Annotated in this window: 52 protein-coding genes and 1 pseudogene (2 of these 53 running past the window's edge); 22 read left to right on the top strand and 31 right to left on the bottom strand. The window is 75.8% G+C overall.

Annotated features, from left to right (window positions below):
• From BDZ31_RS09550 to BDZ31_RS09535, 4 genes are all read right to left on the bottom strand, one after another.
• Positions 1–1,386, bottom strand: partial view of an ATP-binding protein gene (locus tag BDZ31_RS09550; RefSeq protein WP_183341454.1) — the 5' portion only. Its footprint begins 180 nt before the window's first position; only the first 1,386 of its 1,566 coding nucleotides appear in the window; it begins with the start codon at positions 1,384–1,386; its stop codon lies off the left edge, out of view.
• 116 nt (positions 1,387–1,502) lie between these two features.
• The gene (locus tag BDZ31_RS09545) at positions 1,503–2,252 is read right to left on the bottom strand and encodes an MOSC domain-containing protein (RefSeq protein ID WP_183341452.1); all 750 of its coding nucleotides are present in this window, start codon (positions 2,250–2,252) and stop codon (positions 1,503–1,505) included.
• Between the two features lie 11 nt (positions 2,253–2,263).
• Positions 2,264–2,845, bottom strand: a complete 582-nt coding sequence (locus BDZ31_RS09540; protein WP_183341450.1) for an ANTAR domain-containing response regulator — start codon at positions 2,843–2,845, stop codon at positions 2,264–2,266.
• Entirely contained in the window at positions 2,826–4,064 is a 1,239-nt protein-coding gene (locus BDZ31_RS09535; protein WP_221242969.1) for a histidine kinase dimerization/phosphoacceptor domain -containing protein, read from the bottom strand. The genes BDZ31_RS09540 and BDZ31_RS09535 overlap by 20 nt, the downstream gene beginning before the upstream one ends.
• Positions 4,065–4,210: 146 nt before the next feature.
• Between BDZ31_RS09535 and BDZ31_RS09530 the strand changes: the two genes are divergently transcribed.
• The 4 genes from BDZ31_RS09530 to BDZ31_RS09515 all read left to right on the top strand — a co-directional run bounded on the left by BDZ31_RS09530 (position 4,211) and on the right by BDZ31_RS09515 (position 11,254).
• Positions 4,211–5,626 carry a cytochrome ubiquinol oxidase subunit I gene (locus tag BDZ31_RS09530; RefSeq protein WP_183341446.1) on the top strand — a complete coding sequence of 472 codons (1,416 nt, stop codon included), beginning with the start codon at positions 4,211–4,213 and terminating at the stop codon, positions 5,624–5,626.
• 12 nt (positions 5,627–5,638) lie between these two features.
• Positions 5,639–6,985: a cytochrome d ubiquinol oxidase subunit II gene (gene cydB / locus BDZ31_RS09525; RefSeq protein WP_183341444.1), complete on the top strand. Its 1,347-nt coding sequence runs from the start codon at positions 5,639–5,641 to the stop codon at positions 6,983–6,985.
• The gene (gene cydD / locus BDZ31_RS09520; RefSeq protein ID WP_183341442.1) at positions 6,982–8,754 is read left to right on the top strand and encodes a thiol reductant ABC exporter subunit CydD; all 1,773 of its coding nucleotides are present in this window, start codon (positions 6,982–6,984) and stop codon (positions 8,752–8,754) included. Before cydB ends, cydD begins: the two co-directional genes overlap by 4 nt.
• A gap of 172 nt (positions 8,755–8,926) precedes the next feature.
• Positions 8,927–11,254 (top strand): amino acid ABC transporter ATP-binding/permease protein, encoded by a 2,328-nt coding sequence (locus tag BDZ31_RS09515; RefSeq protein WP_183341440.1) that lies wholly within the window; start codon positions 8,927–8,929, stop codon positions 11,252–11,254.
• A gap of 182 nt (positions 11,255–11,436) precedes the next feature.
• Here BDZ31_RS09515 and BDZ31_RS09510 read toward each other — a convergent pair whose 3' ends face one another.
• Positions 11,437–12,423 (bottom strand): zinc-binding dehydrogenase, encoded by a 987-nt coding sequence (locus tag BDZ31_RS09510; RefSeq protein WP_183341438.1) that lies wholly within the window; start codon positions 12,421–12,423, stop codon positions 11,437–11,439.
• A gap of 241 nt (positions 12,424–12,664) precedes the next feature.
• Between BDZ31_RS09510 and BDZ31_RS09505 the strand changes: the two genes are divergently transcribed.
• The 3 genes from BDZ31_RS09505 (at position 12,665) to BDZ31_RS09495 (ending at position 15,421) form a co-directional block, all read left to right on the top strand.
• Positions 12,665–13,786, top strand: a complete 1,122-nt coding sequence (locus BDZ31_RS09505) for a flippase-like domain-containing protein (RefSeq protein ID WP_343075560.1) — start codon at positions 12,665–12,667, stop codon at positions 13,784–13,786.
• Positions 13,787–13,882: 96 nt separating this feature from the next.
• On the top strand, positions 13,883–14,929 hold the full coding sequence (locus BDZ31_RS09500; protein ID WP_183341436.1) for a hypothetical protein: 1,047 nt from the start codon (positions 13,883–13,885) through the stop codon (positions 14,927–14,929).
• 15 nt (positions 14,930–14,944) lie between these two features.
• Entirely contained in the window at positions 14,945–15,421 is a 477-nt protein-coding gene (locus BDZ31_RS09495) for a nucleoside deaminase (protein WP_183341434.1), read from the top strand.
• Positions 15,422–15,457: 36 nt separating this feature from the next.
• Here BDZ31_RS09495 and BDZ31_RS09490 read toward each other — a convergent pair whose 3' ends face one another.
• On the bottom strand, positions 15,458–16,045 hold the full coding sequence (locus tag BDZ31_RS09490; RefSeq protein WP_246344975.1) for a PadR family transcriptional regulator: 588 nt from the start codon (positions 16,043–16,045) through the stop codon (positions 15,458–15,460).
• 260 nt (positions 16,046–16,305) lie between these two features.
• On the opposite strand from BDZ31_RS09490, the gene BDZ31_RS09485 reads away from it, so the two are divergent.
• On the top strand, positions 16,306–17,916 hold the full coding sequence (locus tag BDZ31_RS09485) for a hypothetical protein (RefSeq protein ID WP_183341430.1): 1,611 nt from the start codon (positions 16,306–16,308) through the stop codon (positions 17,914–17,916).
• A 10-nt stretch (positions 17,917–17,926) separates the two neighbouring features.
• Here the strand turns inward: BDZ31_RS09485 and BDZ31_RS09480 are convergent, their stop codons facing one another.
• The 5 genes from BDZ31_RS09480 to BDZ31_RS09460 form a co-directional block, all read right to left on the bottom strand.
• Positions 17,927–18,679 (bottom strand): amino acid ABC transporter ATP-binding protein, encoded by a 753-nt coding sequence (locus BDZ31_RS09480; RefSeq protein ID WP_183342431.1) that lies wholly within the window; start codon positions 18,677–18,679, stop codon positions 17,927–17,929.
• 8 nt (positions 18,680–18,687) lie between these two features.
• Complete coding sequence (locus BDZ31_RS09475) at positions 18,688–19,665, bottom strand: ABC transporter permease subunit (protein WP_183342429.1); 978 nt, start codon at positions 19,663–19,665, stop codon at positions 18,688–18,690.
• A gap of 12 nt (positions 19,666–19,677) precedes the next feature.
• Positions 19,678–20,586: an ABC transporter substrate-binding protein gene (locus BDZ31_RS09470; protein WP_246344873.1), complete on the bottom strand. Its 909-nt coding sequence runs from the start codon at positions 20,584–20,586 to the stop codon at positions 19,678–19,680.
• Positions 20,587–20,760: 174 nt separating this feature from the next.
• Positions 20,761–21,315 carry a hypothetical protein gene (locus BDZ31_RS09465; RefSeq protein WP_183341425.1) on the bottom strand — a complete coding sequence of 185 codons (555 nt, stop codon included), beginning with the start codon at positions 21,313–21,315 and terminating at the stop codon, positions 20,761–20,763.
• Between the two features lie 174 nt (positions 21,316–21,489).
• Positions 21,490–21,996 (bottom strand): flavin reductase family protein, encoded by a 507-nt coding sequence (locus BDZ31_RS09460; RefSeq protein ID WP_221242968.1) that lies wholly within the window; start codon positions 21,994–21,996, stop codon positions 21,490–21,492.
• A gap of 78 nt (positions 21,997–22,074) precedes the next feature.
• On the opposite strand from BDZ31_RS09460, the gene BDZ31_RS09455 reads away from it, so the two are divergent.
• Both BDZ31_RS09455 and typA read left to right on the top strand, forming a co-directional pair.
• The gene (locus tag BDZ31_RS09455) at positions 22,075–23,004 is read left to right on the top strand and encodes a hypothetical protein (protein WP_183341424.1); all 930 of its coding nucleotides are present in this window, start codon (positions 22,075–22,077) and stop codon (positions 23,002–23,004) included.
• Positions 23,005–23,178: 174 nt separating this feature from the next.
• Positions 23,179–25,032 (top strand): translational GTPase TypA, encoded by a 1,854-nt coding sequence (gene typA / locus BDZ31_RS09450; RefSeq protein ID WP_183341422.1) that lies wholly within the window; start codon positions 23,179–23,181, stop codon positions 25,030–25,032.
• Between the two features lie 20 nt (positions 25,033–25,052).
• On the opposite strand, the gene BDZ31_RS09445 is transcribed toward typA, so the two are convergent.
• From BDZ31_RS09445 to BDZ31_RS09430, 4 genes are all read right to left on the bottom strand, one after another.
• On the bottom strand, positions 25,053–25,964 hold the full coding sequence (locus BDZ31_RS09445) for an alpha/beta fold hydrolase (protein ID WP_183341420.1): 912 nt from the start codon (positions 25,962–25,964) through the stop codon (positions 25,053–25,055).
• Positions 25,965–25,984: 20 nt separating this feature from the next.
• Positions 25,985–27,226 (bottom strand): EAL and HDOD domain-containing protein, encoded by a 1,242-nt coding sequence (locus BDZ31_RS09440; protein WP_183341418.1) that lies wholly within the window; start codon positions 27,224–27,226, stop codon positions 25,985–25,987.
• Between the two features lie 113 nt (positions 27,227–27,339).
• A complete protein-coding gene (locus tag BDZ31_RS09435; RefSeq protein WP_183341416.1) occupies positions 27,340–28,680 on the bottom strand; it encodes an HDOD domain-containing protein in 1,341 nt (446 codons plus the stop codon).
• A 368-nt stretch (positions 28,681–29,048) separates the two neighbouring features.
• Positions 29,049–29,285: a hypothetical protein gene (locus BDZ31_RS09430; RefSeq protein WP_183341414.1), complete on the bottom strand. Its 237-nt coding sequence runs from the start codon at positions 29,283–29,285 to the stop codon at positions 29,049–29,051.
• Between the two features lie 62 nt (positions 29,286–29,347).
• Here BDZ31_RS09430 and BDZ31_RS09425 point away from each other — a divergent pair, with 62 nt between their 5' ends.
• The gene (locus BDZ31_RS09425) at positions 29,348–30,496 is read left to right on the top strand and encodes a hypothetical protein (protein WP_183341412.1); all 1,149 of its coding nucleotides are present in this window, start codon (positions 29,348–29,350) and stop codon (positions 30,494–30,496) included.
• A 338-nt stretch (positions 30,497–30,834) separates the two neighbouring features.
• On the opposite strand, the gene BDZ31_RS09420 is transcribed toward BDZ31_RS09425, so the two are convergent.
• A complete protein-coding gene (locus tag BDZ31_RS09420; RefSeq protein WP_183341411.1) occupies positions 30,835–32,178 on the bottom strand; it encodes a hypothetical protein in 1,344 nt (447 codons plus the stop codon).
• A 320-nt stretch (positions 32,179–32,498) separates the two neighbouring features.
• Between BDZ31_RS09420 and BDZ31_RS09415 the strand changes: the two genes are divergently transcribed.
• From BDZ31_RS09415 to BDZ31_RS09395, 5 genes are all read left to right on the top strand, one after another.
• Complete coding sequence (locus tag BDZ31_RS09415) at positions 32,499–33,026, top strand: hypothetical protein (protein WP_183341409.1); 528 nt, start codon at positions 32,499–32,501, stop codon at positions 33,024–33,026.
• A 394-nt stretch (positions 33,027–33,420) separates the two neighbouring features.
• Positions 33,421–34,065 (top strand): response regulator, encoded by a 645-nt coding sequence (locus BDZ31_RS09410; RefSeq protein ID WP_183341407.1) that lies wholly within the window; start codon positions 33,421–33,423, stop codon positions 34,063–34,065.
• Between the two features lie 9 nt (positions 34,066–34,074).
• Positions 34,075–35,040 carry a HAMP domain-containing sensor histidine kinase gene (locus BDZ31_RS09405; protein WP_183341405.1) on the top strand — a complete coding sequence of 322 codons (966 nt, stop codon included), beginning with the start codon at positions 34,075–34,077 and terminating at the stop codon, positions 35,038–35,040.
• Entirely contained in the window at positions 35,040–35,705 is a 666-nt protein-coding gene (locus tag BDZ31_RS09400) for a response regulator (protein WP_183341403.1), read from the top strand. The genes BDZ31_RS09405 and BDZ31_RS09400 overlap by 1 nt, the downstream gene beginning before the upstream one ends.
• Before the next feature lie 161 nt (positions 35,706–35,866).
• Positions 35,867–36,343 (top strand): GreA/GreB family elongation factor, encoded by a 477-nt coding sequence (locus tag BDZ31_RS09395; protein ID WP_183341401.1) that lies wholly within the window; start codon positions 35,867–35,869, stop codon positions 36,341–36,343.
• Positions 36,344–36,410: 67 nt separating this feature from the next.
• Here BDZ31_RS09395 and gdhA read toward each other — a convergent pair whose 3' ends face one another.
• The 3 genes from gdhA to BDZ31_RS09380 form a co-directional block, all read right to left on the bottom strand.
• Entirely contained in the window at positions 36,411–37,832 is a 1,422-nt protein-coding gene (gene gdhA, locus BDZ31_RS09390) for an NADP-specific glutamate dehydrogenase (RefSeq protein ID WP_183341399.1), read from the bottom strand.
• A 65-nt stretch (positions 37,833–37,897) separates the two neighbouring features.
• A complete protein-coding gene (locus BDZ31_RS09385) occupies positions 37,898–38,368 on the bottom strand; it encodes a group III truncated hemoglobin (protein WP_246344872.1) in 471 nt (156 codons plus the stop codon).
• A gap of 110 nt (positions 38,369–38,478) precedes the next feature.
• Entirely contained in the window at positions 38,479–38,937 is a 459-nt protein-coding gene (locus tag BDZ31_RS09380; protein WP_183341397.1) for a hypothetical protein, read from the bottom strand.
• A gap of 184 nt (positions 38,938–39,121) precedes the next feature.
• Between BDZ31_RS09380 and BDZ31_RS09375 the strand changes: the two genes are divergently transcribed.
• The 6 genes from BDZ31_RS09375 to BDZ31_RS09350 all read left to right on the top strand — a co-directional run bounded on the left by BDZ31_RS09375 (position 39,122) and on the right by BDZ31_RS09350 (position 42,957).
• Positions 39,122–39,397 carry a hypothetical protein gene (locus BDZ31_RS09375; RefSeq protein ID WP_183341396.1) on the top strand — a complete coding sequence of 92 codons (276 nt, stop codon included), beginning with the start codon at positions 39,122–39,124 and terminating at the stop codon, positions 39,395–39,397.
• Positions 39,398–39,455: 58 nt separating this feature from the next.
• Positions 39,456–39,881 (top strand): CBS domain-containing protein, encoded by a 426-nt coding sequence (locus tag BDZ31_RS09370; protein ID WP_221242967.1) that lies wholly within the window; start codon positions 39,456–39,458, stop codon positions 39,879–39,881.
• 103 nt (positions 39,882–39,984) lie between these two features.
• Complete coding sequence (locus tag BDZ31_RS09365; RefSeq protein WP_183341393.1) at positions 39,985–40,815, top strand: SigB/SigF/SigG family RNA polymerase sigma factor; 831 nt, start codon at positions 39,985–39,987, stop codon at positions 40,813–40,815.
• A 37-nt stretch (positions 40,816–40,852) separates the two neighbouring features.
• Positions 40,853–41,080, top strand: a complete 228-nt coding sequence (locus tag BDZ31_RS09360; protein WP_183341391.1) for a hypothetical protein — start codon at positions 40,853–40,855, stop codon at positions 41,078–41,080.
• Between the two features lie 69 nt (positions 41,081–41,149).
• A complete protein-coding gene (locus BDZ31_RS09355; RefSeq protein ID WP_183341389.1) occupies positions 41,150–41,707 on the top strand; it encodes a cysteine hydrolase family protein in 558 nt (185 codons plus the stop codon).
• A 62-nt stretch (positions 41,708–41,769) separates the two neighbouring features.
• Complete coding sequence (locus tag BDZ31_RS09350; RefSeq protein WP_183341387.1) at positions 41,770–42,957, top strand: zinc-dependent alcohol dehydrogenase; 1,188 nt, start codon at positions 41,770–41,772, stop codon at positions 42,955–42,957.
• Between the two features lie 81 nt (positions 42,958–43,038).
• Here BDZ31_RS09350 and BDZ31_RS09345 read toward each other — a convergent pair whose 3' ends face one another.
• From BDZ31_RS09345 to BDZ31_RS09290, 12 genes and pseudogenes are all read right to left on the bottom strand, one after another.
• Complete coding sequence (locus BDZ31_RS09345; protein WP_183341386.1) at positions 43,039–44,004, bottom strand: TIGR03557 family F420-dependent LLM class oxidoreductase; 966 nt, start codon at positions 44,002–44,004, stop codon at positions 43,039–43,041.
• A gap of 55 nt (positions 44,005–44,059) precedes the next feature.
• Positions 44,060–45,025 carry a TIGR03557 family F420-dependent LLM class oxidoreductase gene (locus tag BDZ31_RS09340; protein ID WP_183341384.1) on the bottom strand — a complete coding sequence of 322 codons (966 nt, stop codon included), beginning with the start codon at positions 45,023–45,025 and terminating at the stop codon, positions 44,060–44,062.
• A gap of 29 nt (positions 45,026–45,054) precedes the next feature.
• A complete protein-coding gene (locus BDZ31_RS09335) occupies positions 45,055–46,005 on the bottom strand; it encodes a carbon-nitrogen hydrolase (RefSeq protein ID WP_183341382.1) in 951 nt (316 codons plus the stop codon).
• A 156-nt stretch (positions 46,006–46,161) separates the two neighbouring features.
• Entirely contained in the window at positions 46,162–47,172 is a 1,011-nt protein-coding gene (locus tag BDZ31_RS09330) for a substrate-binding domain-containing protein (protein WP_183341380.1), read from the bottom strand.
• A 125-nt stretch (positions 47,173–47,297) separates the two neighbouring features.
• Positions 47,298–48,302: an NAD-dependent epimerase/dehydratase family protein gene (locus tag BDZ31_RS09325; RefSeq protein ID WP_183341378.1), complete on the bottom strand. Its 1,005-nt coding sequence runs from the start codon at positions 48,300–48,302 to the stop codon at positions 47,298–47,300.
• Positions 48,303–48,307: 5 nt separating this feature from the next.
• Positions 48,308–49,666 carry a glycosyltransferase family 9 protein gene (locus BDZ31_RS25940; protein ID WP_221242966.1) on the bottom strand — a complete coding sequence of 453 codons (1,359 nt, stop codon included), beginning with the start codon at positions 49,664–49,666 and terminating at the stop codon, positions 48,308–48,310.
• A complete protein-coding gene (locus BDZ31_RS09315; protein ID WP_183342422.1) occupies positions 49,663–50,391 on the bottom strand; it encodes an SDR family oxidoreductase in 729 nt (242 codons plus the stop codon). The genes BDZ31_RS25940 and BDZ31_RS09315 overlap by 4 nt, the downstream gene beginning before the upstream one ends.
• Position 50,392: 1 nt before the next feature.
• Positions 50,393–52,207, bottom strand: coding sequence for an adenylyltransferase/cytidyltransferase family protein (locus BDZ31_RS09310; RefSeq protein WP_183341376.1), 1,815 nt, complete (start codon positions 52,205–52,207; stop codon positions 50,393–50,395).
• Positions 52,208–52,259: 52 nt separating this feature from the next.
• Positions 52,260–52,922 carry a D-sedoheptulose-7-phosphate isomerase gene (locus BDZ31_RS26205; protein ID WP_183342420.1) on the bottom strand — a complete coding sequence of 221 codons (663 nt, stop codon included), beginning with the start codon at positions 52,920–52,922 and terminating at the stop codon, positions 52,260–52,262.
• 54 nt (positions 52,923–52,976) lie between these two features.
• Positions 52,977–54,167 (bottom strand): annotated as a pseudogene (locus BDZ31_RS26200) (glycosyltransferase); the annotation flags it as partial.
• Entirely contained in the window at positions 54,164–55,105 is a 942-nt protein-coding gene (locus tag BDZ31_RS09295; RefSeq protein WP_183341374.1) for a glycosyltransferase, read from the bottom strand. The pseudogene BDZ31_RS26200 and the gene BDZ31_RS09295, both read right to left, overlap by 4 nt.
• On the bottom strand, positions 55,102–55,765 hold the 3' portion of the coding sequence (locus BDZ31_RS09290; protein WP_183341372.1) for a glycosyltransferase family 9 protein. 650 nt of this gene lie beyond the right edge of the window; only the last 664 of its 1,314 coding nucleotides appear in the window; its start codon lies off the right edge, out of view; the stop codon is at positions 55,102–55,104. The genes BDZ31_RS09295 and BDZ31_RS09290 overlap by 4 nt, the downstream gene beginning before the upstream one ends.

The raw sequence follows: 55,765 nt of genomic DNA, 5'->3' as shown, positions 1-55,765 counted from the left end.
GTCGTCGTGGTCGGCGGGAACGGTCAGCAGCGCCGAGGTCGCGCCCTGGCCGAACAGCGTCCCCAGCTCCGGCGACCGGTGGGCGAGCGCGAGCAGCGCGAGCGCGTGCGCGGCGGCCGGGTCGCCGGCTCTGCGCGCCAGCCTCGCGAGCGCGACCGGCTGCTCGCCGACCTGCTCCAGCAGCGCGCCGGCGGCGGCGACCTGATCGGCGGAGAAGAGCAGCGGCTCGCGGTCCGGGGCCAGCTCGGTCGCGGCCACCTCGGTGCCGTGCTCGGCCGGCGCGGAGGGCTCGACGGCGAGGAGGTCGACGCCGGCCCACTCGCTCAGCAGCCGCGGCGCGCGGGCGCCGAGCGCGGTCTCGACCGCCGCCAGCAGCTCGTCGGCGGCGCCGCAATCGCGCGCGAGCACGCGCGTGAGGACGTCGTTGACCGGATGGGCGAAGGCGCGGCGGGCGCGCGGCTGCAGGTGCTGGCGCTGCTGCTCCAGCAGGAAGGTGTCGCGCGCCTCGGCGATCACCTGCTGGAGCGCCTGGTGGCGGTCGAGGCATTCGTCGAGCAGCTCGACCGTCCGGGGGATCCAGCGGAAGTCGTCCTCCTCGGCGCGGTCGGCGGCGGTGTGGATCAGCTCCTTCAGCCGCTCCTCGGCGCCGATCCGCTCGACGATGTGGTCGAGCGCGGCGGTCAGACGGGGGGAGACGGTGGAGGACCAGTGCTCGCTGCGCAGGTCGCGCTCGGCTTCGCGCAGGTCGTCGCGGACCTGCTCCATGAAGCGGATCGACTGCATGCGGCTGTCGCGCGCGGCGAGGTAGGCGTCGTCGTGGCGGCCGCGCCGCACGAGGTGCTCCAGCCGCGCCTCGGCGGCGAGCTGCGCCGAGTCGATGTCGAGGTCGAGCGCGTCGACCAGCACGTTGATCGCCTGGTCGCGGGCGCGCAGGTGGTGGAGCCCGGCCTGCTCGGTCTCGTAGAGGAGGAAGACGCGGTGGGTGCGGCGGACGGCCTCGCCGCCGCTGACGTCGAGCCACTCGTGGTCGTGCTCGTCGGTCAGCTGGCGCAGCAGCCATTCGGCCATGTGACGGTGGTCGGCCGGGTCGCCGTCGGGATGTTGACGGGCCGCCTGGGCGGCGACCTCGTCGCGCGCCTGCTCCCACGTCGCGCCGGACTCGAGGTCCATCCGCACCGCGACCGCGTCGATCGCGTGGAGCGCCAGCTCGGGCGCGCGGTAGGGCTGCAGCCGCCGGTCCTGGCTGCGCTGCCGCGCCTCCTCGATGTGCCCGATCCGCGCCGCGTACAGCAGCGCGCGCGAGCGGCGCCCGACGGCGTCGTCGAAGGAGCTTCCGGCGCGCGGCGGCAGGAGCTCGGAGGGCGCTGTCGACGGGGGGAGCGTCATCGGCGGCGGCGCACGATAGCCGGCCGGGCGGTCGGCGCCGCGGCGGGGCCGGCCGCGGCGGCGACGCACTGCGATGAGGTGCGAATTCCGGTCGCTCAGCGACCAGAGATCGCACCTCATCCGGCGGGCGGCCCCTCGCGCCGGGCGGTCGGGTCCTCCAGCTCGCCGGCGAGGCGGCGCTCGAACCGTCTGCGCCAGCGCTCGCCCAGCTGCGGCAGGAGCAGCGCGCCGATCGCCGGGAGGTCGGTGCGGTCGCGGTTCTTGACGCGGTTGGCCTCCGCGATCGTCGCCTGCGGATGGGGGCGGTCGAGCAGCGCGATCGCGTCGCCGGCGCGCAGCGTGCCCGGCTCCACGACCCGCAGGTAGCAGCCGGTGAAGCCGCTCTGCTCCATCCACAGCGGCAGGCGCCGCTCGCCGTGGCGGGCGCCGACGCGGTAGCAGGGGCTGCGCGGCATCGACACCTCCGCCACGACCGTCCCGATCCGGAGCCGGTCGCCGATGCACAGCGCCGCTTCGGAGAGCCCGGCCGTGGTCAGGTTCTCGCCGAAGGCGGGCCGCTCGAGCGGGCGGCCGAGCAGCCGCGCGAAGTGGTCGTAGTGCTCGGAGGGGAAGAGACAGAGCGCCTGGTCGGGGCCGCCGTGATTGCGCCGATCGCCCTGCTCGTCGCCGTCGATCCCCAGCGTCCCGACCCGCGCCGCCCCCTCGACCGCCCGCTTGGCGATCGCCGTCGCGATCGTGCGGCCGCCGGTCCACGGCAGCGGCGCGACACGGCCGGCGTGGACGGCGAGGACGGTGCCCAGCGGGGCGGCGCCGCGCGCGTGGGACGCGGCGGGCGAGCGGTCGCCCGGCGAGCAGATCGGAGCCATCTCCCGCCCCGCTATCTGCCGTCCAACAGCGCCTGCTGGTCGACGATCCGGCGGGCGACCTCGACCAGCCTGAGGTTGCGGTCGCGGGCGGCGCGCTGGATGCGGCGGAAGGCCTCCGGCTCGCTGACGCCCGTCGCGGTGATCAGGATCCCCTTCGCCTGCTCGATCAGCTTGCGGTCGACGAGCGCCTGCTGCGCCTTCGTCACCTCCGCCTCCAGCGCGCGGAACTCCTCGTGGCGGCTGGCGGCGAGGCGGATGCCGGCGTCGAGCGCGCGGTCGTCGATCGGCTTGGTCAGGTAGGCGGATACGCCGGTCGCGATCGAGCGGTCTATGAGGTCGGGGTCGTCGACGCCGGTGATGACGACGATCGGCCGGCGCAGCCCCTCCTCGCTCAGCGCGCGCGCCGCGGCGAGGCCGTCGAGGCGCGGCATGTCGACGTCGAACAGGTACAGGTCGGGCGGGTCCTCGCGCGCGAGCTCGACGGCGTGCTGGCCGTCGCTGGCGGGGCCGAGCGGCTCGTGACCGAGCGCTCGCAGGCGGGCGGTCAGGCCGATCGCGATGACCGGGTCGTCCTCAGCGATCAGGATGCGCATGGTCGGCCACATTGAAGCGGAGGACGGCGATGGTCGAGCCGTCGTCGCGCGCGTCGAGCGCGAACGAGCCGCCGAGGCCGGCCTCGGCGATCTGCCTGACGAGCGTCAGGCCGAGGCCGGTGGGCGCGGCGGTGGCGGACGGGGCGCGCCGGCCGTCGGCGCCGCCAGCGCCCGCGCCGTTCCCGCCGGCCGCCGAGCCGCCACGGCTCGCGGCGTCCGCGCCGGCCGAGACGGCGCCGGCCCGCCCGCCGTCGCGCACCTCGAGCACGACCTCGCCGCCGCCGGCCGACGCCAGCACGACCGCGATCGGCGGGCCGCCGTGGCGCAGCGCGTTGGCGACCAGCTCGTTGGCGATCACGCCGAGCTGCTGCGCCTGCGCCGAGTGGAGCCGCAGCTCGTCGCTGACGACGACGACCTCCTCGCGCGGCGAGGCGCTCGCGGCGACGACCGTGCGCAGCAGCTCGTCTGCGGCGACCGTGCCGCCGCGCTCGCCGGCCAGCAGGTGGTGGACCGCGGCGATCGAGCGGATGCGGGCGGCGGTCGCGTCGAACGCCTCGCCGCCGCTCGCGTCCTCGGGGCGGCCGAGCAGCAGCAGGTCGGCGACCGTCTGCAGCGAGTTCTTGATGCGGTGGTGGGACTCGGCCAGCAGCGCCTGCTCCAGCTCGGCCGCGGCGGCCGCGCGCGCCGCCGCCTCGGCGGTCCGTCGGGTCGCCCGCGCCAGCGCCAGCGCCAGTGTCGCGGAGGCGATCAGCAGCACCGCGTGGAGCGCGATCTCGCCGGCGTCGAGCGGCGCCGGCGCGAGCGCCATCGCGGCCGCGAAGACGATCGCCGTCGCCGCCAGCCACGCCGCCAGTCTGCGGCCCTCGTGGGTGACCGCGATAAAGGGCAGGACGAGGAACAGCAGCAGGTCGAAGCGCGCCTCGGCGCCGGCGAGCACGACCAGCGCGCCGACGAAGACCAGCAGCGCGCCGGCCCACAGGTCGAGCAGCGTGCCGGCACCCGAGTAGCGCTCCGGCAGCAGCCGGCCCCACGGCACGAACGGCATCGCGCCGTTGCCGATCGCGGCCGCCAGCGCCAGCGCGACGACGGCCGTCTCGTGGCGGACCGGCATCCCCAGCGCCAGCTCGACGAGCACCGCCGCGACCGACAGCCAGCCGAGCAGCAGGCCGGCGCGCATCGCCTCGCGGCGGGCGTCCGCGGGCGGGTGCTCGACGGGCATCGGTGAGCGGCGGGGGGTCACGCCTTCCAGCGTACGCATTGCTATCGTCGGACCCGACGCGCTGTTCACGACGACGCCGTCGCCAGGGTCCTGATCGCCCGCCATCCGCCGCCTCGCGAGGCGGCCGACCGCGACAGGAGCCCAATGTGAACAGTCTCGATCTCGCACGCTGGCAGTTCGGCCTCACGACGCTGCTGCACTTCGCCATCGTCGCCTGCTCGATCGGCCTCGTGATCTACGTCGCCGTGATGCAGACGCGCTGGCATCGCAGCGGCGACGAGAGATGGCTGCGGCTGACGAAGTTCTTCGGCAAGGCGATGCTGCTGTCGTTCGCGGTCGGCGTCGTCACCGGCATCCTGCAGACCTTCCAGTTCGGCATGAACTGGTCGCGCTTCTCGGCCTACGTCGGCGACGTCTTCGGCGCGCCGCTGGCGTTGGAGGGGCTCGCGGCCTTCTTCGTCGAGGCGGTCTTCCTCGGGCTGTGGATGTTCGGCTGGGGGCGGCTGCCGAGACGGCTCCACCTCGCCTGCCTGTGGATCGTCGCCGGCGCCGCGCTGCTGTCGGCCTACGCGATCCTCGTCGCGAACTCGTGGATGCAGCACCCGGTCGGCTACGAGCTGGTCGACGGCAAGGCGCAGCTGACCAACGTGCTGCCGGTGCTGTTCAACCTCAACGTCGGGCTGACGACCGCGCACGTCCTCTTCGCCGCGCTGCTGACCGGCTCGGTGATCGTGCTCGCCGTCGCCGCCTGGCACCTGCTGCGCGGCCGCGACGCGGAGCTGTTCAAGCCGGTCGCCGCGATGGCGCTGAAGATCGGGCTCGTCGCCGCGATCGGCGCCGCCACCTTCGGCCACTTCCAGGGGATGCTGGCGTTGAAGCAGCAGCCGATGAAGATGGCGGCCGCCGAGGCGCTGTACGAGACCGAGAGCCCGGCCGGCCTGTCGCTGTTCGCGCTCGCCGGCTTCGCCGCCAACCCCGGCGACCTGCTCGTCGACGTGAAGCTGCCGATGGCGCTGTCGCTGCTGAACGACTTCTCGCCGACCTCGACCGTGCGCGGGATCGACGAGCTGCAGGCCGAGGCGGTCGCCGAGCACGGCCCGGGCAATTACGTGCCGATCGTCGGCCTCATGTACTGGAGCTTCCGCGCGATGGTCGGCGCCGGCACCGCGATGATCGCCGTGATGGCGCTCGGCTGCTTCCTGCTGTGGCGCGGGACGCTGGAGCGGTCGAGGCGCTTCCTGCAGCTGGCGATCGCGGCGGTCGCGCTGCCGTTCCTGGCGCAGGCCGGCGGCTGGATCCTGCGCGAGGGCGGCCGCCAGCCGTGGGTCGTCGAAGGGCTGCTGAAGACCGACGTCGCCAACTCGGCCAACGTCGGCGTGTGGGCGGTCGGGCTGTCGCTCGCCGGCTACCTCGCCTTCTACCTGACGACCTTCTTCTTCTCCGGCCGCGTGCTCGCGCGCGAGCTGCGCGAGGGAGTGGAGGGCGAGCACACGCAGAGCGAGCCGGCCGGGGCGGAGGCCGCCGGCCGTCGCTCGTCCTCCGACCTCGCACTCACGTACTAAGGGAGCCTGGGGATGCCTGACCTGACTGTCCTGCAGACGATCTGGCTCGTCGCGATCGCGCTGCTGTGGACGCTCTACCTGGTGCTGGAGGGGTTCGACTTCGGCGTCGGGATGCTGATCGCGCGGGTGCGCGGGGGCACCGGCGACCACCACGACCGGCGCGTCGCGCTGCACGCGATCGGCCCGACCTGGGCGGCCAACGAGGTGTGGGTCGTGATCGCCGTCGTCGGCATGTTCGGCGCCTTCCCCGGCTGGTACGCGGCCTGGTCGTCGAGCCTCTACCTGCCGCTGTTCCTCGTGCTGCTGGCGCTGATCTCGCGCAATGCCGCGATCGAGCTGATCGGCAAGCGCGACGACGAGCGCTGGCGGCGCGGCTGGGAGCGCGTGCTGCTCGGCGCGAGCACCGTCGCGCCGTTCTGCTGGGGGCTGATCTGGAGCGCCGCGCTGCACGGCGTCGCGCTGCGCGGCGAGGAGGCGGTCGGCGGGCCGCTCGACATCGTCTCCGTCTACGCGGTGCTCGGCGGGCTCGCGCTCGTCGCGCTCTGCCGCGCGCTCGGCGCCGCCTTCCTCACGCTGCGGACCGACGGCGAGGTGAGCGCGCGCGCTTCCCGCGAGCTGCGCCTCGCGGCTCCGGCCGCCGCGCTGCTCGTCGGCGCGCTGCTGGTCTGGACGGCGATCGGCGTCGGCGGGCTGGGCGTGCTCGGCTGGATCGCCTTCGCCGGCTGCGCGGCCGCGCTCGGCGTGCTGGTCGCGGGGGCGCTCGCGCGGCGGGCCGGACGGGCGTTCGCGGCGGGGTGCGCGGCGATCGGGCTGCTCGTCGCGGTCTGGTTCTGCGCGCTCTTCCCGGCGGGCCTGAACGGCGCCGACGGCGGCGCGGGGCTGGCGCTCGCCGACGTCGCCGCGGGCAGCTACACGCTGACGCTGATGACGATCCTGACCGGCCTGCTGCTCCCGCTGCTGCTGGCGATCCAGGCGTGGAGCTACTGGCTGTTCCGCGAGCGCGTGACGCGCGCCGCCGTCGGCGCGCCGCTGCCGAGCCCGATCGACCTGATCGCGAGGGTCGCGGAGAAGGTCGGCGGCGACGGCGGCTCCGGAGGCGGGGCGGGCGCGGCCGGCTCGGCGGGCGCGGCCGGGTCGGCGGCCGCGACGGGCTCGTCCGGCGTCGGCTGGTCGCCGTCTGGCGGCGGCGCGACGGGCTCGGCAGGCGGCGGCTGGTCGCCGTCTGGCGGCGGCGCGACGGGCTCGGCAGGCGGCGGCTGGTCGCCGTCTGGCGGCGGCGGCGCGGCCGGGCGCGACGCGCGCGGCGGGGAGGCGCCGGGCGGCGGCGGACCGGGCCGGGCGGGGAGCGGCGGCTGGTGAACGCAAGAGCGGTCCACCGCCGGCTGCTCGGCCTCGCGCCGCGCGCGCGGCTCCTGCTCGGCGGCGCGATCGCCGCCGGGGTGGTCGGCGCGGCGCTGCTCGTCGTGCAGGCGGCCGCGATCGCGCGGATCGTCGACGGCGCGGCCTTCGGGAGCGGCGACCTCGGCGCGCTGCAGGGAACGTTCGCGCTGCTTGCGGCGGCGCTCGCCGGGCGGGCGCTGCTGTCGGCCATCACCGAGTGGCTCGGCCGCCGCGCCGCGGAGCGCGCGATGGACGAGCTGCGCCGGCGCGTCGCGGCGCATGTCCTCTCCGCCCGCGCGCGGCAGGTCGAGGAGGCGCGCCGCGGCGAGCTGGCGACCGCCGCCGTCCACGGCGTCGACGCGCTCGCCGACTACTACGCGAAGGCGGTGCCGCAGATGGCGCTGGCGGCGGTCGTGCCGTTCGGGCTGGTCGTCGCGATCGGCTGGCGGGACCTGCCGGTGGCGATCCTGCTCGCGCTGACGCTCCCGCTCGTCGTGGTCTTCATGGTGCTGGTCGGGAAGGCGAGCGCCGAGCGGATCGCGGAGCGGCGGCAGGCGCTGGGCGTGCTCGGCTCCCACTTCCTCGACGTCGTCCGCGGCCTGCCGACGCTGCGCGCCCACGGCCGCGCCGCGGCGCAGGCTGAGACGCTCGGGGCGATCGGCGAGCGCTACCGGCTCGAGTCGGTCGCGGCGCTGCGGGTCGCCTTCCTCTCCGCGCTCGTGCTGGAGCTGATGGCGATGGTCGGGACGGCGATCGCGGCGGCGGTCGTCGGCGTCCAGCTCGCCGAGGGCGCGCTCGGCTTCGAGGCCGGCCTGTTCGTGCTGCTGCTCGCGCCCGAGGTCTACGTGCCGCTGCGACTCGCCGGCCAGCGCTACCACGCCGCCGAGGACGGCGCCGCCGCCGCCGGCAAGCTGCTCGACCTCGTCGGCGAGCCGACGAGTGGCGGTCTGTATCCCCAGGAGGGACACAGACCGCCATTCATCCCGTCCGCGCCGCTGACGCTGCGCGACGTGACGGTGCTCGGCGGCGCCGGCCGGCCGCCCGCGCTCGACGGCGTCGACCTGACGATCGCCCCCGGCCGCCTGACCGCGCTGGTCGGCGCTTCCGGCGCCGGCAAGTCGACGGTCCTGGCGCTGCTCGCCCGTCTGCGCGAGCCGGACGCCGGCGAGGTCCTCGTCGGCCCGCTCGGCGCGGGCGCGGCGGCGCTGGGCGGCGTGGCCGGTGCGGCGACTGGGATGGGCGGCGCGGGGGCGGCGGTGCCGCTCACGTCCTTCACGCGCGAGGCGTGGTGGCGGGAGGTCGCGTGGCTTGGGCAGCGGCCGGCGCTGCTGCGCGGACCGCTGGCGGAGACGCTGCTGCTGCAGGCGCCGGATGCGAGCGACGAGGAGCTTGCGCGCGCGCTGGAGCGGGCCGACGCGGCCGATGTCGTCGCCGAGCTGGAGGCGGGGGTGGAGACCGTGGTCGGTCCGGGCGGGCGCGGGCTGTCCGGCGGCCAGCGCCAGCGGCTGGCGCTGGCCGGCGCGCTCCTGTCGCGGACGCCGCTGCTGCTGCTCGACGAGCCGACCGCCCACCTCGACCCCGACAGCGCCGCACGCGCGGCCGAGGGCATCCGCGCCGCCGCGGCCGGCCGGACCGCGGTCGTCGCGACACACGACCCCGCCGTGATCGCGGTCTGCGACGACGTCGTCGAGCTGCGCGACGGCCGCGTCCTCTCGATCGCCCGCGACCGCGAGGCGGTGGCGGCATGAGCGCGCGGCGGGTGGAGACCGCGAGCGTGGCGGTGGCGGCGTGAGTGCGTGGCGGGTGGAGAACGCGAGCGTGGCGGTGGCGGCGTGAGTGCGTGGCGGGTGGAGACCGCGAGCGTGGCGGTGGCGGTATGAGCGTGCGGTGGGTGGAGACCGCGAGCGAGGCGGTGGTGGCATGAGCGTGACGCGGGTGGAGGCCGCGGGCGGTGCCGGCGAGCGAGGCGGTGGCGGCGTGAGTGCGTGGCGGGTCGAAGCCGTGGGCGGCGCCGGCGAGCGTGGAGGCGGCGGGTGGCGACGGCTGCCGGCGTCGGTGCGCGTCGTCGCGCTCGGAGCGGGTGCGGCGGTCGCGGGAGCGGCGCTGCTGGCGGCGTCCGGATGGCTGGTGACGCGCGCGGCCGAGCGGCCGCCGGTGCTCGCGCTGCTCGCGGCGATCGTCGTCGTGCGGGCGCTCGGCCTCGTCCGCGCGTTCGGCCGCTACGGCGAGCGGATCGCCGCCCACGATGCCGCCTTCCGCCAGCTCGCCGAGCTGCGCGTCCGCTGGTACCGCCGGCTCGTCGCCGACGCCGGCGCGGCTGCGAGCGGCGGGGAGGCTCACGCGGGCGCGGTGCGGGGCGGTGCGGCGGACGCGGCCGGGAGCGGCGCGGCGGCGCGCGTGGGCGCGGTGCGGAGCGGTGCGGCGGACGCGGCTGCGAGCGGTGCGGCGGACGCGGCTGCGAGCGGTGCGGCGGGCACGGCCGGGAGCGGTGCGGCGGCTGGCGCGGGCGCGGTGCGGGGCGGTGCGGCGGGGGCGGTGCGGAGCGGTGCGGTGCCTGGTGCGGCCGATCTGCTCAGCCGCTTCGTCGTCGACGTCGACGAGCTGCAGCACCGCGACGTGCGCGTGCGGTGGCCGGTCGGGGTCGCAGCGGTCGCCGCGCTTGCGGCGACCGGGTTCGCGACCGCGATCCTGCCGGTCGCCGGGCTGGCGCTCGGGGGCGGGCTGCTCGTCGCGGCGACCGTCGTGCCGGCGGCGGCGTACCTTGCCGCGCGTGGGGCGCTGCGGCGCCAGGGCGCGGCCCGGGCGGCGCTGGTCGACGAGCTGGTCGAGGCGATCGACGCCGCGCCGCAGCTGGCGCTCGCCGGGCGCGCGCCGGAGCGGCTCGCACGGCTCGACGGCGCGTCCGCCGCCCTCTCGCGCATCGGTCGCCGCGACGCGCTCGCCGCCTCCGCCGCGCAGGCGCTCGGCGGGCTCATCTCCGGCGCGACGCTGGTCGCCGTCCTCGCGGTCGCGGTCGGACCCGCCAGCGACGGCCGGCTCGCACCGGTCTGGCTCGGCGCACTCGCTCTGCTCGCGCTCGGCGCCTTCGAGGCTGTCACCGCGCTCCCCGAGGCCGCCGTCCGCGCCGTCGGCGTCTCCGCCGCCCAGCGTCGCCTCGACGAAGCGGTGGGCCATGCCGCGTCCGCCGACACGCCGCCGACCGAGCGCGGCGCGGCCCTGCGCCGCCGGGACGCGGGGACGAGCGAGGGCGGAGCGCGCGCCGCGTCTGTCGACGTGCAGTCGAGCGAGCGCGGCGAGGCCCGACACCGCCTGGACGAGGCGACGGGGGAGGGCGGAGCGCGTGCCGCGTCTGTCGACGTGCCGCCGAGCGAGCGCGGCGCGGTCGAGCACCGCCGGGGCGAGAAGACGGAGGGCGGGGCGCGCGCCGTCGCGTCCGCCGACGTGCCGTCGAGCGAGCGCGCCGCCGCTGAGCGACCTCCCTTCGTGGCCGATCGGACCACCGCCGGACACGCCAGCGGCGTGGCGAGCGGAGCGCGCGAGCGCATCGCCGACGCCACCCAAGGCGCCCCGGCCCTCGCGGCTCACGGCCTTCGCCATCGCCCTGGAGGCGCGGGGGCGCCGGTGGTGCTCGACGGGCTCGACCTGGCGCTCGGGGCGGGGGAGCGGGTTGCGGTGATCGGAGCGAGCGGGGCCGGGAAGACCGTTCTGGTCGAGCTGCTCGCCGGCCTCGCCGAGCCCGACGAGGGGGCGATCGAGCGCGGCGACGGGCCGGCGCACGAGCGGGTCCGCCTCGCGGGGCAGGAGGCGCATCTGTTCGCCACGTCGATCGCGAACAACGTCCGCATCGGCGCGCCCGGCGCCAGCGATCGCGAGGTCGAGGCGGCGCTGCGGGCGACCGGCCTCGGGGCATGGCTGGAGGCGCTGCCGGACGGGATCGAGACGCTCGTCGGGGAGGAGGGGTTCGCCGTCTCCGGCGGCCAGCGGCAGCGGATCACGCTCGCTCGCTGCCTCGTCTCGCCGGCGCGGGTCCTGCTGCTCGACGAGCCCACCGCGATGCTCGACCCGCCTGCCGCGCAGGCCTTCCTCGCCGACCTCGACCGCGCCGCCGGCGGCCGCGCCGTCCTCGTCGTCACCCACGAGCGGACCGGCCTGGAGGCGTTCGACCGCGTCCTCGAGCTCCGCGACGGCCGTCTCCACGACGCCGGTCGGAGGCTGACCGCGGAGCATTGGCTTTCTGCACGTGTCTAAGACGTGCAGAACGCCAATGCGCGGGTAGGGGCGCCGCGCCGCGCCCGCGCCGGCGCCGCGCCCGCGCCGGCGCCGCGCCCGCGCCCGCGCCGCGCCCGCGCCGCGCCCGCGCTCGCGCCCGCGCCGCGCCGCGCCCGCGCTCGCGCCCGCGCCGCGCGCGCCGCGCCCCCGCCCCCGCCCGTTCACGTCACCAACACGACCTTCCCGGTCGTCCGGCGTCCCTCCAGGGCGGCGTGGGCGGCGGCTGCTTCGGCGAGCGGGAAGCGGTCGATCGCCGGCGTCAGCTCGCCGCGCTCCAGCGCGCCGAGCGCTGCCTCCTCCAATCCCCGGACCCCGCCGGGACGGCGCATGATCCGCGGGCCGAGCGCGGCGCTGACGGTGAGGCCGCCGGCGTAGAGGTCGTCGGTCGTGATCTCGGTCGGCGAGCCCGACGACCAGCCGATCAGGATCAGCCGCCCGCCGAGGCCGAGCAGCCCCAGCAGCTCTCGCCCGAGCGTCCCGCCGACGCTGTCGAAGGCGACCGTCGGCTCGTAGCCGCCGAGCGCGTCGTGCACGCGCCGGGCCCAGTCGGGCCGCGTGTAGTCGACCGCCACGTCGGCGCCGAGCGCCTGCACGCGGGCGACCTTCTCCTCGCCGCCCGCGAGGCCGACGACGCACGCGTCGACGTTGCGCGCGGCCTGCACCAGCAGCGACCCGATCCCGCCGGCCGCGGCGGTGACGATCACGACGTCGGTGCCGCGCAGCTCGGCGACCTCGAGGATCCCCATCGTCGTGCGGCCGGTGCCGATCATCGCGACGGCGGCGTCGTCGGCGACGTGGCCGGGCAGGCGGTGCAGCGCCGCGGCCGGCGCGATCGTCCGCTCGGCGTAGCCGCCGTGCCGGGGCGCGACGCCGAGGTGGGCGACGACCCGGCTGCCGAGCCAGCCGCCGTCGACGCCGGCGCCGATCGCGTCGACGACGCCGGCGACCTCGCGGCCGGGCGTGTGCGGCAGCTCCAGCCGCGAGCCGGGCGGCCCGTCGTCGCCGGCGCGCAGCTTCGCGTCGAGCAGGTGGACCCCCGCCGCGGAGACCGCGATGCGGGCCTCGTCGGGGCCGGGCTCGGGGAGGGCGAGCGGCTCGTAGACGAGGTTCTCGGGCGGGCCGAAGGCGTGCAGCCGGATCGCGTGCATGGACACTCCAGATCGGTTCGAGGTCATCGCGCGGGCCACCCTACGAGTTCAAGCGCGGTTGAAGTCAAGGCGCGAGCGGCGGGCAACTGCGGGGCCGCCGAAAGACGTCCGAGCGGGACCCTGAGCGAGCCGGGCTGGTTGCGGCCGTCGACGGCGGCGGGTAAGCCGACGCGGGAGGGCGCGCCGCCGGCCGAGCGACGCGCTGCCAAGCGATTTGCATGCTCATGCAACAATCAAGGTCGTGAGCCCGCCACCGCCTCCGCCGCCCCCGCACGAGGTCGCCGCCTCGACCGCGGGCGCCTCCGGTCCCGCCGGCGGCGGGCTGGGCCGCGCCGGCGCCGCGACCGCCGAGCGCCGAGCGCTGCCGGCCGCCTTCGAACCCCGCACGCTGCTGCGGCGCACGCTCCAGGTCGGGATCCTGCTGCTCGTGCTGGTGCTCGTCGCGCTGCTCGCGCCGGGCCTGGGGGAGGTGCGCCGCCACCTCGGCGCGGCCAACCCGTGGTGGATCGCGGTCGCGGTCGTGCTCGAGCTGCTCTCCTGCCTCTCCTACGTGCTGATGTTCCGGCCGGTCTTCTGCCGCCGCATGTCGTGGCGCCACGCGTCGCGGATCGGCTGGTCGGAGCTGGGGATGGGCTCGATCGTGCCCGCCAGCGGCGCGGCCGGCCTGGCGCTGGGCGCCTGGGCGCTGATCCAGGACGGGATGGCGCCCGCGCGCGTCGCGCGCCGCTCGGTCGCCTTCTTCCTGATCAAGAGCTCGGTCAACTTCGTCGCGGTCGCCGTGCTCGGGGTCGTCGTCGCGCTCGGCCTCTGGGGGCCGGAGCTGTCGCCGTGGCTGACGCTGCTGCCGGCGGGCCTGTCGCTGCTGGTGATCGCCGCGATCGTGCTGCTGCCGCGGCTCGGCGAGGGCGCGCCGCCGCCGGCGGGCGCGGGCAGGCTCCGTCGCGGCGTCGTCGCGGCCCGCCGCAGCGTGATCGTCGGCACGCGGGAGGCGATCGAGATCGTCCGCTCGGGTGACCTGTACGTGATCGCCGGCGCGATCGGCTACTGGCTGTTCGACAACGCGGTGCTGTGGGCGGCCTTCCACGCCTTCGGCGCCGACGTCGACCCGGCGGTGATCCTGCTCGGCTACCTGATCGGCCAGCTCGGCGGCCTGCTGCCGATCCCCGGCGGGATCGGCGGGATCGACGGCGGGCTGATCGGCACGCTCGTCGTCTTCGGCGCTCCGGCCGCCGTGACCGCCGCCGCCGTCCTCACCTACCGCGTGATCCTCTTCTGGCTGCCGCTGCTCGGCGGCGCGGTCGCCTTCCTCTCGCTGCGGCGCCACTTGGCGCGTGGGCGCGACGAGCTGTTCGCCTCCGGCTGAGCGCGACACGCGAACGGCCGGCAGGCCGGTCATGATGAGCGTGACGCGCGCTCGCGGGAGCGGGCGTCGCGGGGAATCCGCCGGAGCAGACCGGACGTGGCCGCAGACCTGACACAGACCGACGAGGCGATCGAGGCGCTGCTGCGCGCCGTCGCCGAGGCGATGGAGCGCGCCGCCTCGCCGCCGGTGGAGCTGTCCGGCCCGAGACTGGACGCCTACCTCGGCGACGTCGTCGACGTCACCTTCAACGGCAGCGACCGGCAGCGGATCGAGCTGATCGCGCGGCTGCTGACGCTCGCGCGCGCGTCGACCGCCGCGCGCGAGGAGATGGACCTGCGCACCTACGCCTGGCTGCGCAAGCTGGAGCGGCCGCTGCGGCGGTGGGAGCGCGGTCGCCACGCCGGCACGGCCAGCCCCCGCCCGCGGCCGGCGGAGCTCGACGCGCGCGTGGCGATGTTCGGCGCGGCGCTCGGCCCCGACGCCGTGATCGGCGCCGACACGGTCGCGATCGCCGTCGCCGAGCTGGTCGCCGTCCACCAGCTCGCCGGCTCGACGACCGTCGAGGAGGGGATCGCGTCGCGGGCGCAGATCGAGCCGCTGCTGCACGAGGCGCAGCGACTGCTGCAGCGGCGCGGCGCGGAGGTCGGCCACGGCGTCTACGAGCAGCCCGGCGCGACGCTCGCGCACGTCGAGCAGGCGACCTGGCAGATCGAGCAGATCCTGCTGCACCCCCGCGGACCCGAGGAGGTCCCGTGGCTGCGGGCGCTGTGGCTGGAGGTCGCGGCCGCGCTCGTCTTCGCCCACGACGCCTACGAGCACCGCGACGACCACGCCGAGCGGTGGCGGGCCGTCCAGGACCTGGCGGCCGAGAAGGCGACCGTCGGCGAGCTGGCCCGCGACGCCAGCCGCTTCGACGAGGCGGGGACGCTGACGCTCGTGCGCTCGGTCGCGCTCGCGCTGGCGGCCCTCTGGCTCGACGAGGCGCTCCACGCCGGCGAGCTGCCGAACGTGCCGATGCTCGACGACCGGCTGCTGTCTGCGGCCGCGCAGGCCGTGATCGCCGCCTGGCTGGCCGAGCGGCGCCACGGTCCGAGCGAGGCCGGCCCGCGCCGCGGCGGTTCGCCGGCCGACGGCGACGGGTAGACGCGCTCCACGCCGATGGACGGGGTGAGGAGAAGCGACCTGCGCTGGCTGCGGCAGGCGATCGCGCTCAGCGAGCAGGCGCGCGCCGCCGGCGACGAGCCGTTCGGCTCGGTGCTGGTGGGGGCCGGCGGGGTATTGCTGGCGGAGGCGCGCAACACGGTCGTCACCGACCGCGACGTGAGCGCCCACCCGGAGCTGAAGCTGGCCGTCTGGGCCGGCCGCCACCTCGACCCGGAGGTGGCGCGGCTGACGACGATGTACACGAGCTGCGAGAACTGCGCGATGTGCTCGGCGGCGATGGTGTGGGTCGGGATCGGGACGCTCGTCTTCGCGCTCAGCGGCGCGTCGCTGATGGAGCTGCAGGGAGCCGGCCACGCCTCGCTGGCGCTCTCCTCGCGCGAGGTCTTCGCGCGCGCGTCGCGGCCGGTCGCGGTCCGCGGGCCGCTGATCGAGGACGAGGCGCGCGTCGCGCACGCCGGCTACTGGGCGTGAGGAGGCGGGGCGCCGCGCCGGCCGGCGCCCGCGCGCCTACGCCGACGCGAGCGCGTCGACGCGGCGCAGCTCGGCGCGCGGCACCGCGCCGGTCGCCGCCGCCCATTCGAGCGCGCGCAGGGCGATCCGCAGCCAGCGCAGGTCGGCCTGCAGCCGCTCGACGACGGCGGCGTCGGCGAGCCAGCGGGCAGCCTCCTCCCACCGCAGCTCCTCGCCGTCCTCCTCGGAGCCGAGCGCCTGACCGCAGCGCTCGAGCTCGGTCAGCGCCTCGTGCTCGAGGCGGTGCAGCTCGTCGCGCAGCGTGCCGAGATCCTCGTCGCGCGCGACCGCGAGCTTGAGGTAGAGCTCGCCGCGCACCGGCTCGCGGCCGACCGACTCGCGCATCCAGCGGCTGAAGCGCTGCACGCCGGCCTCGGTCGCTTCGTAGTAGACCTTCACCTGGCGCCCGACCTGGACCCGTCTCGACTCGGCGACGAACTGCTCCTTGGCGAGCTGGTCGAGCGAGACGTAGACGGCGCCGAAGGCCGCTCTGAACCCGGGGCCGAGCCGCTCCTGCAGCCGGTTCGCGAGGTCGTAGCCATAGCCGCGCCGCTCGATCAGCAGGCCGAGCACGGCGAATTTCATCGACAACGGGTTGCCTCCTGAGCCGCTTCGCGCCGTCGTCCCCCGATGACGGCCCGATGCATCCTAGAGCGGTGGAATGGTGTGTGCGTTAGTAGTCAGCGCTGAAGTCGTCAGCGCTGACGCGCACGGCCGGCTCGCGCGCGGTGTCCTGACGGCGCCGCTGGGCGGCGCGTGGACGAGGTGATAGCGGTTCCGCGCCAGGGTAAGGCAGGATCCAGGGACCGGCCTCCGGGCCGCAACAGCTGATCGCAGGAGGTCGCATGGCAGGTCGGAAGGTCGTCGGCGCGCTCGTCGCCGGAATCGCGTTCGCGGCGCTGCCCGTCACGGGCGCGTCGGCGGCGGTGGTGCAGGGCGGCGGGAGCGATCCCGCCGGCGACGGCGCGGGCGCGGCGCGCGACGTCGTCTCGGTCGCCGCGAGCTACGACGACGCGGGCTCGATCTCGTTCCAGATCGGGCTCGCCGAGGCCCCGACCGCGGCGAGCGACTCGCAGGCGACGGCGATGATCGGCACGACGCAGCCGGACGGCGCGTGCGCGGCGGCCGGCGCCGTCGGCGGCAAGGTCCTCGCCGGCCCGGGGGTGTGGATCGACGGCACCGACGGGGGCGCCGGGTCGCACGCGCGCGACGGGGCGACGGTGACCTTCTCGGCGAGCGCGCCGCAGCTCGCGCTCGGCCCGCGCGACTGCGCGCTCGTGAACCTCGTCGACGCGAGCGATCCCGGCATCGTCTTCGACGTCGCCGGCCCGTTCCCGCTGGCCCCGCCGCCGCCGCCCGAGCCGCAGCCCCAGCCCGACCCGCCCGCGAGAACGGCGCCGGTCGGCAGAGCGAGAGCGCCCGCGAGACGGGCGCGCCTGGCGCTCTCCGCGACGACCGGCGCCAAGCCGCTCCCGCGCGCTCGCTGGACGCGCGTGACCGTCGTCGTCCGCAACCGCGGCACGGCGCCGGCGCGGAGGGTCGCGCTGCGTGTCGGCGCGGCGCCCGGGGTCGCGATCAGACCGCGGCGCGCCTCGGCCCGCACGCTCGGACCGGGCAGGGCGCTGCGCCTGCGCGTCGCGCTGAAGGCGACGGCGCGCGCGAAGGCGACGACGCGGCTGTCGCTGCGCGCCAGCGGCGCGCCGCGGCTGAGCGCGCGCGGCACGCTGACGGTGCGCTTCGCGACGAAGACGGCGCCGAAGCCGAGACCGCGGCCGACGAGACCGGGGGCGGGCAGCGGGGCCGACGACCTCGCCGGCCGCTACTTCTGGCGATTCAACTCGCGCGTCGACTACGCCTGGGACAACGACGGGATCGCCTTCCTGCCGGGCGGCTGGGCGTACCGCGGCCTGCCGAGAGGCGGCCTGCCGCGCTGCACGCGGGTCACCGCGAGCGGCGACGGCGACGGCTGCGTCAGATACGCCCTGCACCCGCGCACCGGCGCGCTGACGGTCGGCGGCGAGAAGGGCTGGTGGAGAAGGGGCGACCTGAAGGTCGGCGAGCACGACGACTACCGCGAGCTCCAGGTCCCGCGTCCCGGCAGCCGCTACGCCGTCGAGCTGATCCATCGCGGCTTCAGCGGCTTCTGCGGTCTCATCACCGGCTGCACGACCTGGACGGAGTGGCTGACGCTGCGCGCCGACGGCAACTTCGCGCTGTCGAGCATGTCGATCGGCACCATGGGCGGCAGCGGCGTGCCGTTCACCGCCGGCTGGAGCGCCCAGCCCGACCAGTACGGCAGATACGAGATCCTCTCCGGCGCTCGCATCCGGCTCGCCTACGCCGACGGCAGCGTGGTCGTCAAGACGATCGGGATCGAGCTGAGAAGAGGCAGACCCGACCCCTCCCGCGAGGGCCTGCTGCTCGACGACACCAACTTCTACCCCGAAGGCGACTGAGCGGAAGGGCTCACAGCACCTTGCCGAGGAAGTCGCGCGTGCGCGCCTCGCGCGGGTTGGCGAGCAGCTCGGACGGCGTGCCGGCCTCGACGATCACGCCGCCGTCCATGAAGACGACCGTGTCGGCGACCTCGCGCGCGAAGCCCATCTCGTGCGTGACGACGATCATCGTCATCCCGCTCTCGGCGAGGCCGCGCATGACCGCGAGCACGTCGCCGACCAGCTCGGGGTCGAGCGCCGAGGTCGGCTCGTCGAACAGCATCAGCTTCGGTCTCATCGCGAGCGCCCGCGCGATCGCCACCCGCTGCTGCTGACCGCCGGAGAGCTGTGACGGGTAGGCGTCGCGCTTGTCCTCGAGCCCGACCCGTCTCAGCAGCTCGATCCCGTGCTCGCGCGCCTCCTGCCGGGCGATCCCGAGGACCTGGACCGGCGCCGCGCAGACGTTCTGCAGCGCCGTCATGTGGCCGAACAGGTTGAAGTGCTGGAAGACCATCCCGATCTCGGCCCGGTTGCGCGCGACCTCGCGCTCGCGCAGCTCGTAGAGCTTGTCGCCCTCCTGGCGGTAGCCGACCAGCTGGCCGTCGACCGACAGCCGCCCGGCGTCGATCTTCTCGAGGTGGTTGACGCAGCGCAGGAAGGTCGACTTGCCCGAGCCCGACGGGCCGATCACGCACGTCACCTCGCCCGGCATCACCGTCAGCGAGACGCCCTTCAGCACCGCCAGGCGGCCGAACCGCTTGTGGACCTGCTCGGCTCGCACCATCGGCTCGGTCATCTGCCGCTCGCCTCCGGCTCGGTCGCCGGCTCCGCGTGGCGGGGCACGACGATCCGCGTGAACCGCTGCCACGGCGTCAGCGGCAGCTCGCGTGCCGACCCGCGCCCGAAGTGGCGCTCGAGGTAGTACTGGCCGATCGTCAGCACCGTCGTCAGCGCCAGGTACCAGATCGAGGCGACGATCAGGAGCGGGATCGTTCTGTAGTTCTCGGCGTAGATCAGCTGCGCCGCGTACAGCAGCTCGGCGGTCGCGATCACCGACACGAGCGAGGTCGTCTTCAGCATCGAGATCGTCTCGTTGCCGGTCGGCGGGATGATCACGCGCATCGCCTGCGGCAGCACGATCCGGCGCATCGTCTGCAGGCGCGACATGCCGAGCGAGTGGGCCGCCTGGTGCTGGCCCTCGTCGACCGAGAGGATCCCGGCGCGGACGATCTCGGCCATGTAGGCGCCCTCGTTGAGGCCGAGGCCGAGCAGCGCGGCGACGAACGGCGTGATCGCGCTGTTGGCCTGTATCGAGAAGAACTCCGGCCCGCCGAACGGGACCCCGATCGATATCTCCGGATAGAGCGCGGCGATGAAGTTCCAGAACAGCAGCTGGACGAGCACCGGCGTGCCGCGGAACAGCCAGATGTAGAAGCCGCTGGCGCCGGCGACGAGCGGGTTGGGGGAGAGGCGCATCACCGCCAGCAGGACGCCGAGGACGATGCCGGCCGCCATCGCCGCGACGGTCAGCTCGAGCGTCAGGACGAGGCCGTCGAGGATGCGGTCGTCGAACAGGTAGTCGCCGACGACGTCCCACTCGAAGCGCGGGTTGCTGACGATCGAGTCGATCGAGACGGCGACCAGCAGCAGCACGATCGCCGCCGCGACCCAGCGGCCCGGATGGCGGACCGGGATCGCCTTGATCGCCTCGGGCGGCGGACCGGCGGAGCCCGCCGGCGTGCCGGCGGGCTCGGTGGAGGAGGTGGACAGGTCGGCCTCCCGCTAGTCGATCGCTCCGTTGATCTTCGGGTTGTCGATCGCGCCCTGCTCGACGCCCCATCTTCTGAGGATCGCCATGTAGGTGCCGTCTCTCATCAGCGCTCTGACGGCTTCGAGGACCGGTCTGGCGAGACCGCTCCCCTTCGGTATCGCGATCCCGTACGGCGCGGTGCCGTACGGCTCGCCGTCGAGTCTGAACATGCCGTTCGACTGCTTGACGATGTACGCGGCGACCGGCGAGTCGGCCATCCCGATGTCGGCGCGGCCCGACTGGATCGCGAGGTTGGCGCCGTTCTGGTCGGGATAGACCTGCAGGTCGGCGGGCGTCGCGCATCTTCTGTTCTGTCTCTGGACGTCGGTCGCTTGTATCGTCCCCTTCTCGACCGCGACCTTCTCGCCGCAGACGTCCTCCAGCGTCGTGACGTCGGGGCCGCCCTCTCTGACGTAGAAGGAGGTGCCGGCTCTGAAGTAGGTGACGAAGTCGACCGTCTGCTCGCGCTCTCTCGTGTCGGTGAACGACGAGATGCCGACGTCGTATCTTCTCGCCGCCAGGCCCGGGATGATCGCGTCGAAGGTCGCCCGCTGGACGTCGACCTCGAGGCCCAGCCGCTCGCCGATCGCGTCGATCAGGTCGACGTCCATGCCGATGATCGTCGTGCCGTCTCTGTCGACGAACTCGTTCGGCGCGTAGGTCGGGTCGGTCGCGACGACGAGCGTGCCCTTGCCTCTGAGCGCGTCGGGGATCGCGATCGTGCCGGCCGCCGCCGCGCCGCCGCCGCTCGTCTCGGCGGGCGCGGAGGTCGTCGCGGTCCCGCCGCTCTCGTCGTCCTCGGAGCCGCAGCCGGCGGCGAGTGCCGCGACGGCGACGGCGAGCAGCAGCGCGATCAACCACGACGACCGCCTTCGGGACATGCTCATAGGCACCTCACAGGTCGTGACAGCACGGTTCTCCTCGCAGTTCTCGTACCGCGCCGCCGCGCCGTTCACACCGTCATGGGTGCGCCGCCGACCCGCGGGGCGCCGTGTTGGCGCATTCGCGCTGCTTTCCGGCGCGACGCCTGTCGCCGCGTCGCGCCGGCGGGGCGCTCAGCCCTCGATCCGCGCGAGCACGCGGCGCGCGACGGCGACCGCCTCGGCGCGGTTGCCGTCGCCGCCCGGCGTGCGCACCTCGACCTGGAACAGCAGCGGGGCGGCGAGCACGAACAGGCGCGTGCCGTCCCAGAGCGCCTCCTGCCCGAGGTCGTCGACGCGGTCGCCCGCCAGGCTCTCGGCGACGAAGCGGAACGACGCGGCCGGGTCGTAGCCGTCCTCGTCGCCGTGCCAGGCGCCGACGGTCACCGACCAGCGCTCGCCGCGGCGGCCGGCGGCCGCGAACTCGAGCCCGACCGAGCTGTCGTCATAGGTCAGCGAGCCGTCGCCGAGCTCGACGCCGAGCACGTGCGACGCCTCGGCGCGCGACAGCAGCGCCGCGGGGTCGGGCGCGCCCCAGGCCATCGCGCGCCGCAGCACGTCCTGCTCGTGGTCGCCGAGCCGCTGCGGCTCCACCGGCTTCACGCTCGCCTCGTCGCGTGCGGCGCGCAGCTCCTCGTACTGGCCCTTCGCGCTCGTCGCGAGCTTGTGTGCCTTGTCCAGCAGTCCCATGTCCGTTTCTCGGCCTCCGTCTCGGGATGGCCGAGCGTAGGCGCCGCCGCCGCTCCCGTCCTCCCCAGAAGGGCAGAACCGGGGTCCGACCGGGGTCCCGACGGGAGCCTCGGCATCGGCTCCGCATCGGCCGCACGGCGGGGCGGCCGGAGGGCGGGGCGGCCGGAGCGGCGCTCAGGCCGGGTGGCCGGGCTCGATCCGTCTCGCGCGGTGGAAGCGCAGCCGCGGCGCGGCGGTGCGGCGGACCGCGCCGTCGATCGGCGCCAGCAGGAAGCCGACGTGGTCGCCGAGGCCGACCCGTTCGACGACGTCGCCGGCGAACCAGGTGTCGAGGCCGTCGAGCAGCGGCACGCCGCCCGGTCCCCGATGCCAGTCGACCGCGGCGAACTTGTCGACGTCGTCGCCGGTCTCGCCGCCGAACAGCTCGGCCAGCTCCGTCGCCCCCTCCGGCACGAAGTGGACGATCATCCGCTCCGCGCGCACCGCGACCTTGTAGGTGTGGTTGAGGCGCGAGATGCAGACGAGGAACCGCGGCGGGCGGATCGACGATTGGGTCCAGAAGCCGACGAGGCAGCCGGCCCGCTCGCCGCCGCCCTCGGTCGTCACGATCAGCATCGGCGCGTCGAGCTCCGCGGTGAGGCGCGCGAACGTGGTCTCGATGCCCGGCATCGGGGTGGTCATACCCGGCGCTCCTCGCCGCCATCGCGGCCGCTCGCGCGTGAGCGCGCGCGTCCGCGTCGCTTCGCGTAGGTTTCGCGCATGGCTCGCCGTCGCATCCGGACGCTGCTCGTCACGCTCGCCGCGGCGGCGCTCGGCGCCGGCGCCGGCGCGACGTCGGCGGGCGCCGCGCCGGCGACGCTCGTCGACCCGCTGGAGGGGCAGCCGCTCGTCGCCGACATCGGCGAGATGACCGCCTCGGTCCGCGCCGACGGGGTGCTGGAGGTGCGCACGCAGCTCGTCGCCCGCCCGCCGGCCGGCTGGGGCGGCTGCATCCCGCTCGCATCAGGCGTTTGCATGCTCGCCGACATGCGCGTCACCTGGTACCTCGACAGCCGCGCCGGCGGCAGCTCGGACGAGCACGGCGCCGACGCGAAGATCGCCGCGATCCCGGCCTGGGACCGGACGAGCTGGCTGCTCGACGGCTGGAGCGACGCCGACGCGCGCTGGCTGCGCTCGGCGAACGTCCCGGCGGCGGCGACCGACGCCGGCGGCGCCAGATGGGCGCTGCCGTTGGCGTGGCTCGGGATCAGACCGGGCGCGGTCGGCAGCGTGCGCCTGCGGGCGGTCTCGCGCATCGTCCCGCTCGACCCGCTCGGGCAGCCGCAGCCGCCGGTGCGCGACGAGACCGACTGGCTCGTCGTCCCGCTCGCCGCCGACCCGAGCGCGCCCGCCGCCGATCGCCCCGTCCCGGCGGCGCCGACCGCCGGCTCCCCGGACGCCGTGCCGACCGGCGAGGCGGCGCCGAGAGCGCCGACGGCGGCGAGACGCGCGTGCACCCGTGCCGGCGCGCGCGTGAGAAGGCTCGACCGCCGCATCCGGCGCGCCGCCAGAGCGGCGAGAGCTCGCCGCCCGGCGGCACGTCGGCGCGCGGCCCGCCGCGAGCTGCGGCGGCTGCGCATGCAGCGCAACGCGGCGCTTGCGGACAAGCGCCGCGCGTGTGCGAAGGCGTCGCAACCGCCTTCGCGCTGATCCGCTCTCCCGCGTTCGGCTCACGCTCCGATCGCGCGTGACCGGAGCGCTCACCGCCGTTCTCGAACCCATGAGGAGAGGTTTGGGATCGTCTGTCGTCTGCCCGCCGCCGCGATCGCCAACACCGGGCGGTCCGCGCGCAGACCGCGTCAGTCTCTATCCTGGCCCGTCGCCATGGCTATCCGAAGAGATCTCCGCAACGTCGCAATCGTCGCCCACGTCGACCACGGGAAGACGACGCTCGTCGACGGCCTGCTGTGGCAGTCGGGGGCCTTCCGCGCCAACCAGGACGTCGCCGAACGGGTGATGGACTCGATGGACCTCGAGCGCGAGAAGGGCATCACCATCCTCGCCAAGAACACGGCCGTCCAATACGGCGACGTGAAGGTCAACATCATCGACACCCCCGGCCACGCCGACTTCGGCGGCGAGGTCGAGCGCGGCCTGACGATGGTCGACGGCGTGCTGCTGCTGGTCGACTCCTCCGAGGGCCCGCTGCCGCAGACCCGCTTCGTGCTGCGCAAGGCGCTGGAGGCGCGGCTGCCGGTGATCCTCGTCGTCAACAAGGTCGACCGCCCCGACGCGCGCATCAGAGAGGTCGTCGACGAGGTCTACGAGCTGTTCCTCGACCTCGACGCCGACGAGTCGCAGATCGACTTCCCGATCGTCTACACCAACGGCAAGGACGGCTGGGCGTCGGTCGACTACGACCCCGAGAACCCGGTCGACGGCAGCGACCTCAGACCGCTGCTCGACCTGATCGTCGAGCACATCCCGGCGCCGACCCACGACGAGGACCACCCGCTGCAGGCGCTCGTCACCAACCTCGACTCCTCGCCGTACCTCGGCCGCATCGCGCTCGCGCGCGTCCGCCACGGCGTGATCAGACGCGGCCAGCAGATCTCCTGGTGCCGCACCGACGGCTCGATCGAGAAGGTCAAGATCACCGACCTTTTCGTCACCGAGGCGCTGGAGCGGGTCGAGGCCGAGGAGGCCGGTCCGGGCGAGATCATCGCGATCGCCGGCCTCGACGAGGTGACGATCGGCGAGACGCTCGCCGACCCGGAGGACCCCCGCCCGCTGCCGGTGCTCCACGTCGACGACCCGTCGCTGTCGGTCACGATCGGCATCAACAACTCGCCGCTGGCCGGCACCGAGAAGGGCACGAAGGTCACCGCGCGGCTGATCAAGAACCGCCTCGACGCCGAGCTGGTCGGCAACGTCTCGCTGCGCGTCGTCCCGACCGACCGCCCCGACGCCTGGGAGGTCCAGGGCCGCGGCGAGCTGCAGCTCGCGGTGCTGGTCGAGCTGATGCGGCGCGAGGGCTACGAGATGACCGTCGGCAAGCCGCAGGTCGTCACGAAGGAGATCGACGGCAAGCTGTGCGAGCCGATGGAGCGGATGACGATCGACATCCCCGAGGACTACGTCGGCGTCGTCACCCAGCTGCTGGCGCTGCGCAGAGGCCGCATGGAGCAGATGGTCAACCACGGCACCGGCTGGGTGCGGATGGACTACGTCGTGCCGGCGCGCGGCCTGATCGGCTTCCGCACCGAGTTCCTGACCGAGACCCGCGGCACCGGCATCCTCAACCACGTCTTCGACGGCTGGGAGCCGTGGCACGGCGAGATCCGCACCCGCCCGACCGGCTCGCTGGTCGCCGACCGCGCCGGCAGAGTCGCGTCGTTCGCGCTGTTCGGCCTGCAGGAGCGCGGGATCATGTTCGTCGGCCCGGGCACCGAGGTCTACGAGGGGATGATCGTCGGCGAGAACGCGCGCCAGGAGGACCTCGACGTCAACGCCGTGCGCGAGAAGAAGCTGACCAACATGCGCTCCTCGACCGCCGACGAGCTGGAGCGGCTCGTGCCGCCGAAGATCCTCTCGCTCGATCAGGCGCTCGAGTTCGTGCGCGAGGACGAGTGCGTCGAGGTGACGCCGAGCGCGGTCCGCCTGCGCAAGGTCCACCTCGACCAGACGACGCGGGTGAAGATGGCCCGCCAGCGCACGCGCGAGAAGGTCACGGGCTGAGCGGCGGCCCGATCGGCCGCTCAGGGCGCGGGCGAGCGGGGCGTCCGCGCCGCCTCGGCGCCGCGGACGTGATGGACGATCGAGTCGATCACCTCGGGCCAGTTCTCGCGCGGCAGGTCGTGGCCCATGCCGGGGATGACGTGCAGCTCGGCGCCAGGGATCGCGCGCGCGGTGGCGCGGCCGCCGGAGAGGGCGATCATCCGGTCTCTGTCGCCGTGGATCACGAGCGTCGGCGCCGAGATGCGGTGGAGCTGGCGGGTGCGGTCGCCGGAGGCGAGGATCGCGGCGAGCTGGCGGCCGGTGCCGGTCAGGTCGGGGTTGCGCCCGTAGCTGCGGCGGGCGATCTCGAGGAACAGCGGGTCGTCGGCGGGGAGGCCCGGGGAGCCGACGGCGCCGTGGACGAGCACCTGCTGCGCGAGATAGGCGTCGAGGTCCCTCGCCGGCCGCTTGAGCAGCACCGGGTAGGTCTTCAGCGCCGGCTGCCCGTGCCAGCGGCTGCCCGTGTTCGACATGATCGAGACGAGCGAGCGGACGCGGCGCGGGTGCTCGGCCGCGAGCGTCTGCGCGATCATCCCGCCCATCGAGGCGCCGGCGACGTGGGCCGAGTCGAGCCCGAGCGCGTCGAGCAGGCCGGCGGTGTCGGCCGCCATGTCGGTCAGGCGGTACTGGCGCGGGTCGAAGCGGCGGCGGGCGAGCTGCGCCAGCCGCGGCGGCGGCACGTCGGAGAAGTAGGTGGAGCGGCCGCTGTCGCGGTTGTCGCAGCGGATCACGAACAGGCCCCGGTCGGTCAGCCGCTCGACGAACGTCTCGTGCCAGCGGACCATCTGCATGCCGAGGCCCATCAGCAGCAGCAGCGGCGGATCGGAGGGGTCGCCGAAGGTCTCCGCGCAGATCGTCACCCCGCGCCCGACGTCGTGCAGCTGCTCGGCCATGGCGTCGCAGCGTACCGTGGTCAGAAGCCGCGGCGATCGGCCGAGGCGCGCAGCTGCTCGGCGTAGGCGGCGTCGATCGCGGCCCCCGTCACCGGCGCGTCCTCGGCCAGCGGCTCGTCGTGCTCGTGCGCCAGCAGCGCCTCCAGCAGCGCGCCCTCGGCGCCTGCGCGCGCGAGCAGCGCGCGTTCGATCGCGGGGTGGAGGTCGAGCCCTTCGAGCAGCACCTCCATCGACTGGCCGCTGATCGCGTCGAGCAGCGAGAAGAGGCCGACGATGAAGGCGCGGTCGGGGCTCGCACCCGGGATCGAGGGGGCGAGCTGCTCGGCGACGCGCGCTCGCAGCCGCGCCGCCTCCAGCAGCACGTGCGGCAGGTCGGGGACGCCGGCGAGGCAGAGCATCAGCGCCCAGCGCCGGACGGAGGTGCCGCCGAGCAGCGCCAGCGCCTGGCGCAGCGACTGGATCGTGTTGCGCGGCGCGACCTCCGCCGAGTTCGCGAACCGCAGCAGGCGGTGGCTGAGGCCGGCGTCGCGGCGGATGATCGTCTCCAGCTCGCGCAGCGAGACGTCGCTGTCGGTCGCGGCGAGCGCGCCGAGCGTCGCCAGCTGGGCGGTCGGGACGGCGCGTCCCCGCCACGTCTCGGGGCGCTCGTAGTAGTAGCCCTGGAAGCCGTCGAAGCCGAGCGCGAGGCAGCGGGCATGCTCCTCGGGCTCCTCGACCTTCTCCGCGATCAGCGTCAGCCCGCGCGGCTTCAGCCGCGCGACGGTCCGCTCCAGCGCGTCGTCGTCGTGTTCGCGCAGGTCGAGCTTGACGTAGGCGGCGAGCGACAGCAGCGGCTCCATCTCGGGGTCGTAGACGAAGTCGTCGAGCGCGATCGGGAAGCCGGCGGCGGCGATCTCGCGCGTCGCCTCCAGCAGCGCGCCGTCGACGACCTGGTCCTCCAGCAGCTCCAGCACGACGCGGCGCGGCGGCAGCGGCAGCGGCCGTTGGCCGACGAGGAAGGCGCGCGTGACGTTGACGAAGGCGCGGGAGCGCCCGACGAGCGCGGGCAGGCCGAGGTCGCCGATCGCGTGGAGGATCACCGAAGCCGTCGCCGTCTCGGGCGCCTGGGCCGCTAGTTCGACGGGGCGGCAGAGCAGCTCGTAGCCGATCGTCGCGCCGGCGCGGTCGAGGATCGGCTGGCGTGCGACCGCGAAGCAGTCGGAGCGCGCCGCGGCGGCGGGCGGCTTCGCTGTCGCTGGATCGGTGGACGGTGTTCCGGGCATGACGGTGGCGAGCGGCCGCCCGCGTGGGCAGCCCCTCCTTCCTGGTGGTCGGCCGCCGACAGGCGGCTTTGAGCCGAAGTTCCGCCGGGCCGGCGGCGGCGCCGTCCGAACGGTCAGGCGACGCCGAACGCGGCGCGGGAGCGGCCGGCGGTCTTCGCCTCGTACAGCGCGCGGTCGGCCGTCTCCAGCAGCCGCCCGAGGTCGTTGCCGCACAGCGCGGTGGAGGCGGCGCCGACCGAGAGCGTCACCGCCGGCAGCCGGTCGGTCCCCGCCAGCCGCGTCTGCACATCGGCGACGACGCCGGCGGCGACCCGCTGCGCCTCGTCGATGCCGCCGGGGACCCACAGCGCGAACTCGTCGCCGCCGAGCCGGCCGGCGAAGCCGTTGGCGCGCAGCACGAGCGCGATCTCGGTCAGCACGAGGTCGGCGGTGAGGTGACCGACGGTGTCGTTGATCTGCTTGAAGTGGTCGACGTCGCACATCAGCACCGAGCCGGTGTCGCCGGCGGCGAGCTTGGCGCGCGTGCTCGACAGCCACTCGCGGCGGCTGGCGAGCCCGGTCAGCTCGTCGGTGCTGGCGAGCCGCTCCAGCGACGCGACGCGGTCGGCGAGCGCGTCGCCGCCGCCCGACGTCGGCTGGGCCGAGACGGCCGCCTCGGCCGCCTCGTCGAGCAGCGACGGGACGGCGCCGAGCCGGCCGAGGGCGGCGTGGATCAGCTCGCTGTCGCCCTCGTCGCCGGCGAGCATCGCCACGATCGCGTCGGCCAGCTGGACGCACGCAGCCTCCGGCGAGGGGCAGTCGAGGCCGGAGGCGCCGCCGTGGTGGTGGACGACCGCGTCGAACAGCGCGCCGCGGGCGCCCTCCTGGTCGGCGAGCAGGGCGCCGGCGTAGGCGTGGTCGACCCCGAGCCGCTCGCGCTCGGCGATCACGCGACGCGTGCCGGAGGGCGCCTCGGCGACGATCGCGTCCAGCGTCGCCTCGCCGAAGGCGAGCGGCATCACGAGCTTGCCGACGTCGTGGAGCAGGCCGGCGAGGTGGGCGGTCTCGACGTCGGCGCCGGTCCTCTGGGCGAGCTCGGCGGCGCAGGCGGCGACGCCGACGGCGTGGACGTGCATGTGGCCGCGCGACCGGCCGCCCGCGCCCGGGACCCGCTCGAGGAAGCTGTAGGTCGACGCCTCCAGCGCGATCCTGCCGAGCGCCTGGCGGCCGACGACCGTCACGGCCTGGTGGATCGTGCGGGCGCGCAGCGGGCGGGCGTACGCAGCGGAGTTGGCGTAGCGCAGCAGGTTCGCGCTGAACGACTCGTCCTCCTCGATCACCGCGACGAGCGTCTGGGTCGAGGCGTCCGGATCGGCCGCCAGCGCGCGCACGCGCGCGACGGTGCCCCCGAGCACGGGCAGCGGGCCGAGCGCCTCGATGGCGCGGTCGATGCGATCGCGAGCTGTTCTCTTCACGTGCGCGGTGCGGTGCGGGTGGTGCGGTGCGGTGCGGGCTTCGGAAACGTTCGGCGTGTATCAAACGTCATCGGTCGGACGCGACGGCACCGGCCGAACGGCGTCAGGGTACGGACCGGCCGGCCAGTCGCCGCAAGCCTGCGTGCATCGGCCCGCCGTGCGGCCGGGGCGGCTGTTTGCGCGGCTGGGGCGGCGGTTCGACCGCCGCGGCGGCTCTGCGCGTGGCTGGGGCGGCTGTCCGCCTGCCCGCGGCGGCTCTCTGCCCCGCCGGGGGCGGCTGTCCGCCCGCTCGTCGGGCGCCGGCCGCCGGCGCGACGGCTGGGCGTCGTCGTGGCGAGAACAGAGGGCTCTGCGCGCGTGCGTGCGGATCAGCGGTCCGGAAGCGCGTGCAGCTGGGAGACGAGCGCCTCGAGGCTCGCGAGGTACGGCGGCGCCGGCTCGGCGAGCGCGTAGCCGCCGTCGCGCCGTTCGAGCAGGCCGATGCGGACGAAGCCGTCGACGTGCTCGTCGATCCCGCCGTGCGGGCTGACGCCGGCGGCGCGCGCGAGCCGCGCCTTCGACCACTGCGCGCCCGGCTCGGCCGACAGCAGCGCCTCCAGCGCCATGCGCCGCGGCCGTGAGCCGAACAGCCAGTCGCGCTGGGTGAGCGGCTTCGCGCCACGCGTCCGTGGCTTTGCGCCTTTTCTGTCTGGCATGTAGAATTTATTTCTACACCATGCCCGGTTCTGACGAGACCACGACTGCGCCGACGCTCCGCCTTCTCGACGGCGGCCGCACGGCGGAGGGCCGCTGGGGCGGGGAGCGGCGGTTTGCCGCTGCTGCTGGGGTCTCCGGGCGCGAAAGCGGCGCCGGGCGCAGCGGCTCGGCACCTGCCGATCCGCCGGGCGGACGGGGCGGCGCACGGGAAGGCCTCGCACCTGCCAATCCGCCGCGCGGACGGGGCGGCGCACGAGACGGCCTCGCACCTGCCGATCCGCCGCGCGGACGGGGCGGCGGGCGCGCATGGGAGGGCGGCGAGTGCGTCGTCAGCCGGCGGGCGGTGCGCGCCGGCGACCGGCACGAGCCGTGGACGCTCCCGGCGACCGACGCGCTGAGAGCGCTGGCCGACGCGGCCCACGCTGCCGGCATCGACGTCGAGCTGGCGATCCGCCTGACGGTCGAGTGCGCGCTCGTCTGCGACGACCTCCGCGCCGCGGGCGTCGACCTCTCCGCGCTCGACTCCCGCGCGCGCGTCGAGCAGGTCGACGGCGAGCTCGACGCGGCCGCCGCCAGCTACCTGCGCCGCCTCACGCAGCGGCGCTCGCGCGCACTCGCGTCAAGCGAGAGCGTCGACGGCGCAGACGGTGCGAGCGGCGCCGGCGCGGACCGCGGCGCGGACCGTGCGCGTGGCGCGGACGGTGCGCGTGGCGCGGACGGTGCGGGCGGCGCGAACGGCGCGGACGGTGCGCGTGGCGCGGACGGCGCGGACGGCGCGGACGGTGCGCGTGGCGCGGACGGTGCGCGTGGCGCGGACGGCGCGGACGGCGCGGACGGTGCGGGCGGTCCGGGCGGTGCGAGCGGCGCGGGCGGTACGAGCGGCGCGGACGCGCAGTTTGGTGGGGGCGGCGCGGGCGCGTGGTTGGGCGCGGTCGTTACGGTCGGGCTGCCGGTACGGCTGACCGGTCGCCTGCTGCGCGCCGATCTCGACTTGCTGATCGCCGGCGTGCCGCTGGAGCGAGCGCTCGCCTGGGAGATCGCTGCGCTCCTCACCGGCCGCACGATGAGCGAATGGGCGCCGCTGACCGCGCTCCACCTCGCCCCGATCCCACACACATGATGCGGCCGGCGCGAGCATTGGCTTTCTGCGCGTATTGAGTACGTGCAATCAGCCAATGCTCAGAGGTGCGCGCTGGCTGAGTGCCGCCCGAGCTGGCAGGCGCGGCGGCGGTCTGGCGGCCGCGCGGGTGGCGCGGCGGTCAGCCAGCGCGGCGGCGGTGTCGGCGCTGCGGTGACGCCAGCAGGGCGGCGGTGCGGGCGCGGCGGTGCGGGCGCGGCGGCGGTGCGGGCGCGGCGGTGCTGCGAGTGCGGTGGCGGTGCGGGTGCGGCGGCGGTGCGGGCGCGGCGGTGCTGCGCGTGCGGCGGCGGTGCGGCGCGGCGGCGGTGCGGGGCCGGCCGTCAGGCCAGTGCGGCGGCGGTGCGGGCGCGGCGGGCGCGGGCGGTCTCGGCGACTGCGGTCCAGGCCGGCGAGAGCGGCGGCAGGTCGAGCCGGCGGCGGGCCCTGACGGCGCGCGCGGCGCGGGAGGCGAGGCGGATCTCGTCGAGCGCGGGCACCAGGCGCGTCGCGTCGCGCGCCTCGGCCGCGAGCCACCAGCGGTTGTGGCCGAGCGTCTCGCGCCGGCCGCGCGGCGGCTCGAAGGAACGGTGGAAGCCGCAACGGCACGGCTCGGTCGCGAACAGCGCGGTGCGCGCGTCGTCGTGCGCCGCGCCGGGCGGCACGAAGCCAAGGATGCCGGGATGGAAGAGCGGGAGCGCGATGCCGGTCACGCCGTCGCCGTCGAGCGGCTGCGGCGGAAACGCGACGCGGGCTCCGGACGGACCTGCGCAGACCGCCGCGACCCCGCTGGCCAGCAGCGCCGCATGCGCCGCCCCCGCGCCGGCGACCGCCACCGGCCGGCCCGTCTGCGCCTGAAGCTCCAGCGCCAGCTCGGTGATCTCCGCCAGCGCCGCCGCCCATCCGTCGCCATCGGCCGCCCCCGGCCAGCCGCCGCGCGGCGGGGACGGCGCGGGGTCGGGCGGTCGGCCGTCTGGCGCCCCCTGCCAGCTGCCGCGCGGCGGGGCTGCGGCGCGGAGGCGCGAGAGGCTGTCGCCTGGCTGGCCGCCGCCCGGCGGGGCTGCGACGGGAGCGAGCGGCCGGCCACCAGGCGCGCCCGACCGGTGCGCGGCCGGGCCGGTGTCGAGGAGGGTCAGCCAGTAGCCGTCGACCGACAGCTCAGCGAAGCGTTCGGTGAGGGCGGGTAGGGCGGGGAGGTCGGAGGGGCGGAGGGCGAGCGCGGCGTGCAGCTCGCGCGGCCCGGCGTCAGGGTGTTGCGGCGGCGGTCGCCAGCCCTGGCGCTCCTGCCACGCCGCGACGGTCGCGTGCGCCAGCGCCAGCTCCTGCTCGCGGCCGGCGGGATCGTCCGGCGCGACGAGGTGGGCGGGGGTCGTCGCCAGCGTCGCGCCGGCGGCCAGCTGCGCGTCGAGATGGCGCTCGGCGTGGTCGGCCACCGCCGCGGCGCTGAGCGGCTCCACGGGCAGCTGCTCCTGCCACGACTCCGTGACGAGCGTGACGCCGAGCCCCTTCGCCCGCGCTCGCGCGATCAGCGCGGCGTGGGCGTCGGCATGGCGCAGCGGCAGCGCGATCATGCCGATCGCGTCGCGCTCCTCGTCCGCCGGTTCGGGCCCGTCGCCGCCCCACAGCACCAGTGACCGGCGATCGAGCCAAGGATGCCGCGGAGCGCGGTTCTGCCGATCCTCGCTCATCGCCCGCCACAGCTTGTCAGCGCACCCGGACGAGATCCAGCCGCGCGCGCTGCGAACGCCGATCCGGCGCGCCGGCACCACGCGCTCCCGCGCCGCTCCGCACGCGGCCTGAGGAGTGGCGCCTTGGGGGTGGATATCACCCCCAAGGCGCCACTCCTCGGCGCGCGGCCGGGCCGCTCGCGGCGGAGCCGATCCGACGCCGGCGCCACGCGCGGCCGACCCGGCGCGCCGCGCCTCGGCGCCGGCGGGCGCGAGGGCCGACGGGTAGGCGCGCGGCCGGGCGGGCATCCCGGACGAGAGATCGGACGAACGGAGCGCAGATGACGACGAAGGCCGCCTTCAACGCAGAGGACTGGTCGGTGGTGACCGCGGCGCCGGCGCTGACCGGCCTGCTCGTGGCCGCGGCCGGCCGCGGCGGCACGGTCAGAGAGAGCGTGGCGATCTCGCGCGCGTACGCGGACGCGCGCGAGGGGCGCCCCGGGCAGCTGCTGCGCGAGGTGCTGGAGACGCCGGCCGGGGTCGGCCCGGCGCCGCAGCAGCGCACGACCGAGGATCTCGAGCGGTACGTGCTCGCGAGAGTGCGCGCGGCGATCCGGGTCCTCGACCTCGGCGCGACGCCGGAGGAGGTCGCCGAGTACAAGCGGTTCGTCTACGGCGTCGGCGAGGCGGTCGCGCACGCGCACAAGGAGGGCGGCTTCCTCGGCGTCGGCGGCGAGCGCGTCAGCGAGGACGAGCAGGCGGTGCTCGACAAGGTCGCGGCGATCTTCGACGAACCGCCGACGGTCGCGCCCGGCGAGGAGGCGCCCGCCGGCGACCGGCCCGCCGACGACCCGCCTGGGATCGCCTGACGACGACCCGCGCGCGCGAGCGCCCCGCCGCCCGCCGGCCCCCAGCGCCGGCGCTCCGCCGCCCGCCCGCGCCGCGCCGCTCGGGCTCGCGCGCGAGCGCCCCGCCGCCCGCCCGCGCCGCGCGGCTCGCGCCGCCGCAGCGCGGCGCGCGCGAGCGCCCCGCCGCCCGCCCGCGCCGCGCGGCTCGCCCCGCCGCCCGCCCGCGCCGCGCGGCTCGGGCCCGCCGCAGCGCGCTCGGCCGCCCGCCGACACCCCGCCGCCACCCCCGCCACCGCCGCGCGGTCGCGCCACTGCGGCGGGCGATGAGGCGGCGTGCGAGCGCCGTCGCGCCGGGCCGGGCCGATGCGGTCGCGACCCCATGCTGCGCCTCGCGCGCGCGAGCCATCATGATCTGATGACGCGCACGCGCATCCTTGTCGCCGACGACCATCCGATCGTGCTCGCGGGCCTGCGGAGGCTGCTCGACGCGCAGGAGGGGTTCGACGTCGTCGCCGAGGCCGCCGACGGGCTGGAGGCGGTCGAGCGGGCGCTCGCACAGGAGATCGACCTCGCGATCGTCGACGTCTCGATGCCGCGCAAGACCGGCCTGCAGGCGGCGCGCGACATCACCCGCCGCCGCCCCGGGACGCGCGTGCTGATGCTGTCGATGCACGCCGACGGCCAGTACGTCTACGAGGCGCTCGCGGTCGGGGCCTCGGGCTACGTGCTGAAGACCGCGATCGACCGCGACCTCATCGCCGCCTGCCACGCGACGCTGCGCGGCGAGCCGTTCCTCTACCCCGACGCCGAGCGGACGCTGATCCGCGAACGGCTGCGCCCGGACGACGGCGACGAGGACGAGCAGGAGCTGTCGGCCCGCGAGCTGGAGGTCGTCAAGCTGATCGCCGAGGCGTACTCCAACGACGAGATCGCGGAGCTGCTCGTCATCAGCAAGAAGACCGTCGAGCGCCATCGCGCGAACATCCTGGAGAAGCTCGGCATGCGCGATCGGGTCGAGCTGACCCGCTTCGCGATTCGCCGCGGGCTCGTTGAGCCGTAGCATCTCCGGATGCGCAAGCTCCTCGGCACACTGCCGCTCTACTGGCGAATCTTCGCGACGCAGTTCGTCGTCCTCACCGTCGCCTTCCTGCTGCTCGTCTTCGCTCCGGTGACGGTCTCGATCCCGGTCGCCGCGACCGAGCTGGTCGTGCTGATCTGCGGGCTGGCCGCGCTCGTCGCGCTCAGCCTGCTGCTGCTGCGCCCGGCGCTGCGACCGCTGGAGACCGTCACCACGACGATGCGCTCGATCGACCCGCTCAGACCGGGCCAGCGCGTGCCGGTCGTCGGCGAGCCCGATTTCGCCGCGCTGGCGCAGGCGTTCAACGACATGCTGGAGCGGCTGGAGCGCGAGCGCCGCGACAGCGCCCGCCGCGCGCTCGCCGTCCAGGAGGGCGAGCGGCGCCGCGTCGCGCGCGAGCTGCACGACGAGGTCGGGCAGGTCTTCACCGCGATCATGCTGCAGATCGAGCATCTCACCGCCGCCGTCCCGCCGGAGCTGCGCGAGGAGCTGGAGGAGCTGCGCGAGACGGCGCGCGTCGGCGCCTACGACGTGCGCCGGATCGCCGCGCGATTGCGGCCGCAGGTGCTCGACGACCTCGGCCTCCACAGCGCCCTGAAGGCGCTCGCCACCGCCCACGCCGACCAGGCCGGCGTCCACGTCGAGCGCGCGCTGGAGCCGATCTCGCTCGACGAGGAGCGTGAGCTGGTCGCCTACCGGGTCGCGCAGGAGGCGCTGACGAACGTCGCCCGCCACGCCGGCGCCAGACGCGTCTCGCTGTCGCTGCGGCGGGAGGACGGGTCGGCCGTGCTGCGCGTCCGCGACGACGGACGCGGCATGCCGCCCGGTGCCGCCTCCTCCTCCAACGGCATCCGCGGGATGCGCGAGCGGGCGCTGCTGATCGGCGCGACGCTGATCGTCCGCAACGCCGAGGGCGGCGGTACCGAGGTCGTGCTGCGGATCCCCGGGGTGCCGTGATGGGCGTGCCGCTCGTCGCCCGCGTGCTCGTCGCCGACGACCATCCGATCGTCCGCGACGGCCTGCGCCGCGTGCTCGACGCCCAGCCGGACCTGCGCGTCGTCGCGGAGGCCTCCGGCGGGGAGGAGGCGCTCGCGACGGTCGGCGCCGACCCGGAGGGGATCGACCTCGCCATCCTCGACGTGTCGATGCCCGGCGGCGGCGGGCTGGCGGCCGCGCGCGAGATCGCCGAGCGCCATCCGCACACGCGGATCCTGATGCTGTCGATGCACGACGACGAGGAGTACCTGTTCGACGCGCTCGCCGCCGGCGCCGCCGGCTACGTGCTGAAGACGTCCGTCGACCGCGACCTCGTCGACGCCTGCCGCGCCGCGCTGCGCGGCGAGCCGTTCCTGACCCCGCGCGGCGTGCGCGCGATCGTGCGCGACCACCTCGAGCGGGCGCGCCGCGGCGAGCCGGCGAAGGTCGAGCCGCTGACCGAGCGCGAGCGGCAGATCGTCGCGCTGATCGCGCAGGCGCGCACGAACGACGAGATCGCCGCCGAGCTGGGGATCAGCAAGAAGACGGTCGGCCGCCACCGCGCGAACATCCTCGACAAGCTCGGCATGCACGACCGCGTCCAGCTGACCCGCTACGCCGTCCGCCGCAGGCTGATCGAGCCGTAGCCGCCGTCGCGCCGCGATGCCCGCCCGGGCGCCCGATCGACGCGAGATGGGGCCGTGAGTGCATGTCTTCCGGCGACCGGCTGGCCCACGATGGGGGGACTGACGGCGCCGCGCTCTGACGCGCGGCGTCGTTTCGTTTTCCCATCGTCCGAAGGAGGACCATGTCGACCGTCGCCAATCAGCAGCAGCTGATCACGCGCGAGGGGTACGAGCGGTTGCGCGCGGAGCTCGACCGCCTGACGACGATCCAGCGCCGTCGCGTCGCAGACGACCTGCGCGACGCGCGCGACGACGGCAGCGAGCCGGGCGAGAACGCCGGGCTCGCCGGCCTGCTCGACGACCAGGCGGCGCTCGAGCGGCGGATCGAGGAGCTGCGCACGACGCTCTCGCTCGTGACCGTCGCCGACCCGCCGGCGCTGGGCGTCGCCGGCATCGGCCAGAGAATCCGCATCCGCATCGGCGGCGGCGGTCCGCGCGACTGCCAGCTCGTCGGTCCCGTCGAGGCCGACCCGGCCACCGGCGGCATCTCGATCGTCTCCCCGATCGGCCAGGCGCTCGTCGGCCTTCGCGCGGGCGAGACCGTCGAGGTCGTGACGCCCGGCGGCATCCGCGTCGTCGAGCTGATCTCCGTCGGCTGAGCGGCCGGCGCGCGAGCCCCCGCGCGCCCCGCCGCTCCGCGGCCGTCCGGCGCCGCCGCCCGCGGCCTCAGACGAGGCCGAGCGCCAGCATCGCGTCGGCGACGCGGATGAAGCCGGCCATGTTCGCGCCCAGCACGTAGTCGCCCGGGGCGCCGTAGCGAGCCGCCGTGTCGGCACAGAGACGGTGGATCTCGCCCATGATCTCGGCCAGGCGCGCCTCGGTGTGCTCGAAGGTCCACGAGTCGCGCGAGGCGTTCTGCTGCATCTCCAGCGCGCTGGTCGCGACGCCGCCGGCGTTGGCCGCCTTGCCGGGCGCGAACGGGACCCCTGCGGCGCGCAGGACGCGGACCGCCTCCGGCGTGCACGGCATGTTGGCGCCCTCGGCGACGGCGAGCACGCCGCCGGCGACGAGCGCCGCGGCGTCGGCCTCGGTCAGCTCGTTCTGCGTCGCGCACGGCAGCGCGACCTCGCACGGCAGCTCCCACACCGGCCGGCCCGGCACGAAGCGGGCGCCGGGGCGGCGGCGGGCGGCGTAGGTGGCGATCGGCGCCCGCTCGACGTCCTTGATCTGCTTCAGCAGCGCGACGTCGATCCCGTCGGGGTCGTGGACGTAGCCGCTCGAGTCCGAGCAGGCGATCGCGCGGGCGCCGAGCGCCTGCGCCTTCTCGATCGCGTGGATCGCGACGTTGCCGGCGCCGGAGACGACGACCGTCTTGCCGTCCAGCGACTGGTCGCGCTGCGCGAGCATCTCCTGGACGAAGAAGACGGTCCCGTAGCCGGTCGCCTCGCGGCGGACGCGCGCGCCGCCCCAGGTCAGGCCCTTGCCGGTCAGCACGCCCGACTCGTAGCGGTTCGTTATCCGCTTGTACTGGCCGAAGAGATAGCCCAGCTCCCGCTCGCCGACGCCGATGTCGCCGGCCGGCACGTCGGTGTACTCGCCGACGTGGCGGTGCAGCTCGGTCATGTACGACTGGCAGAAGCGCATGATCTCGCTGTCGGAGCGACCCTTCGGGTCGAAGTCGGCGCCACCCTTCGCGCCGCCGATCGGCATCCCGGTCAGCGCGTTCTTGAAGACCTGCTCGAAGCCGAGGAACTTGACGATCCCGAGCGAGACCGACGGGTGGAAGCGCAGCCCGCCCTTGTACGGCCCGAGCGCGCTGTTGTACTCGACGCGGTAGCCGCGGTTGACGTGGACCTCGCCATTGTCGTCGGCCCACGGGACGCGGAAGATGATCTGCCGCTCGGGCTCCGCGATCCGCTCCAGCAGCTTCTGCCGCACGTACTCCGGGTGCTGGGAGACGACCGGTCCGATCGTCTCCAGCACCTCGCGCACGGCCTGGTGGAACTCGGGCTCGGCGGGGCTGCGACGGAGGACGTCCTGGAAGATCGCGTCGAGGCCGGGGCCGAGCGAGGGAGAGCTGAGCGTGGCAGTCACGCAGGCGAACGCTACGCGCGCGCGACGCCGCCGGACATGCACTCCAGACCCCATCTTTCGAAACGGGAGGCGGCGCGATCCCCCGTGCGCCCGCCGCGGGGCCCGCGCGAGCAGCGCGGCTACGCGCCGGGATGGCTCTCGATCACGAGCAGCCCGCCGGGCGGCAGATCGGCGCCGGGCGGCGGCTCGGCCGTGCGACCGGCGGGGGAGGGGATCGACTGCAGGCGGCGGGAGAAGGCGTGCGCGACCCGCTCGGCGTGGGCCTTCGCGAGGTCGGCGCGGGGGCCGGCGAACAGCTCGTCGACGGTCGTCCGCCACAGCGACAGCCAGCGCTCGAAGTGGCCGGGCGTCAGCCCGACTCTGACGTGCAGCTGGACGTGCGGCGCGAAGGCGCCGCCGCCGTAGGTGCGGGCGTCGAGCAGGATCGTCTCCCAGAACGACGCGATCACCGGGATGTGCTCGTCGAGGTCGAGTCTGGCGACGTCGGTGAAGATGAAGCCGATGATCGGGTCGGTCAGCGCACGGCCGTAGAAGGCGCGCACGAGGCGCTCGCAGTCCTCGCGCGTCGCGATGTCGGAGCGATCGGTCACCCCATCACCATGGCAGGTTCGGGAGCTGCGTCAGTCCGCCCACCGTCACGGTGGGCAGATCGACGCAGGTCGCGGCGCGCCGGGGCGGGGTGGGGACGGGGCCGGCCGGGCTACCGCCACAGCTGGCGGAGGACGTCGTCGGCGGCGGCGTCGAGCGGGCCGAGCAGGGCGCGGACGTCGGCGAGGTCGGCGCGCAGCTCCGGGTCGCCGACCTCGACCGGCAGCAGCGAGTCCTGCAGCTCGGCGAGCGCCTCGTCGGCGTCGGCGACCGCGTCGGCGGCCTCCTCGACCAGTCTGCGGGCGCCGTGCCAGGCGGCCGGCGCGTCGGGCTGCGCGAAGCTCCGCGCCGGCAGCCCGTGGCGGGCGGCGAAGGCGGCGTGGCAGCGGCGCAGGCGGCCGTACGCCTTCTGGACCGGGGAGAACAGCCGCTCCTCGAGCAGGTCGCCGCGCGACTCGTCGAGCTCCTCGTAGGCGACGCCGAAGCGCGCGAGCGCCTCGCCGAGCGCGTCGACCGCCTCGGCGACCGTGTCGAGCAGCTGCTGGCGTCCTTCGGCGGTGGTGTAGGCCATGGCGCGAAGCCTACGCCGGCCGGCGGCCAGGCGGGCGGAGCGGCGCGTCGAGCGACGGCGCGCGAGCGCGTCCGCGCGGGCGCGAGGACCGCCGGACGGCGGCCGTCGGCGCGCCCGGAGGAGCCGCGCTGACTGGCGCTCGCAGTCGTCGTTTGGCCCGGAGGGCCGGGGGTAGGTGCCGAGCATGGAAGGTGGCATCGCAATCCTGCTGCTGGTGATCGTGCTCGTCGTCGCGGGCGGGATCGGGCTGGTGATGTACCTGACGGGCGGCGCGCTGTGGGCGCGCAAGACGAGCCCGGCGGGCGACCGCCTCCAGTCCGACCAGCCCGAGCCGGTCGAGCACCGGCACATCCGGCCGGAGAGCGTCGTCGGCGACGACGACCCAGCCGCCCGCGCAGCTCGCGCGGCCGAGCGCGAGGCGCGACGGCGGAGCACGCCGCGCGGCGACGCGCCCGGATAGGCCCGGGACCGCCGAACGCCGCAGCTTCCCGACCGTCATACACCCACAGGAGGCACAGATGGCGACGAAGACCGCCCGCGAGATCATGTCCGACGACTGCACCTGCATCGGCGAGAACGACTCCGTGCTCGAGGCCGCGAGACGGCTGGCGGAGCTGGGCGTCGGCGCGATGCCGATCTGCGGCGAGGACGACCGGCTGAAGGGGATGGTCACCGACCGCGACATCGTCGTGAAGGTGCTGGCGGCCGGCAAGGACCCGGCCAGAACCCGTGCCGGAGAGCTGGGGCAGGGTGACGCGAGAACGATCACGATCGGCGCCGACGACTCGGTCGACGAGGCGCTCCACACGATGGCGAGATACCAGGTCCGGCGGCTGCCCGTGATCGACGGCAGACGGCTGGTCGGCATCGTCGCCCAGGCTGACGTGGCGCGCAACATCTCCGACGACCAGGTCGGCGAGCTGGTCGAGGCGATCTCGCAATAGTCGCGTGCGGACACGAGCAGGGCATGGTCGGCGCCCGGACCATCTGGGCGCCGGCACAGCCCGGCCCGACATGGAGCGTCGGGGGAGCGGGAACGGCTCAGGTATGAGCGTCCGCGCCCTCCCGCCGCGGACCGCGGCTCGTCAGCCCGACGGCGAGACCCTGCTGCGGCGATATCACGAGACGAAGGACCCGCGCCTGCGCGAGCGCGCGGCGGTCGAGTACATGCCGCTCGCACGCAGACTGGCGCGCAGATTCCACCGCGGCCGCGAGCCGCTGGAGGACCTCGAGCAGGTCGCCTACCTGGGCCTGGTGAAGGCGGTCGAGCGCTACGACCCCTCCTACGGAGCCCGCTTCAGCTCGTTCGCGATTCCGACGATCAGCGGCGAGCTGCGGCGCCACTTCCGCGACACGACGTGGAGGCTGCACCTCCCGCGCGGCGTCCAGGAGGCGGCGCTCGACGTCGCCCGCGCGACCGACGAGCTGTCGGGCCGGCTCGGGCGCGCGCCGACGATCGGCGAGCTGGCGGACGAGACCGGCCTCGACGTCGAGGAGGTCACCGAGGCGCTCCACGCCCGCGAGATCCAGGAGGTCTCCTCGCTCGACCAGCCGTGCGGCGCCGACGACGGCGGCGAGCGCACGGTCGCCGAGACGGTCGGCGAGAACGACGGCCGCTTCGACCTGATCGACCACCTCGCGACGGTCGCGCCGCTGGTCGACGCGCTGCCGGAGCGCGAGCGGCGCGTGCTGTTCCTGCGCTTCGCCCGCGACCTGACGCAGACCGAGATCGCCGAGCAGGTCGGCTGCTCGCAGATGCAGGTCTCGCGCCTGCTGCGGCGCGCGATCGCACGGCTCTCGCAGGTCAGCTACGAGCCGCAGCCGCTCCCGGGCGAGAGCGGCAGACGGGAGCGTTTGAAGCGCTCCGCCGCCAGGTAGCTGGCGGTCAGACCCACCACCGACGGAGGCGCTCCACATGGCACCGCGTCCAGGCACCCGCAACGAGCCGTCCCGCGTCCACGAGCGGCCGCCCGACCCGGCCGAGGCGTCGAGAACGCCGCTGGTCGACCCGCGCGCGCCGGAGGAGGGCGAGGATCCCAAGCACCGCTTCAGCCACCAGGCCGACGAGGTCGACCCGACCTCCGACTCCGACCCGTACGCCGACGCCGAGAGCGACGACGACGGCGAGCGGCCGCCCGGCTGAGGACGGTCGCCCGGCTGAGCGGGCGCCCGGCGCGCATCGCGCGCGACCGCCGCGGGCAGGGTGGAGGCGATGACAGCCTCCAGCGTCCTGATCGTCTGCGACATGCTCAACCCCTACGACCACGACGACGCCGACGCGCTCGCGGCGAGCGCCGAGGCGGTCGTCGAGCCGCTGCGCGACCTGATCGAGCGGAGCCGCGACGCCGACGGCGTCGACGTCGTCTGGGTCAACGACAACCACGGCGACTACGCCGCCCAGCGCGAGCAGCTCGTCGAGCGGGCGCTCGCCGGCCGGCGGCCCGACCTGATCGAGCCGCTCGTGCCGGCGCCCGACCACGAGTTCCTCGTCAAGGTCCGCCACAGCGCCTTCTACGGCACCGCGCTCGACGAGCTGCTGCGCACGCGCGAGGCGCGGCGCGTGATCCTCACCGGCCAGGTGACCGAGCAGTGCGTGCTCTACACCGCGCTCGACGCCTACGTCCGCCACTTCGAGATCCGCGTCGTGCGCGACGCGGTCGCCCACATCGACCGCTCGCTCAGCGACGCGGCGCTGCGGATGATGGAGCGCAACATGCGCGCGGAGATCGTCGCGGCGGCCGACTGCCTCGGCGCGCGCTCGGGCGCTTGAGCGCCAGGCGAACGGGTAGGGGTGCGAGCCACGACGAGTTCCCCGACGAAAGCGAGCTGACGATGAGAGCGGTCGCCTGGCACGGCACGCGCGACGTGCGCGTCGACACGGTCCCCGACCCGACGATCGAGCAGCCGACCGACGCGATCGTGCGGATCACCTCGACCGCGATCTGCGGCTCGGACCTCCACCTCTACGAGGTGCTCGGCGCCTTCATCGACGAAGGCGACGTGCTCGGCCACGAGCCGATGGGGGTTGTCGAGGCGGTCGGCAGCGAGGTGACGCAGATCAGACCGGGCGACCGCGTCGTGATCCCGTTCAACGTCTCCTGCGGCCATTGCTGGATGTGCGACAACGGCCTGCAGTCGCAGTGCGAGACGACGCAGGTGCGCGAGTACGGCACCGGCGCCTCGCTGCTCGGCTACACGAAGCTCTACGGCCAGATCCCCGGCGGGCAGGCCGAGCTGCTGCGCGTGCCGCAGGCCCACTACGGGCCGATCAAGGTCCCCGATGGGCCGCCCGACGACCGCTTCCTCTACCTCTCCGACGTGCTGCCGACGGCATGGCAGGCGGTCGCCTACGCCGACGTGCCCAGCGGCGGCAGCGTGCTCGTGCTCGGCCTCGGCCCGATCGGCGAGATGTGCACGCGGATCGCCCAGCACCAGGGCGCCGAGACCGTCCTCGCCGTCGACCTCGTGCCCGAGCGGCTGCAGCGGGCGCGCGATCACGGCGTCGTCGCGCTCGACCTGAACGACGAGGGGAGAGACCTCGCCGGCCACGTGCGCGACCTGACCGGCGGGCGCGGCCCCGACGCGGTGATCGACGCGGTCGGGCTGGAGGCCCACGGCGCCCCGATCGGCAAGATCGCCCAGCGGCTGACCGCGATGCTGCCCGACGTCGCCGCGCAGAAGCTGATGACGACCGCCGGCATCGACCGCCTCAGCGCGCTCCACAGCGCGATCGAGCTGGTCCGCCGCGGCGGCACGATCTCGCTCTCGGGCGTCTACGGCGGAGCCGCCAGCCCGATGCCGCTGCTGCAGCTGTTCGACAAGCAGATCACCGTCCGACAGGGCCAGGCGAACGTGCGCCGCTGGATCGACGACCTGCTGCCGCTCGTCTCCGGCGACGGCGACCCGCTCGGCGTCGAGGAGTACGCGACCCACCGCCTCCCGCTCGACGACGCCCCGCGCGCCTACGAGATCTTCCAGAAGAAGCAGGAGGGCTGCTTCAAGGTCGTGCTGAAGCCGTGAGGGGCGCGCGCCGCGCTTCGTTCGGCGAGCGCTTCAGCGTGCAGTTCAGCAGCGTCGCCCGCAGCGGCCCGTCGCCGGCGCTCATCCGACCCGCTCCTCCGCGAAGCGGGGCAGCACCTTGCGCGCCCAGGTCTCGAAGAACTCGTCGGTGCGGGGGCCGATCTGCGAGACGTACAGCTCGTCGACGCCGGCCTGCTCGTATCTGCGCAGCGCCTCGACGTGGCGCTCGACGTCGGGGCCGCAGGGGACCGGCGAGGCGGCGATCTGCTCCTTGGTCACGAGCTCGGCGGCCTGCATGAAGTGCTGGGGCGTGGGGAGGACCTGCGACAGCTCGCCGGGCAGCTGCTCGGTCGGCCAGAGGCGGTGGACGGTCTCGACCGCCTCGGCCTCGTCGGGGCCGAAGCAGACCTTCGCGCCGGCCTGCACGACGCCTCTGCCGCCCTCGGCCCGGTACTGCTCGATCAGCTCTCTGTCGGGGGTCGTCGTGACGAAGCCGTCGGCGACCCGCGCCGCCATGCTCGCCGCCTTGGGCCCGAAGGCCGAGACGAGCACCGGCGGCGGCGCGTCGGGGAGGTCGTAGATGCGGGCGTGCTCGACGGTGTAGTGGCGGCCGCGGTGGTGGACGACCTCGCCCGACCAGAGCGCGCGCATCACCTCGATCGCCTCCTCGAGCATCTCGATCCGCTCGTCGGCGCCCGGCCAGCGGTCGCCGAGGACGTGCTCGTTGAGCGCCTCGCCGGAGCCGACGCCGAAGCTGAAGCGGCCGTCGAGCAGGATCGCGCTGGTCGCCGCCGCCTGCGCGACGACCGCCGGGTGGATCCGCATCGTCGGGCAGGTGACGCCGGTGCCGAGCGGCAGGTCGGTCGCCTGCGCGATCGCCCCGATCGCGCTCCAGACGAACGGGCTGTGGCCCTGCTCGTCGGTCCACGGGTGGTAGTGGTCGGAGATCCACAGCGCCGAGAAGCCGGCCTGCTCGGCGCGGACGGCCTGCGCGACGAGCTCCTTCGGGCCGTGCTCCTCGCTGGAGAGGAAGCAGCCGATTCTCATGGACGCCCCCGTACCCCAGATGGGGCCGCGAAAACGGCCTGGCGCCAGAGCCGCCTCAGAGCTCGCGCAGCGCCGGCAGCAGCTCGCGCTCGGCCCAGGCGACGAAGCGCTCCTGCTGGTCGCCGCCGATCTGCACGAAGGCGATCTCGTCGAAGCCGGCGTCGAGGTAGGGCTTGACGGCCTCGACATGGGCCTCGACGTCGGGGCCGCAGGCGATCTGCTCGGCGACGTCGTCCGGGGTCACGAATCTCGTCGCCGCGTCGAAGGCGGCCGGGGTCGGCAGGTCGGCGTTGACCAGCCAGCCGAGCCCGAACCAGCGGAACTGCTCGTGGGCCCGTCTGACCGCGGCGTCGCGATCGGCGTCCCAGCAGACCGCCACCTGGCCGACGCGCGGCTTGCCCTCGCCGCCGGCGGCGTCGAATCGCTCGCCCAGCTCCGGCTTCGGCTCGGTCGCGATCATCAGGTCGGCGTGCCTGCCGGCCAGCCGGCACGACTCGGGGCCCGAGACGGCGATGCCGATCGGCGGCCGGACGTCGTGGCGGTCGTGGAGGACGGCCTGCTCGACGTCGTAGTGGCGGCCGCGGTGGTTGACGGTCTCGCCGTCGAGCAGCGCGCCGATGATCGCGACCGCCTCGGCGAGCAGCTCGTGGCGCACGCCGACCGCCGGCCAGCGCCTGCCGACGACGTGCTCGTTGAGGTTCTCGCCGGCGCCGAGGCCGAGCCGGAAGCGGCCGCCGGAGAGGATCTGCACCGTCGCCGCCTTCTGCGCGACGATCGCCGGGTGGTAGCGCAGCGTCGGGCAGGTGACGTAGGTCATCAGCGGGATCCGCTCGGTCGCCTGCGCCGCGGCGCCGAGGATCGACCACGCGTAGCCGGCGTGGCCCTGCTCGTCCAGCCACGGCGCCCAGTGGTCGCTGATGACCGAGAAGTCGAAGCCCGCCCGTTCGGCGAGCACGACGTCGCGCACCAGCTGGTCGGGCGGCGCCTGCTCGCACATCATCGTGTAGCCGAATCTCGTCATGGCCCGGCACCTACCCGGGCGATGGGCTCCTACTCGTCGGCGAGGCTGGCGTAGGCGTCCGGCCGGCGGGTTCTGAGGAAGGGGAAGAGGTCGAGCCAGTCGCGGCGCTGGTCGAGGTCGAGGTCGGCGACGAGCACCGCCGCCTCGTCGCGCGGCGCCTGCACGAGGATCCGCCCGTACGGGTCGGAGACGAACGAGCTGCCGTAGAAGGTCAGCGGGCCCTCCGCGCCGAAGCGGTTGACGGCGATCATGAAGGTGCCGTTGGCGATCCCGTTGCCGACCATCACCTGCTGCCACAGCGGCTGGGTGTCGAAGTCGGGGTGGTCGGGCTCGGAGCCGATCGCGGTCGGGTAGACGATCGCGTCGGCGCCCTCCAGCGCGTAGGCGCGCGCCAGCTCCGGGAACCACTGGTCCCAGCAGGTCGGGAAGCCGAAGCGGCCCTCGCCGATGCCGAGCACGGGGAACGGGCCCTTGCCGTCGGCGCCGCCGGCCGGGCCGGGCCGGAAGTATCTGTCCTCGTAGTAGCCGGCCGTGACGGGGATGTGGAGCTTGCGCGTGCGGCTGACGAGCTCGCCGTCGGGCGCGACGACGATCGCGGTGTTGTAGCCGAGGCCGTCGGGTCCGTCGGGGCTGTCGGCGCGCTCGAACAGCGAGGCGTGGACGTGGGCGCCGGTCTCCGCCGCCAGCTCGGCGGCGAAGGCATGCGTCGGGCCGCCGGCCAGCTCCTCCGGCTCGACCCCGAGCTTCGCGGGGCCGTCGGGGACGAAGGCGAAGTAGGGGGAGAGCGTCAGCTCCTGGAGGCAGACCAGCCGCGCGCCCTCGGCGGCGGCGATCCGGATCCCCTCGGCGAGCGCGGCGCGGTGCTCGGCCGGGTCCTCGTGCCAGCGCTGCTGGACGGCGCCGACCCGCAGCGGTCTGCGCGCGGGCTGCTCGACGCGGGCGAGCGACGTGGGCGGAGCGTAGGCGGTGAGCAGCTTCATGGCCTGAGCGTACCGCTGCGGAATCGATCCCGCAAGTGTGTTGGTCGAGTCTGGGCGGAGCATTGGCTCTTTGCTGGTGCTGAGCGATTGCAAACAGCCAATGCTCGCGGCGGCGGGGCTCGGTTGTTCGCGGGCGCTGAGCGGGCGCGGCGCCGGTCAGCGGGTCCCGGTCGAGGCGCGGACGACGAGGTCGACCGGCTGGCGCAGCGTCGCGGCGGCCGGTCGCTCGCCGGCGAGGATGGCGAGCAGCGACGTCGCGCAGCGGGCGCCGAACTCGCGCGGGCGGAGGTCGAGCGCCGTGACCGGCGGTCCGGCGAGCGCCATCGCGGCGCTGTCGACGCACGCGGCGACGAGCAGGTCGTCGCCGACCGTCAGCCCCGCGTCCGCGGCGGCCGCGATCGCGCCGAGCGCCGAGCCGTCGGGCGCGCAGACGATCGCGTCGGGGAGATCGGGGCTGCCGGCCGCGCCGCCGCGGGCGCCCAGCAGCTCCGCCGACACGGCGCGGACCTCATCGGCGGTGGCGCTGAAGGGGACGTCGCGGACGCGCGGGGGGACGCAGCGCTCATGGCACCACGCGTCGTAGGCGCTGCGCAGTGCCAGCGCCCACGCCGACCTCTCGTCGGGCGCGAGCAGCGCCGGTCGTCGCGCGCCGCGCGCGGCGAGGTGGTCGAGCAGCGCCCGCAGGCCGCGTTCGTGGTCGGCCTGGACGACCGCGGCCGGCGCCGGCTCGCCGGGCGCCACCTGCTCGCCGCTGACGACCGGCAGGCCGGAGCCGAGCAGCGCGCCGACGAGCGGGTCGCCGCGCAGCGGGTCGACGACGACGAAGCCGTCGACCTGGGCCGGGGCGGTCGCCTTGGGCGCCAGCAGCGTCACCGACAGCCCCTCCCGCTGCGCGCGCTCGACGACGCCGAACGCGAACTCCATGTAGTACGCGAGGCCGGTCGCGTGCGACGGCAGATGGAGGCCGATCGCGCCGATCCGGCCCCGGCGCAGGTGGCGCGCGACCGGGTTGGCGCGGTAGCCGAGCCGCGCCGCGACCGCCGCGACATGCGCGCGCGTCTCCTCCGACAGCCGCCCGCTGCCGCCGAGCGCCGCCGACGCGGTCGTGCGCGAGACGCCGGCGGCGCGGGCGACGTCGAGCAGGGTGACCGGTCTCGCTCTGGGCACGGGCGCGGACGATAACGGGCCGCCCGCGCCCGATCAGCCGCGCCGCCCGGCGCCCCTCGTCACCAGCGGATCGCTGTTGATCTGGGCACGGTATGCGTGCCCAGACCAGCGTTGATCGGCTTCGGTCAGCCGATCGGGCCGTCGTGCAGCGGCGGGGTCGGCAGGTCGGCCCGTTCGCGGATGCCGTCGAGCAGCTCGGTCAGGGCCTCGGTCGAGGAGAAGCGCGGGGTCCAGCCGAGCTCGCTGCGGGCGCGGCTCGCGTCGAGCAGCGGGACGGCGAGCGCGAGGTCGACCCAGCCGGCCGGCGTCGGCTGCAGCCGCATCCGCCACGACAGGTCGGCGGCGCTGCGCAGCAAGCCGGCGCGCATCGGCACCGGGCGGGCGCCGAGCGTCTCGCCGAGCACCTGCGGGTCGAGCACCGGGTCGGCCGCGAGATTGAAGGCGCCGCGGGCGTCGCCGACCAGCGCGCGGCGGTAGGCGTCGCCGACGTCGAGCGAGTGGACCGCCTGGAAGCGCAGCCGCGGCACGTCGGGCACGATCGGGATCAGCTCGCGGCGGACGGCCGCCGGCGGCAGCAGCGGGCCGATGAACAGCTTGCGGATCCCGGTCGCGGCGTCGCGCTTGAAGATCAGCCCGGGGCGCATCCGCACGACCCGCACCTGCGGCCGGTCGCGCTCGAAGGCGTCCAGCAGCCTCTCGACCGCCGCCTTGTGACGCGCGTAGAAGCTGCTGGAGATGCCGTCGGTCGGCCACGACTCGTCGACGCGGCGGTCCTTCGGGCCCGGCGAGTAGGCGCCGACCGACGAGGCGTAGACGAGTGCGCGGACGTCGCTGCGCGCGATCGCGTCGAGCAGCCGGCGGGAGCCTTCGACGTTGGTCGCGTGGAGCGTCGCCTCGTCGCGCGAGGGCTGGATCAGCCAGGCGAGGTGGACGACCGCGTCGACCCCGCGCAGCGGCTCGGTCAGGTCGTCGCGCGAGATGTCGGCGACGTGGAAGCGCACGCGCGGGTCGGGCAGCTCGGCCGGCCGCCGCGCGATCGCGACGATCTCCTCGACCGCCGTCTCGCCCGCGAGCGCGGCGAGCAGGCTCGTCCCGACGTTCCCCGTCGCGCCGGTGATCGCCATCCGCATGCCGTTCACCTCCCCGCGGCGCCGGGTCGCAAACCGGTCGCGGTCGGTGGCGGGACGGGAGGCGGCGGAGCGGCGGCCCGCGGCCGCGCCGTGACGCGCGGCTGGTTCGCGGGCGGCCGGACGGAAGGGAAGGCTGCGGCGGGCCGGAGCGGGAGATCGGCGAGCGCGGCGGCGACGGCGGCCGGCTCGATCGCGAGCAGGGCCGGGTCGGGGCGGTCGGCGTGGGGATCGCCGGCGCCCTCCGTGCGCTGCCACAGCGCGCGATGCCACGGGCGGTCGGCCGGCGGTCCCCAGCGCTCCGGCGAGACCGGTCCGAACAGCACGACCGACGGCGTGCGCGTCGCGGTCGCGAGGTGGGCGACGCCGGTGTCGCCGCAGACGAGCCGGCCGGCCGCCGCGACCAGCGCCGCGAGGCCCGTGAGGTCGACGTGGCCGGCGAGCACGGCCGTGGGCGGCAGGCCGGCGGCTGCCGCGATCCGCTCGGCGAGCGGCTGCTCGCTCGCGCTGCCGGTGAGGACGACGACGCGGCCCCGGGCGCGCTCGGCGCGGATCACCTCGACCCACCGCTCCGCCGGCCACCGCCGCGCCTCGCTCGCCGCGCCGGGGTGGACGACCGTCGCGTCGAGCCCGGCGAGCGCATGCGCCGGGCGCACCGGCAGCTCCAGCGCAGCCGGGTCGGCGTCGATCCCGTGCGCGCGCAGCAGCCGGCACCAGCGCTCACGCTCGTGCTCGACGGGCGCGGCGCCGGCTGCCGCCGCAGGCCCGCGCGCGGGCTCGCGGGGAGGCGCGCCGCCGGCCGCCGCATGCCTGGGCTCCGGCTCGCCGGGAGGCACGCCGCGCGCGCTCGCGGTTGCGGGCGCGCCGCCGGCTGCCGGCTTGCCGGGCGCGTCGGGCGCGTCGGGGGCGTCGTGGGCGTCGGGCGCGTCGGGCGGGAGGTCCCATGGCGGGCCGTCGGCGCATTCGGGGACGTCGGGATGGGCGAAGGCGAGCAGCCGCTCGGGCTTGGTCGCGAGCAGCAGCCGGTGGCTCTCGGGCCCGCTGCCGTGGAGGTTGACGGCCAGCGCGCCGTGCGGCAGCCGCGCGGCGGCCGCGGTCGGCGGCCGTCTGCCGCCGACCCACGGCGGCAGCGGCACCAGCTCGTCGATCGCGCGCTCGCCCGCAGCCGGTCTGCGCGCGGGGTCGGGGCCGATCAGCGCGATCAGCGACGCGAGCTGGGCCGGCGCCGCCAGCAGCCGCCGCCGGTCGGGGAAGGCGGCGGCGAGCGCGCGCAGCGCCGGCACCGCGCACAGCAGGTCGCCGAGTCCGAGCGCCCGTAGGACCAGCAGCCGCGGCCGAGGTCGGCCGGGCGCGGGGTCATCGCTCACGGCCACGAGCTCTCCTCGGAGACGGTCACGACCAGCTCGCGCAGCTCGACGCCGCGCGGGCGCGAGAGCGCGAAGGCGACTGCCTCGGCGACCTCACGCGGATCGAGCAGCGGCGCGTCGGGCGGCGGCTGGTACTGCGGGGCGCGGCCGTCGAAGAAGTGCGTCCGCATGCCGCCGGGGACGAGCAGCGTGACGCCGACGCTGCCGGCGGTCTCGAGCGCCAGCGCGCGGGTGAAGCCGACGATGCCGAACTTGCTGGCGCAGTACGCGGTCGCGTCGCCGAGGACGCGCAGCCCGAGCGTCGAGGCGACCGTCACGACGCGCCCGTTGTCGGCTCGCGTCAGCGCCGGCAGCGCCGCCCGCACGACCGCGGCGGTGCCGAGCAGGTTGACCGCGACGACACGGTCCCACTGCTCGCCCGGCGTGCCGAGCAGTGGGCCGCAGGCGTCGGTGCCGGCCGCGGTCACGACGCCGTCGAGGCCGCCGTGGCGGTCGATCGCGCGCGCGACGGCCGCCTCCGCGGCGCGCGTGTCGGCGAGGTCGACCTGCTCGTGGTCGAGATCGCCGGCGGGCCGGTCGCGGTCGAGCACGATCGCCGTGCCGCCGCGCGCCGCGACGGTCGCCGCGATCGCGGCCCCGAGGCCGGAGGCGCCGCCGGTGACGAGCACGCGCCCGAGCGCGGCGCCGGGCCCGGCGCTCGCGGCCCGGGCGGTGGTCCGGTCCAGCTCAGCTTGCTGCACGATGCGCTGCCTCCTCGATCAGTCGGGTGGTCGAATGGCCGGCGTGGTGGGGCAGCAGCACGACGCGGCCGCCCCAGCGCTCCAGCACCTCCTGCTCCGGCATCGGCGCGCCGGCGTAGTCGCCGCCCTTCGCCCACAGGTCCGGTCGCAGCCGCTCCAGCAGCTCGCACGGCGTGTCCTCGGAGAAGGCGACGACCGCGTCGACGCACGCGAGCGCCGCCAGCACCCCGGCGCGCTCCGCGGCCGGGACGAGCGGCCGGCTCGGCCCCTTCAGCCGCCGCACCGACGCGTCGTCGTTGAGGCAGACGACGAGCAGGTCGCCGAGCTGCCGCGCCGCCTGCAGCGTGCTGACGTGGCCGGCGTGGAGCAGGTCGAAGCAGCCGCCCGTGGCGACGATCGTGCCGCCCCCTGCGCGCGCATGCGCGATCAGCGCCCGCGCTTCCGCCTCGTCGGCAGCGGAGCCCGCGGGTGCAGGCGCGGCGCGGCCGGCGCTCGGGGTGCTGCGGCCGGCGGCGGCGCGGTCGTCGACGACGCGGCCGGCGGCCGGGACGCTGCCGCTGGCGCGCATGCGGGTGTCTCCGGCGGTGGGGACGGCGGGGCGGGGGAGGCGCGCGCCCGCGCCGTCGTGCGCGGTGCGCCGCGCGAAGCCGGCGGCGCCGCCGGCCGCGACGAAGCGCGAGGCGGCCTCGGTCGCCGCATGCGCCGCTGCGATCGGCGCCGCGCCGTCGGCGAGCAGGCCGGCGGCGGTCGCCGCGAAGCGGTCGCCGGCGCCGCACGGGTCACCCCCGTCGGCCGGCGTGGCCGGGAAGGCGATCGGGATGGGGCCGCCGGCGTCGAGCAGCGCGCCACGTGCGCCGAGCGTGACCGCGACCGCCTCGGCCTCCCAGCGCGCACGCAGGATCGCGGCATGCGCCGCGGCGGCCGCGAGCGGGTCGCGCGGGGGCGGCGTGGCGAGCGGGTCGCGCGGAGGCGGCGTGGCGAGTGGGTCGCGCGGGGGCGGCGTGACGAGCGGGTCACGCGGGGGCGGCGTGGCGAGCGGGTCGCGCGGGGGCGGCGTGGCGAGCGGGTCGCGCGGGGGCGGCGTGGCGAGCGGGTCGCGCGGGGGCGGCGTGACGAGCGGGTCGCGCGCGGCGGTTGCGCCGCGTCCGACGGCTCCAACCCCGCCAACGTCCGCGAACCGGGCCGCCTCGGCCGCGTTGGGCGTCGCGAGCGTCACGCCGGCCGGTGGCGCCACTCCGCGCGGATGCGGGTCCCAGACGACCGGCGGGCCGCCGCCCAGCAGCTCCCGCACCCCGTCGGCCGCCGCGACGCCGCGGCCGTAGTCGGAGACGAGGACGGCGTCGGCCCAGCCGATCGCCGCCCGTGCCGCCGCGGTCAGCGGGCCGACGCGGCCGCCGTCGCCGCGGTCGAGCCGCAGCAGCGGATGGCCGCCGCAGGCGAAGCGGATCTTCTCCGGCGTCGTGCCGGCGAGGCCGAGGTCGACGAGCTCGACGCCCGCCGTCGCCAGGAGCGCGGCGAGCAGCCGGCCGCCGTCGTCGTCGGCGAGCGCGGTCACGAGCGTCACGTCGCGGCCGTCGGCGGCCGCCAGCGCCGCGGCCAGCCCGGCGCCGCCCGGCCGCGCGACGGCGCAGCGCTCGTCGAGCACCGGGACCGGCGCGTCGGGCGCGACCCGCTCGACGGCGCCGTCGACGTCGCGGTCGAGCAGCAGGTCGCCGATCACGACCAGCGCGCCGCGCCCGCTCGTCGGCGCGCCCGCGTCGCTCGTGGCGTAGGGGTGCCGGAGGTCGCCGCGCCCGCTCATCCCGCGCCTCCGCGGCTTGCGGCGTAGGGGTGCCGGAGGTCGCCGCGCCCGCTCATCGGCGGACCTCCTGCTCCTGGCGCCGCGCAAAGCCGCGGCCGTGGGCTCGCCGTCCTCCGCGGACGCCGCGGGCCGGCTCCTTGCGCGCCGGGTCGCGCAACGCCAGCTCGCGGTCGACGGCGCCGCAGAGGATGTGCAGCGCGACGAGGTGCAGCTCCTGGGTCGTCGAGGTCTCGGCGCCGCCGAGCCGCAGCGCCTCGTCGCAGACGTCGGCGAGCGGGCTCGCGCCGGCGCCGGTCAGCGCCCAGCAGGTCATGCCGATCTCGCGCGCCGCCTCGGCGGCGCGGATCACGTTCGGGCTGCGGCCCGAGGTGCTGAGCGCGAGCAGCACGTCGCCGGGCCGGCCGTGCGCGCGCACCTGCCGCGCGAACACCTCCTCGACGCCGTAGTCGTTGCCGATCGCGGTCAGGCTCGACGTGTCGGCGTGGAGGCAGATCGCGCTCAGCGGCGCGCGCTCCATCAGGAAGCGGCCGACCAGCTCGGCCGTCAGGTGCTGCGCCTGCGCGGCGCTGCCGCCGTTGCCGACCGCCAGCAGCCGCCGCCCGCCGGCGAGCTGCTCGGCGAGCCGCTCGCCCCACGACTCGAGCGTGTCGATCTCGTCCTTCAGCAGCTCGAGCGCGTCGAGCAGCGCGGCGTGGTGCTCCCGGCCGCTCGGCACCCGCCGGCGAGCGGCGCCGCGCCGCGGCGCCGGCCGCGCGGGACGCTCGCGTGCGGCGCGCCGCTCGGCGACGCCGGCGTAGACCTCGAGCGTCGCGGCGGCGATCCGCGGCCAGCCGTACCGTCTGCGCGCCCGCTGCACGCCGGCCGCGCCGTACGCCTGGCGCCGCGCCTCGTCGTCGAGCAGCGCCCGCAGCGTCTCGGCCAGCCGCTCGGGGTCGCGCGGCGGCACGTGGACGCCGGTGACGCCGTCGACGACCGTGTCGACCATCCCGCCGACGGCGGCCGCGACGACCGGCGCGCCGCAGGCCATCGCCTCCAGCGGCACGATCCCGAACGGCTCGTACCAGGGCACGCAGACGACCGCGTCGGCGGAGCGCAGCAGCGCCGCGACGTCGCCGCGGCCGATCCTGCCGCGCAGCGTCACGCGCTCCTCGACGCCGACCGCGCGCGCCAGCCGCGTCAGCCGCTGCGCCTCGGGGTCGTCGCCGAGCCGCTCGCGCGGCGGCCCGCCGGCGATCACCAGCTCGGCGCCGGGGACGCTCGCGAGCCCGGAGATCGCGTTGCCGACGCCCTTGCGCTCGACCAGCCGGCCGATCGAGACCAGCCGCTTGAACCCCGGCCGGCGGCGGCTGCGCCGGCCGTCGGGCGTGAAGGCGTCGAGGTCGACGCCGCACGGGATCACCGCGACGCGGCTGCGCGTGGCGCCGAGTCGCAGCAGCTCGAAGACCTCGTCGCTGCAGGTCGCGATCACGTGGTCGGCGCGGCGCAGGATCTCGCGCTCCAGCTCGACCCGCTCGACCGGGCTCGTGTCCTTCTCTCCCTGGTAGCGCCGCTTGACGACGCCAAGCGCGTGGAAGGTCTGCACGACCGGGATCCCCAGCTCACGCGCGGCGTCGAGCGCGGCGAGGCCCGACATCCAGAAGTGGGCGTGGACGACGTCCGGCCGCTCGTGCCGCCACTGCTCGACGAGCTCCTCGGCGAAGCTGCCCATGTACGGCAGCAGCTCGTCCTTGGGCAGCTCCAGCGGCGGCCCGGCGGAGACGTGGTCGACCTCGACGCCCGGCGCCAGCGCGACCCGCCGTGGCAGCCCGGGCGCGTCGCGACGCGTGTGGACGACCACCTCGGCGCCCTGGCGGGCGAGCTCGGTCGCGAGCGCAGCGACGTGGACGTTCTGGCCGCCCGCGTCGACCCCGCCCAGGGTGGCGAGCGGGCTCGCGTGCTCGGACACCATCGCGACCTTCATGGCGAGGTCACCTCCTCCAGCAGTCGGTTCCAGTCGTCCAGGAAGCGCTCCAGCCCGAACCGCTCCAGCGCCGCGGCGCGCGCGGCGCGGCCGGCCTCGCGGGCGCGGTCGGGCTCCTCGACGAAGCCGCGGACCGCGTCGGCGAGCCGGTCGACGCGCGTCGAGACGACCCCGGCCGCGGGCGGGACGGCGTCGGGCGCCTCGGTCGTCGCCAGCGCGACGACCGGCATCCCCAGTTGCATCGCCTCGATCAGCGAGAGGCCGAGCGAGGTCCAGCGGATCGGGTGGAGGTAGACGCGGCGGCGCGCCATCTCGTCGTGGAGCCGCGCCTGCGGCACGTCCTCGATCCCGCCCAGCGACGCCGCGTCCATCCCGAACAGGTCGATCGGCGCGGCCCGCGCGAAGCGGTCGAGCAGGTCGGTGCCGGTGACGCGCTGCCGCCGCGCCGCCTCGTTGATGACGACCGCGGCCCGCGGCAGCTCGCCGCTGTAGCGCTCGCCGGGGTCGACGATCCCGTGCTCGATCACGCGCGTCGGCGTGCTGCCGGCGTCCCAGAACAGATCGTTGAAGTGGGTGACGTGGACGAGCGTCAGGTCGGGCCGGTCGGCGGCCGGGTGGCGCATCTCGGCGATGCGGCCCTGGGGCGCGTTGTGCTCGAGGTAGATCGCGGGCAGGTCGCGGCCGGGCCGGCGGCCGCCGAGCCACTCCGGCGCGAGCCGCTCCAGCTCGTGCGGGCGCTGGAGGATCACGACGTCGACGTCGGTCTCGGCCGCCTCCTCCGGCGTCACCTCGACGGCGTTCGCCGGCCACTCCCACGTTTGCGCGCGGCCGCGGCCGTCCGGTCCGCGGTCGGGCACGACCGGGAGGAGCGTCGTGTGCCGTCCGTGGACGAACGCGGTCGTCCACGAGCCGTGCACGTGCCAGAGCAGGACGTTCATGCGGTCGCTCCCCTCTGGCGGGTGGAGCCGTTGCCGCGGCGGGCGGTGCGGGCGGGGCGGCCGTGGCGGTCGGGGCGCGACGGCGGGCGCGGCGCGGGCGGCTCCGGCGCCGGCAGCGGGGGCCGGTGCGGGCGCTCGGCGGCGGCCATCGCGTCGACCGCGTCGAGGACGGTCGCGAGCGGCAGCCGGTCGATGCACGGATGGCCCGGCACCGGGCAGTCGCGCGCGCGGCAGCCCGCACACGGGACCGGCTCGTGCAGGATGACGTGCGGGACCATCCACGGCCGCCAGCGGACGGCCGGCACGGTCGGCGCGTAGAGCGAGACGACCGGCGTCCCGACCGCCGCCGCGAGATGGGCCGGCCCCGTGTTGCCGACGACGATCGCCTCGGCCCCCGCGATCACCTCGGCGAGCCCCGCGAGGTCGGTCGCGCCGCCGAGGTCGACGGCGCGGACGGGCGCGGCGGCCGCGACGCGCGCGGTCAGCTCGCGCTCGTCCGGGGAGCCGGTGACGACGACGGCGCGGCCGCGCTCCGTCAGCGCCGCGACCAGCTGCTCGTGCCGTTCGGGCGCCCACGCGCGGGCGCTGACCGAGGCGCCGGGGTGGACGACGACGTACGGCTGGGGAGGGAGGGCGGGCGGGAGGGCGGTGCCCGCTGAG

The organism is Conexibacter arvalis (assembly GCF_014199525.1).
GTDB classification, from domain to species: Bacteria; Actinomycetota; Thermoleophilia; order Solirubrobacterales; family Solirubrobacteraceae; genus Conexibacter; species Conexibacter arvalis.
Note: the sequence above shows the minus strand (reverse complement) of the source record. Positions and strands in the feature narration are given on the sequence as shown.

Coding starts and splice junctions, on each gene's coding strand:
- BDZ31_RS09545 (WP_183341452.1), bottom strand. CDS start 2,252: ATGGCTCCGATCTGCTCGCCGGGCGACCGCTCGCCCGCCGCGTCCCAC.
- BDZ31_RS09540 (WP_183341450.1), bottom strand. CDS start 2,845: ATGCGCATCCTGATCGCTGAGGACGACCCGGTCATCGCGATCGGCCTG.
- BDZ31_RS09535 (WP_221242969.1), bottom strand. CDS start 4,064: ATGCCCGTCGAGCACCCGCCCGCGGACGCCCGCCGCGAGGCGATGCGC.
- cydB (WP_183341444.1), top strand. CDS start 5,639: ATGCCTGACCTGACTGTCCTGCAGACGATCTGGCTCGTCGCGATCGCG.
- BDZ31_RS09515 (WP_183341440.1), top strand. CDS start 8,927: ATGAGCGTGACGCGGGTGGAGGCCGCGGGCGGTGCCGGCGAGCGAGGC.
- BDZ31_RS09510 (WP_183341438.1), bottom strand. CDS start 12,423: ATGCACGCGATCCGGCTGCACGCCTTCGGCCCGCCCGAGAACCTCGTC.
- BDZ31_RS09495 (WP_183341434.1), top strand. CDS start 14,945: ATGGACGGGGTGAGGAGAAGCGACCTGCGCTGGCTGCGGCAGGCGATC.
- BDZ31_RS09490 (WP_246344975.1), bottom strand. CDS start 16,045: ATGAAATTCGCCGTGCTCGGCCTGCTGATCGAGCGGCGCGGCTATGGC.
- BDZ31_RS09485 (WP_183341430.1), top strand. CDS start 16,306: ATGGCAGGTCGGAAGGTCGTCGGCGCGCTCGTCGCCGGAATCGCGTTC.
- BDZ31_RS09480 (WP_183342431.1), bottom strand. CDS start 18,679: ATGGTGCGAGCCGAGCAGGTCCACAAGCGGTTCGGCCGCCTGGCGGTG.
- BDZ31_RS09470 (WP_246344873.1), bottom strand. CDS start 20,586: ATGTCCCGAAGGCGGTCGTCGTGGTTGATCGCGCTGCTGCTCGCCGTC.
- BDZ31_RS09465 (WP_183341425.1), bottom strand. CDS start 21,315: ATGGGACTGCTGGACAAGGCACACAAGCTCGCGACGAGCGCGAAGGGC.
- BDZ31_RS09460 (WP_221242968.1), bottom strand. CDS start 21,996: ATGACCACCCCGATGCCGGGCATCGAGACCACGTTCGCGCGCCTCACC.
- BDZ31_RS09455 (WP_183341424.1), top strand. CDS start 22,075: ATGGCTCGCCGTCGCATCCGGACGCTGCTCGTCACGCTCGCCGCGGCG.
- typA (WP_183341422.1), top strand. CDS start 23,179: ATGGCTATCCGAAGAGATCTCCGCAACGTCGCAATCGTCGCCCACGTC.
- BDZ31_RS09445 (WP_183341420.1), bottom strand. CDS start 25,964: ATGGCCGAGCAGCTGCACGACGTCGGGCGCGGGGTGACGATCTGCGCG.
- BDZ31_RS09440 (WP_183341418.1), bottom strand. CDS start 27,226: ATGCCCGGAACACCGTCCACCGATCCAGCGACAGCGAAGCCGCCCGCC.
- BDZ31_RS09430 (WP_183341414.1), bottom strand. CDS start 29,285: ATGGCGCTGGAGGCGCTGCTGTCGGCCGAGCCGGGCGCGCAGTGGTCG.
- BDZ31_RS09420 (WP_183341411.1), bottom strand. CDS start 32,178: ATGAGCGAGGATCGGCAGAACCGCGCTCCGCGGCATCCTTGGCTCGAT.
- BDZ31_RS09415 (WP_183341409.1), top strand. CDS start 32,499: ATGACGACGAAGGCCGCCTTCAACGCAGAGGACTGGTCGGTGGTGACC.
- BDZ31_RS09410 (WP_183341407.1), top strand. CDS start 33,421: ATGACGCGCACGCGCATCCTTGTCGCCGACGACCATCCGATCGTGCTC.
- BDZ31_RS09405 (WP_183341405.1), top strand. CDS start 34,075: ATGCGCAAGCTCCTCGGCACACTGCCGCTCTACTGGCGAATCTTCGCG.
- BDZ31_RS09400 (WP_183341403.1), top strand. CDS start 35,040: ATGGGCGTGCCGCTCGTCGCCCGCGTGCTCGTCGCCGACGACCATCCG.
- BDZ31_RS09395 (WP_183341401.1), top strand. CDS start 35,867: ATGTCGACCGTCGCCAATCAGCAGCAGCTGATCACGCGCGAGGGGTAC.
- gdhA (WP_183341399.1), bottom strand. CDS start 37,832: ATGGGGTCTGGAGTGCATGTCCGGCGGCGTCGCGCGCGCGTAGCGTTC.
- BDZ31_RS09380 (WP_183341397.1), bottom strand. CDS start 38,937: ATGGCCTACACCACCGCCGAAGGACGCCAGCAGCTGCTCGACACGGTC.
- BDZ31_RS09375 (WP_183341396.1), top strand. CDS start 39,122: ATGGAAGGTGGCATCGCAATCCTGCTGCTGGTGATCGTGCTCGTCGTC.
- BDZ31_RS09370 (WP_221242967.1), top strand. CDS start 39,456: ATGGCGACGAAGACCGCCCGCGAGATCATGTCCGACGACTGCACCTGC.
- BDZ31_RS09365 (WP_183341393.1), top strand. CDS start 39,985: ATGAGCGTCCGCGCCCTCCCGCCGCGGACCGCGGCTCGTCAGCCCGAC.
- BDZ31_RS09360 (WP_183341391.1), top strand. CDS start 40,853: ATGGCACCGCGTCCAGGCACCCGCAACGAGCCGTCCCGCGTCCACGAG.
- BDZ31_RS09355 (WP_183341389.1), top strand. CDS start 41,150: ATGACAGCCTCCAGCGTCCTGATCGTCTGCGACATGCTCAACCCCTAC.
- BDZ31_RS09350 (WP_183341387.1), top strand. CDS start 41,770: ATGAGAGCGGTCGCCTGGCACGGCACGCGCGACGTGCGCGTCGACACG.
- BDZ31_RS09345 (WP_183341386.1), bottom strand. CDS start 44,004: ATGAGAATCGGCTGCTTCCTCTCCAGCGAGGAGCACGGCCCGAAGGAG.
- BDZ31_RS09340 (WP_183341384.1), bottom strand. CDS start 45,025: ATGACGAGATTCGGCTACACGATGATGTGCGAGCAGGCGCCGCCCGAC.
- BDZ31_RS09335 (WP_183341382.1), bottom strand. CDS start 46,005: ATGAAGCTGCTCACCGCCTACGCTCCGCCCACGTCGCTCGCCCGCGTC.
- BDZ31_RS09325 (WP_183341378.1), bottom strand. CDS start 48,302: ATGCGGATGGCGATCACCGGCGCGACGGGGAACGTCGGGACGAGCCTG.
- BDZ31_RS09310 (WP_183341376.1), bottom strand. CDS start 52,207: ATGAGCGGGCGCGGCGACCTCCGGCACCCCTACGCCACGAGCGACGCG.
- BDZ31_RS09295 (WP_183341374.1), bottom strand. CDS start 55,105: ATGAACGTCCTGCTCTGGCACGTGCACGGCTCGTGGACGACCGCGTTC.